This is a genomic window from Mycobacterium sp. SMC-15 (genome assembly GCF_045310925.1).
In the GTDB taxonomy this organism is placed as follows: domain Bacteria; phylum Actinomycetota; class Actinomycetes; order Mycobacteriales; family Mycobacteriaceae; genus Mycobacterium.
In genome coordinates this window covers 1-51,907 of record NZ_JBJIAJ010000019.1, presented here as the reverse complement: position 1 = coordinate 51,907, position 51,907 = coordinate 1, and the positions used below count along the sequence as shown (strand labels likewise).

Below are 51,907 nucleotides of genomic sequence, written 5' to 3'. Positions count from 1 at the left end.
GGTGTCGACGGCACGGTGGGCAGTGTTGATGGGACGCACGGAGGCAATGGTGGTGCCGGTGGCAACGGCGGCGCCGGGGGTTCCGGCTTCGACAGCGGTGCCGGCGGCCAAGGCGGCGAAGGTGGTGCCGGTGGCAACGGTGGTAACGGCGAAAACGGCGCCGCCGGTGCGCACTCCACCGCGGCCGGCGGGGTGGGTGGTATCGGCTCCGACGGAGGCGACGGAGGCCAGGGAGGTGGCGGTGGCACCGGTGGTAATGGCGGTGTCGCCGGAACCGCCTCGGGCGGCAGTACCGGCAATGCGGGCGCCGCAGGGCGGGGCGGAAACGGCGGCAACGCTGGTAATGCCGGCAATGGTGGCACGGGTGGTCGTGGCGGCGACGGCGGTGGTGGCGCCAGTGCTGGGTCCGGCGGTTCCGGCGGTGCTGGCGGTGAGCTTGGCAGCGCCGGGGCTGGTGGCACCGGTGGCTATAACGGTGATGGCACCTCCGCCGGTAACGGCGCTGATGGTGCTGCGGCGACCGTGGGCGGAAACGGCGGCTCTGGAGGCAATGGTGGGACGGCCACGCAGGCAGGTCAATCCGGCGGCGCCGGCGGTCGTGGCGGCGACGCCGGCATCATCGGTGATGGCGGTCGCGGTGGTGATGGCGGTACCGGGTTGGCCGGTGCGGCCGGCGGTACCGATGCGTCAGGTAATGGCACCGCGGGACAGGCTGGCGGTACCGGCGGTGCTGGCGGCGCAGGCGGTGCCGGCGGCAGCACGGCAGGTGATGGTGGGGCCGGTGGCAATGGCGGGCTGGGCGGTGCCGGTGGAGCCGGGGGCAGCGGCGTTCGTGGTGCCGACGCGTTGGCGGCCGGTGCGGATGGCGGCAATGGCGGCAACGGTGGGGATGGCGGCGCTGGCGGTGCTGGCGGCGTCGGCGGGGCCGGAGGCACTGCAGTCGCGGGTGACGCGGGAGTCAACGGCAATGGCGGGGTGGGTGGTGCCGGGGGGAACGCCGGCGACGCCGGAAGCGGCGGTGCCGGTGGCAATGGGGACGCCATCGCCATCGATGGCGGCCAAGGCGGAAATGCCGGCGCCACAGGCATCGTCGGCGCCGGCGGTGCGGGCGGTGCCGCAGGTAGTGGCGGGGTGACCGGAACCGGCAGCAGTGGCGCCACCGGCAGTACCGGGGAGGCGGGTGCCGGCGGTGACGGTGGCACGGGTGGCGACGGCTATGACCCGTCGCAGGACCCTGAGGCTGCGCCAGGCACGGCCGGCGGCAACGGCGGCAGTGGCGGCAATGGCGGCAGCCATGGCAACGGCGGCAATGGCGGCAACGGTGGCAATGCCACCGCCGGCGTAGACGGAGGCAACGGTGCCGCAGGCGTCGCAGGCACCGCCGATGGCGCCGGTGGTGACGGGCTGCGTGGGAGCTCCGGAGGGGCGGGCGGCAACGGGGGTGCGGGTGGCCAAGGCGGCTCGGTAGCCGGTAACGGTGGCGCCGGTGGACGCGGCGGTGCCGGAGCAGATGGCGGTGCGGGCGGTAGCGGTGGGAAGGGCGCGGACGCAGGCTTCTCGGTCAGTGACGGCGGGCGCGGGGGCCGTGGCGGCGGTGGTGGCGCCGGTGGGGCTGGCGGAAACGGTGGCGCCGGCGGGACAGCCGCACACGGCGAGGACGGTGCCCAGGGCGTCGGTGGCGCTGGTGGCACCGGTGGCGCCGCCGGCGACGGCGGCAACGGAGGGAGGGGCGCCACAGGTGGCTGGTTGGCGCCCTCGGCACACGGCGGTGACGGCGGGGACGGCGGTGACGGCGGCAACCCAGGAGCCGGAGGAACCGGAGGCAACGGCTCGGTTGCCGGCGCCAACGGGAATAGCGGTGCGCTCGGCAACGGCGGCGATGGCGGTGCCGGCGGCAACGGCACCAACGCGACCGTGGGCGGTTGGCTCGCCCCCGACACGGCAGCCGGCAACGGCGGCGCTGGCGGTGCCGGCGGTAACGGTGGCACCGGAGTCGACGGTGTCATGGCCGGCAACGGTGGCAACGGTGGCAACGGTGGCAACGGCGGTTCAGGCCTCAATGCCGCGGGACACCCCGACTTCGTGACGCCCGGGACGGCCGGTAACGGCGGCGCTGGCGGCAACGGCGGGGCGGCCGGCGGCCATGGTGGCGCGGGTGGCAACGGTGGCAACGGAGGTTCAGCCGCCGACCCGGCTGGTCTGGCCGGTGCGGTCGGCGGAAACGGCGGCGTCGGCGGTTCCGCCCTGGGCGACGGGGACGGCGGGGCAGGCGGCAACGGCGGCACTGGTGGCGCCTCCAGTGGTGCCACCGGTCTGGCCGGTGCGACCGGAGGGAACGGTGGTGTCGGTGGCAGCGCCGCCGGGACCGGCGACGGTGGAGCCGGCGGCACCGGCGGGAGGGGCGGGACCGGTGCGGCCGGCGCTGACGGCGGCCGTGGCGAGATGGGCGGAACCGGTGGGACCGGGGGAACCGGCGGTATCGGCGGTGATGGCGGAACTGCGGCCAATGGCGCTGCGGGCGCCCCGGGTGATGGCGGGGCCGGTGGAACGGGGGGCAGCGGCGGGACTGGCGGCCAGGGCGCGGACGGCGCTACGGCCACCGCCGCAGGTGGTACCGGGGGTGCCGGGAAGGTCGGCGCGACCGGCGGGACCGGCGGGACCGGCGGTGCCGGCGGGGCGGGCGGCACCAACGCGGACGGCGCGGTGGGCGCTCAGGGCGTCGGTGGGAACGGCGGTCGCGGCGGCACCGCTGGTATGGGCGGCACCGGTGGAACGGGTGGAGCGGGCAATGCGAGCAACCCCAACGGTGGGACTGGCGGCAAGGGCGGTGATCCTGGAAATCCCGGGGCCGGTGGAGCAGGCGGAACCGGTTCCACCAGCGGGGCGGACGGCGCGGCCGGCGGTCTGCCCGCCAGCGGCGGCGACGGTGGAACCGGCGGGAAGGGGTTTGACGCCACCACTCCCGGCGGTACCGGGGGTAAAGGTGGTGCCGGTGGCCACGGCGGCCTCGTCGGCAATGGCGGCAATGGCGGCGGCGGCGGAATCGGCGGTGGGGGCACCAACGGCATCTCCGTCTATTACCCGACGAGCGGCAATCCCGGCAACGGTACGCCCGGTGGTGCCGGCGGTGCCGGCGGTGCCGGCGGTGATAGCGGGGCATCCGGTAGCAGAGGCGGAGTTGGCGGGACGGGTGGTCGAGGCGGTACGGGCGGATTCGGCGGGCACACGGACTTCGGCCGCAATGGTGGTGCCGGCGCTCGCGGGGGCGTCGGCGGTGCGGGCGGTGCCGGCGGCGACGGCGCGCAGTACGGAGGTGCCGGAGGCGCCGGCGGAATGGGAGGTAGCGGCGGATACGGCGGGAACTCCACCGGGTCCAATGCGGGTCCGGGTGGCGACGGCAATACCGGTGGTGCCGGCGGTAAGGGCGGCAACGGGCCCCTCGGCGGTGGCACCGGTGGCACCGGCGGTCAGGGTGGCTACGGCGGTTCGTCCGGTGGTGGCGCCGCCGCCGGCGGCGGCGGTGACAGCGGCGCCGGTGGTCGCGGCGGTACCGGAGGTTCCGCCGGCGACAACGCCGGCCAGTCCGGCGACGCCGGTAAGCCCGGCCAGCCCGGCCGACCCGGCCCCAACAGCGGTCTGACTACCGGCGGTTCAGGTGGCTCGGGCGGCTTTGGCGGGCATCCCTGATCTGTGTCGGTTCGTTCCATGCGCTGGTATTTCGGTGGTGACGTTCTGGGGCGGGGTGCCGGCGCACGGCGGCATGCGGAATGCTTCACCCATGGAGCGCTACACCCGTGATGGCCTGGTCTTCGATGTCCGCGACGCCGGGCCGCCCGATGGGCCCGTAGTGGTGTTGCTGCACGGCTTCCCGCAACGAAACGGCAGCTGGAACGGCGTCATCGAGCGGCTCACCGCCGCGGGCTACCGGTGCCTGGCTCCCAACCAGCGGGGCTATTCACCCGGTGCGCGGCCGGCCCGGCGCCGCGACTACCGCATGTCTGAACTCGTCGCCGATGTCGGTGCACTGATCGACGCCAGTGGCGCGCGGCGAGTGCATTTGGTGGGACACGACTGGGGTGCCGCGGTTGCGTGGGCGGCTGCTGCCGAGATGCCCGAACGGCTCGCGACCGTGTCACCGGTGTCCGTGCCGCACCTGGCCGCTTTTCTGAAGTCGCTGGTCACCAGCAGCCAAGGCCTGGCGTCCTGGTACATGGGTTTCTTCCAGTTGCCGTGGCTGCCGGAATGGCTGATGACTCGCGGTGGCGGAACCGGGGCCGCCAAAGCCCTGCAGCGCGGCGGGCTGCCCGCGGCCGCGGCCGAACGGGATGGGCGGGCCATGGTCGAACCAGGTGCGCTGACCGGCGGGCTCAACTGGTACCGGGGTATGCCACTGTCGGATGTCCAGGCCGTCACTCGGCGTGTCGCGGTGCCCACGATGTACGTGTGGAGCGACCGTGACTTCGCCCTGAAGGCCAAGGCGGCTCGCAACACCGCCCGCTACATCGACGCGGATTACCGATTCGAGACACTGCCGGGAGTCTCGCACTGGATCCCCGATGCGGAGCCGGACCGGCTCGCCGATCTGCTGCTCGACTGGTTCGCCGCACACCCAGTCGACTGACTCTTTGGCCGCTTCCTCCAGCCAAAGGTGCTGTTTGGTGCCTCGGTGAATTGGTGTGGACTCCACATACAGGGTGCCCGCCGAGATAGGCCGCAGGAAGTCGGTGTCGTTGTTGACACCGACAGCGCTGCCGCCGTCGTTTTGGATCAGGCACTCGATGAGTTAGTTTCCGGCGCAGGCCAGCGGCAAGCCCGAGTTGTTGGGCGACTTCTCCACCGTTCGATAGTGCCGAGAGGTGAGGCAAGAACCAGCTAACAGGACGAAAACACCGTTCGCACACCGTATTTCCTGCGAGGTGGCGATAGCAGGGTGTTGGTCGTGAGGATTGCATTCGGTGACGTCGAGTGCGGCCATCGCCCTGTCTCCCGGCGAGACCAACGTGCGCGCGGCAGTCGCCTGACCATGATCCGTGTTCCCAGTCGTGTGGCGAGGACTCAGAACGCAAACAGATTCGCAAGGTCTGCGCCGAGGTCCTCGAACATATGCAGCAGCACGTAATATTCAAAGGCAGCGCCCATTGTGAGCAGCCCCACGTCAGCCGCGATCGGGTTACCGATGGCGCCAAGCAGGTCACCGGATTCGAGTCCTTCCATGAAAAGACTGAAATTGTATGCGGGCAGGGAAGTCAAGACGGCATTGAAGGTGTCTGCTGTGGGGAGCAAGGGCGAATAGATGGTGCTGGCCATGCTGCTGAAAGTGTTCATGACATGGGTGAATGCTGCTGCTGGGTCGGCCAAAGCCGAGTTGATCGTTTCAAGGATGTCGAAGTTCGGCAGTGTCGGCTCCGGAAAAGATATCCCGGAACTTATCTCGCGCACGAAATTGTTGATGCCCTCCTCGGTACCGGCCGCCAAAGCTCGCAGCACTTCGGTCGGGTCGATGTTCGTGGGGAACAATTCGAATGGGGTGGCCACATTCGCCGGTCCGTGATCCCAGCCCTCGGTGATGCTGCCGTAGCCCAGGTTGATGAGCACCCTCAGGCTCGGCTGGATCAATTCGGCGATCGCGTCACCCACGCCCGGAATTGAGCGGATCGGTTCCAGCAACGGCAGATTCTCGGTCGGAATCATCCAGTAGGTGGTGTTGCCGGTGTAATCGGGAGACACCGGTAGCTCAATGGCGTTACCGCCGTCTGCGACGGGTGTGATGTCCTCGATTGAAAGATCGAGGTAGGTGCCGTGCAAGTAGTAGATGCCGGCGAAGGCGTTCATGGACGCCAGGAGATTGAGCGGGTATCGCGGGAAGTCGGCATATCCGTCGTACTCCATCGTGTAAATATCGGTCGGGTAGATGGTGTCGGAAGGAGTTGCGCCGTAGAATGTCAGACCCACGCTCGGTAAGGTCAATCCAGCAAAGCGCTCCAGCAGGCCGCCGTTGGGATTCATCGGGTCGGCAAGTAGTACGAATGCCAATTGGTCGGCGGTTGGTGCATCAGGACCTAGTGCTGCCAGATTCCGCATTTCCAGCGAGGCTATGGCGGCGCTTTGCGAGTAGCCTAAGACGACCATATTGTTACCGCTGTCCGTTTGCTGCGTGATGGTGTCGTTCAAGATGGTGACGCCTCGGGCTACCGACGTGGCGAAGGGCAGGTCCCTGATCGCGGTCGTCGGATACAACCCTTCCGGGGTAAAAAGCGCGTTCGGGCGGTAGGCGCCGTAACCGTTCGGGGTGAGGTATTTAGCGAAAGCAGCATCCAGGTATTCCTGGTCTGGTATCGGGGTGCCGCTGCCGCCGATGATCCACGCCTCGTTGGACAGCAGTATCGCCGAATTTGTCAGAGCATTCGTCCCGGATGCGAACACGGAAGATATGGCCGGGTGGGGTCCCAACAGCGTCGTAGCGGCAAACGTCAGCAGTGGAATCCCAAACGTACTGAACCGGCGCCCGGAAATCACTACAGCCTCCAAAATGGATTTACTTACAAAAACTGGCAGCTTCCATACCATTGCTATGATAAGGAGAGCAAGATGTGGCAGCTGATAGCCCAGGCAAATCTCATTGTTTAAGCTATCGGTGAGTTGGTCAGCAGATTGGGTGCGTTTTGGGTACCGGTTTCTGCTGATATGTCTACGGTTATCACTATCTTGCTGGAAATGTAAGGTACCCGGTTCTTCCGATGTTGTCTTGTGAGACCGGTGCCGACTGACGAAAACGGCATTTGCGCATGGTATTCGGCGACGATGGCGGATACCCGGCAACAACGCCAGCGCCAGGATGGGGCGCAAGGTAATCCGCAGAGCGGTTCCGCGGTCAGTTGTCGCGTGGACCGGCGCGAGAAGGTTGTCTAAGAAGTCCACTGACCAGCAACTGGGTGCGGATTGGCTTGGCAACAGCTTTGCGGAGTGCTTCGACACATGGGTCTACGCCCCGATGCACACCGTGCAGCAGGGGCCGGATCGCCGGCGCGTCGGCGCGGGCTGCCAGCAGCAACGGTGTCCCGGGTGGCGTTGGCGCTCATGGCGGCGTCGGCGGGGTTGGTCGTCAGCCTTGAGGTGCGCCCGTCGTCGCCGAGGAGGTTGCGGCGTACGCCCGATCACTGGGGTTCTGCGACGCTGGGGGCATGACCGCCCGCCCTCGCGTCGACCCGGCACAGACCCGCGCAGCTGTACTGGCGCTCGCGGCGTGGCTGCGTGACGAGAGCCTGCCGGCCCCCGACCGCGCCGAGTTGGCCGCCGCGGTCCGGCTGACCGCCCGCACGCTGGCCGAGCTGGCCCCCGGCGCCAGCGTCGAGGTGCGGATCCCGCCGTTCGTGGCGGTGCAGTGCATCGCCGGGCCGCGGCACACTCGCGGCACCCCGCCCAACGTCGTCGAGACCGATCCGCGCAGTTGGCTGTTGTTGGTCGCCGGGTTGCTGGAGACAGCCGATGCGACCGCCGCCGCAAAGCTGCGGCTGTCCGGTTCGCGAGCCGCCGAGATCGCCGATTGGCTGCCGTTGGTGAAACTTGACGCACGTTGACCGTAGACTGAACCTCGTCACTGTGGCCCGTCCCCCTGGAGCAGCTGAAACGTGCCGGACCAGCAGGTAGTAGACCTTGAGAACGCACCCCGTGAAGAGTGCGGCGTCTTCGGAGTTTGGGCTCCCGGCGAAGAAGTAGCGAAGCTCACTTATTACGGCCTGTATGCGCTGCAGCACCGTGGCCAGGAGGCCGCCGGGATCGCGGTCGGCGACGGTTCGCAGGTGCTGGTCTTCAAGGATCTGGGCTTGGTCAGCCAGGTGTTCGAGGAGCAGACGCTGTTGGCCATGCCCGGGCACGTGGCGGTCGGCCACTGTCGCTACTCCACCACCGGTGACACCACCTGGGAGAACGCCCAGCCGGTGTTCCGCAACACCGCGGCCGGCACCGGTGTGGCGCTGGGGCACAACGGCAACCTGGTCAACACCGCCGAACTGGCCGGCCGTGCCCGCGAACTGGGCCTGATCGACACCCGCCGTCCGGGCGTGGCCACCACCGACTCGGACATCCTGGGTGCGCTGCTGGCGCACGGCGCCGCGGACAGCTCCCTGGAGCAGGCGGCGCTGGAGCTGCTGCCGACGGCGCGCGGTGCCTTCTGCCTGACTTTCATGGACGAGAACACCCTGTATGCCGCCCGCGACCCGTGGGGCGTGCGGCCGCTGTCGCTGGGCCGGCTCGACCGCGGCTGGGTGGTGGCCTCGGAGACCGCGGCGCTGGACATCGTCGGCGCCTCGTTCGTCCGCGACATCGAGCCCGGTGAGCTGCTGGCGATCGACGCCGACGGGGTGCGCTCCACCCGGTTCGCGAACCCCACTCCGAAGGGCTGCGTCTTCGAGTACGTCTATCTGGCCCGGCCCGACAGCACGATCGGCGGCCGGTCGGTGCACGCCACTCGAGTGGAGATCGGCCGTCGGCTGGCGCGCGCGCACGCGGTGGAGGCTGACCTGGTCATCGGTGTGCCGGAGTCCGGCATCCCGGCCGCGGTGGGCTACGCCCAAGAGTCCGGTATCGACTACGGACAAGGCCTGACCAAGAACGCCTACGTCGGGCGGACCTTCATTCAGCCGTCGCAGACCATCCGCCAGCTCGGTATCCGGCTCAAGCTCAACCCGCTGCGCGAGATCATCCGCGGTAAGCGGCTGATCGTCGTGGACGACTCGATCGTGCGGGGCAACACCCAGCGCGCCCTGGTGCGGATGCTGCGTGAGGCCGGTGCCGTCGAGGTGCACGTGCGGATCGCCTCCCCGCCGGTGAAGTGGCCGTGCTTCTACGGCATCGACTTCGCCTCGCCGGCCGAGCTGATCGCCAACGCCGTCGAGGACGAGACCGAGATGGTCGAAGCGGTGCGGCGCGCCATCGGCGCCGACAGCCTCGGCTATGTCGGTCAGGAAGACATGATCGCGGCCACCGAGCAGCCCAAATCGCGGCTGTGCTGCGCCTGCTTCGACGGCAGCTACCCGATCGAGCTGCCCGATGACAGTGCCCTGGGCAAGAACGTCATCGAGCAGATGCTGAGCAACACCGCGCGCAAAGCCGAGAGCGACAACGACGCCGCGCTGAGTCAGTCCTAGCCCGAAGTCGGTCCTTCAGAAACCGCTGAAGCCGACTTCCGGACCTAGTATCAACTACTTGACACTAAACGGGTCCCTCGATAGCGTCGGCGCCAACGAGGCTCGTGACCCGGCGTGAGGACAGGAGTGGTTGTGGCGCGTTTTCCGAAGCCGCCCGAGGGCAGTTGGACCCAGCACTATCCCGAACTCGGTACCGAACCGGTGTCCTACCGCGATTCCATCAGCCCGGATGTCTACGAAAAGGAGCGCGCGGCGATCTTCCGGCGCGCCTGGCTCAATGTCGGTCGGGTAGAGCAGATTCCGCGAAAGGGCAGTTACTTCACCCGGGAACTCAAGGTGGTCAACACCTCGATCATCCTGGTGCGAACCGGATCTGGCGAGATCAAGGCCTATCACAACGTCTGCCGGCACCGGGGCAACAAGCTGGTGTGGGACACCATGCCGTTGGAGGAGACGAGCGGGAACTGCCGCCAGTTCACCTGCAAGTACCACGCCTGGCGCTACGACTTGGATGGCAATCTGGCCTTCGTCCAACAGGAGGAAGAGTTCTTCGACCTCGACAAGAGCCGCTACGGGCTGGTCGGCGTGCACTGCGACGTCTGGGAGGGGTTCATCTTCGTCAACTTCGCCGCCACCCCGGAGCAATCGCTGCGCGAATTCCTCGGGCCGATGGTTACGGCGTTGGAGGGCTACCCCTTCGGGCAGATGACCTCGCGATGGCAGTACCGCTCGTCGGTCAACTCCAACTGGAAGCTCTTCTTGGACGCATTCCAGGAGTTCTATCACGCGCCGGTCCTGCACGGGAACCAGACGCCGACGGCCTTCCGGGTAGCGGCCGAACAGGCCGGCTTCGAGGCGCCGCACTACCAGATCGAAGGCCCGCACCGACTGGTGAGCACCTCGGGGGTGCGAGCCTGGGAGATGCCGGCCGAGATGCGCAAGCCGATCGAGGAGATCTGCCAGAGCGGGTTGTTCGGGCCATGGGACTCACCGGATCTCGGCCCGATGCCCGACGGCCTCAACCCCGCGAAATGCGATCCGTGGGGCCTGGATTCGTTTCAGATCTTCCCCAACTTCACGATCCTGTTCTGGGGGCAGGGCTGGTATCTGACCTACCACTACTGGCCGACCGGGCACGACTCGCACATTTTCGAAGGAACGCTGTACTTTCCCCAGCCGCGGACTCCCCGTGAGCGGGTCGCTCAAGAACTCGCGGCGGTGTCGTTCAAGGAGTACGGGCTGCAGGACGCCAGTACCTTGGAGGCCACCCACACGATGATCGGCACCGGCGTGGTGGACCGGTTCCTGCTCAACGACCAAGAGGTGCTGATCCGGCACTTCCACTGCGAAACCGCCGCGTGGATCGCCGAGCACGAGCGCACCGCGGCCGAGAGATCGTGACCATCATGCTGCCCAAGGAATTCGCCGACCTCGAACCGTTCAGCCAGTGGTGCCTGCCGTCCGAGCCGGAGCGCTACGCCAAGCGCCTGAGCAGTTCCATGTTGGACATGCAGGCCTTCTACGACGCCGTCACGGCGCGCGCCGAAGACGCGCTGGCCTATTGCGACAAGTTCAGCCTCGACGACATGCCCGAGGATGTGCTGAACCTGATGTACCTGCTGTATTCCATGATCACAGTGGCCTTCCCGGCCGAATCCTGGAAGCAGCCGCGCGTTCCCGACTCCGGCGCCGCCGTCATCGAATGCGTTTCGGAGCCCTATCCGTGACCGGGGTGTTGGTGCTGCGCGCCGATCGGTGGCTCGATATCGACGCCGGTGTGGTGCGGTCACCCGCCGTCGTGGTGGTCGAGAACGGCCGCATCTCCGCCATCAACCCCGAAGCGCCCCTACCTGTTTCGGCTGAAGATATCGACCTCGGTGATGTCACATTGCTGCCCGGACTGATGGACATGGAGCTCAACCTGCTCATCGGCGGGCCGGGTAGTCCGGAAGGGCTCCCCACGCCGCTGCACGGCGTGCAGGACGATCCCGCCTACCGCACGTTGCGGGCCGCGGTGAACGCGCGAACCACGCTGGAAGCCGGCTTCACCACCGTCCGCAACCTGGGGCTGATGGTCAAGACCGGCGGTTATCTGCTGGACGTCGCGCTGCAGCGTGCCATCGATCAGGGCTGGCATGTCGGTCCGCGGATCTATCCCGCCGGCCACGCCGTCACACCCTACGGCGGCCACCTGGATCCGACGGTCTTCCAACGGCTTGCGCCCGGTGTGATGCCGCTGTCGGTCGCCGAGGGCATCGCCAACGGCGTACCGGATGTGACCGCCTGCGTGCGCTACCAGATCCGCCACGGCGCCAAGCTGATCAAGGTGTCGGCCTCCGGCGGGGTGATGTCGCACAGCACCGCGCCGGGCGCCCAGCAGTACTCCGACGCCGAGTTGGCCGCAATCGCCGACGAAGCGCATCGTGCCGGGGTGCGGGTGGCCGCACATGCCATCGGCGACCCCGCGATTCGGGCGTGCATCCGGGCCGGAATCGACTGCATCGAGCACGGTTTCCTGGCCACCGACGAAACCCTGGCGATGATGGCGGACCATGGCACCTTCCTGGTCTCCACCACTTACTTGACGGACGCCTTGGCCGTCGACCGGATCGCCCCGGAGCTGCGCAAAAAAGCGGCCGAGGTGTTCCCGCGGGCCAAAGCGATGTTGCCCCGGGCGATCGAGGCCGGTGTACGCATCGCGTGTGGCACCGACGCGCCGGCAATTCCGCATGGCCAGAACGCCAAGGAACTGTGCGCACTGGTGCAGCGCGGTATGACGCCGGTGCAGGCACTGCAGGCGGCCACCGTCGTCAGCGCCGATCTCATCGACGCCGCCCACGAATTGGGCAGGCTGGCCCCGGGTTACTGCGCCGATATCATCGCCGTACCGGGTGATCCGACCCGGGACATCAGCACCACCGGTGACGTGCGATTCGTCATGAAGGACGGCCGGGTCTGCAAGCGCAGCTGACAGGGAAGCGGGATATGGATCTCACCAACAACATCCTGTGGCTGCTCAAGCAGGCCTTCTACTACTCACTGACGACCGTGAACGAGGCGATCAGCGAGCACGGGGTGAGCACCGCTCAGATCGGTCTGTTGCGCCAACTCGCCGGCGAGCCGGGGTTGTCCGGCGCCGAACTGGCACGTCGTCTCCTGATCACCCCGCAGGGTGTGCAACTGGCCCTTAGTGCGCTCGAGCGCCGTGGGTTGGTCGAGCGCAAGCAGGATCCCCACCACGGCCGAATCCTGCGGGCCTACCTGACCGACGAGGGGAGGGCGGTGACCTCGGCGGTCGTCACGGACGCGATCGCCGCCCATGATCAGGTGTTCGGTGTGCTGAGCCGCGACGAGCAGGAGACGCTGCGAGCGTTGCTGGCCCGAGTCGTCGAGCAGGGCACCGGCCACACCCTCTTCGCCGACCACGTCGAGCCCTAGGGGCGCCGTCATGCAGTTCCGACTCGTGCGGGCATGCTGTCCCAGCCACGGACGGCTGAGGACGACGAGAAGATCGCCGCGTCGAGATCGATCTCCCAGTCCGGGAAGCGGTTGAGGATCTCGTCGAGCGCGATCCGGCCTTCCAGGCGGGCCAGGGCGTTGCCAAGGCAGTAGTGTGCGCCGACCCCGAAGGCCAGGTGTTGGCGCGGTACCCGGGTGACATCGAAGGACTCCGCGGTCGCTCCGAATCGGCGTTCGTCGCGATTGGCCGCCCCGATCAGGGTCAGCATCGCCGCCCCCGCGGGGACCACGCGGCCGTGCAACTCGACGTCGCGGGTGACATAGCGCGCCGCCTGCAGTGCCGGCGGTTCACAGCGCAGGATCTCCTCGATGGCGCTGCCCAGCAGCGACCGATCGTCGGCGAGTAGTCGGCGTTGATCGGGGTATTGGGACAGCAACTTGGCCGTCCAGCCGATCAACCGGGTGGTGGTCTCGGCGCCGGCCACGGCGACGACGTTCATGAACATCAGCAGTTCGTCGCGGCGTAGGCGCCGCGTGCGACCGGTCTCGTCAGTGAACTCGACGTGCAGCAGTTCGGTGGTCAAGTCGTCGGCCGGGTGGGCGATGCGCCAGTCGATGAAGTCGGCGAAGACCTGCCCGTCGGTGAGCGCCCCGTCGGGATTGTCGGTCAACTGCCCGCCGCGCTGGGTGCGCACATGCTTGTCGCCGTCTTGCTGAACACGGCGCTGGTAGTCCTCGGGAATGCCGAACAGCATGCCCACCACCCGCAGCGGCATCACCGCGCCGAGGGCGGTGACGAAGTCGACGCGGTCCGCGCCGATCAACGGGTCCAGGCACTGGGCGGTGAATTCTCGGATGGCCGCTTCCAGCGCAGCGATCTTGCGGGGAGTGAATGCGCGGGACAACAGGCTGCGGTGGATGTCATGGATCGGCGGGTCCTCGAAGATCAGCATGCCCGAAGGGATTTCGATGCCGGACTTGAGGATCTCCAACACCACACCGCGTGCCGAGCTGAAGGTCTTGTGGTCGATCAGTGCCGCATTGACGTCCTCGAACCGGCTCACCGCGTAGAAGTCGTGAACTTCGTTGTAGTACAGCGGCGCTTCGGCCCGCAGCCGCGCGAACATCGGATAGGGATCGGCGTTGAGGGCGACATCCCAGGGGTCGTAGTACACGTCCTGAGTGGTGGTGGCGGCCACAGCGTTCTTCACTCCCCGCGCTCGAAAGGAACTATGGGTGGCACGCCGACTCCTTCGGGCATCACCAAGTTACCGTCGACGTCGATATAGCCGGATCGGTTGGTCGGCAGTGGCAGAACAGGATTCGGGCAGGGCCGGTCGGTACCGTCACCGCAGATCCCGCCGGTGAAGTACGACCGCTTCTGGTGGTCGGCCGGCCACGGGTCGGAGTGCAGGGCGATCCATTGCGCAGGAACCATGTAGAGCACGAAGAAGCACGAGCTGACCCCGGCGAAGACCGCCAGGAACCGGGTGAACTGCTGACGGGCCACGCCCCCTCGTACGCGGTCGAGACCACGTTCGACGACGGTGCGCCCGCGCTCGTCGGTGAAGAAGCGCAGTGAGCACAACGCCGCCTGGACGGCGCCCCACATCAGGCCTTCATAGATGGGCCATTGGTAGTAGGTGTCGGCATGAATCGACACCGACCGGATGGCGCCGGGGTAGGTGTAGAAACCGATCGGCAGCAGGACCAGGCCTTCCATGACGAAATCGAACACGAACGAGATCGCGTAGGTGATGGCAATAAGGCGCAGATTGCTGATGGAGGGCCAGCGCGCCTTGATCTTTCCCATGATCCAGCATCCGGCGATGGTGATCAGCAGAACGCCGTAGGCGTACCCGGGAACGTTGGTCAACAGGGGTTCGGCCACCTGGCGGCCGGGCTCCTCGGGCGATACCCAGCCGGGGATATGTGATGTCCACGAACCCCGGTTGAACAGCCAGGTGTTGTAGGTGCACCAGGTGTTGAAGTAATTCAGCAATGGGTCCAGGAAGAACATCAGGCCCATCGAGACAAACAGCAAGCCGTCCAACGTGATTCGGCGCTCGCGGCGCCACGGGCGGATGAAGAACCACCACACGGCCACTGGCAGGCCAACCCACAGCACGATGGCGTTGGCCATCAGGGGCACCTTCATGTACATCGGCGGATCGTTCGGCCCGCCGGGGACGCGCTCGAAAAAGGGGCCGGTGATCCACCGGGTCCAGACATATAGCTGCAGTGTCAGCAGTGCTCCGCCGACGGCTGCCCACACCCTGATCGCACCGCCCCCGCGGCCAGGCGGTTCCGGCTCGGCAAGGACGGATTCGATCTGCTCACTCGACAAGCCGTTACTCACAGCACGGTCTCCTTCCGGGATGTCCCAGCACGGCAAAATATACTCACTGGTATCTGTGATGCCAATAGGTATCGAAGAATCTGTGGGACAATTCGCGCCATGGTGGAGCAGTGGACGCGCGAACGCCGGCTGGAGCGCACGCGGTCGCTGTTGCTGGACGCGGCCGAGGAAGTGTTCGCTGAAAAGGGCTTCACCACGGCGACTCTCGATGACATCGCCCAGGCTGCCGGCTACACCAAGGGCGCCATCTACAAGCACTTCGCGGCCAAGGATGAGCTCTTCCTGGCGGTCAGTGATCGGTACTGGCGCCGGTACTTCGAGAACTTCGCCGAGGTGATGGCGAACGCCACGAAGGTCGGGGTGCGAGAGCTCGACGACATCGCCGAGCGCTGGCAACGACTGAGCCGAGACCGGGGTGCCGAGCATGCCGCGCTTGGGTACGAGTTCACGCTGTACCTGCTGCGCAACCCCGAAGCGCGCGAGCGCGTCGCAGCCAAGCGGGCCGAGGTCGTTGAGCAGTTGGCGAAGTTCATCGTCGAGGGCGTCCAACGGCTCGGGGGATCGCTGCTGATCCCAGCCCTCACCTTGGCGCAGGTGTTGGTTGCCACCAGCGACTCCGCCGTGTTGGCGAGCGAGCTCGACGGCATCGATCTGTATCGGCCTGTGGTGGCGATGTACGTCGCGATGATCAAGTTGCCCTGACGTTGCCCTGCGGTCTGAATATCCGACACTTGAGATCAATGACAAGTACTTGATAATATCGCCACGAGGCTGTTCAGGGTTGCGGTTCGCCGATCGACGCCGAAGGGGATGCAATGACCACAGGGGTGCCGCAGCGGGTTGCCGTGGTCACCGGTGGAGGCTCGGGCATGGGCGAGGCCACCTGTCACGAACTGGGTCGGCGCGGTTATCGTGTCGCCGTTCTCGACGTCAATAGCCAAGCCGCGCAGCTGGTTTCCGATGACCTGCGAGGCGGCGGAATGACTGCGCTGGGCGTCGAGGCCGACGTCACCGATCGGGCCGCCGTCGACGAGGCCTTCGCCAAAGTGCGCAGCGAACTCGGCCCGGTCGCCGCACTGGTCACCAGTGCCGGACTCTTCGGCTACTGTGCCTTCGCCGACATCACCGAAGAGGCCTGGGCGCGGATCATCGACGTCAATCTGACCGGCACCTTCCACTGCTGCCAGGCCGCACTGCCGGACATGGTCGCTGCCGGGTGGGGTCGCATCGTGATGATCTCCTCGTCCAGCGCCCAGCGCGGCTCGCCGTTCGCCGCGCACTACGCGGCGTCCAAAGGGGCGGTCATCACCCTGACCAAATCGCTGGCGCGCGAATATGCCGCCCAAGGCATCACGGTCAACAACATCCCGCCGTCGGGTATCGAGACTCCGATGCAGCATCAGGGTCAAGCGGCCGGATACCTGCCGCCGAACGAACAGATCGCCGCCAGCATCCCGATGGGCCGGCTGGGCAGCGGCGCGGACATCGCCGCGGCCGTCGGGTTCCTGTGCTCGGAGGAGTCCGGCTTCATCACCGGCCAGGTACTCGGTGTCAACGGAGGGGCGGTGTTGTGACAGAACAATCTTCGGCGCGATCGGGCCGGACTCCCGAGGGCTCGTGGACGGAGCACTACCCGGAATTGGGCACCGGCCCGATCTCGTTCGCCGACTCCACGTCGGATGAGTTCTTCGAGCTCGAACGCGAAGCGGTGTTCAAGCGCGCCTGGCTCAATGTCGGCCGCGTCGAGGAACTGCCCGAACACGGCAGCTATGCCACCAAGGAGATCGAAGCCGCCCGGGCCTCCGTCCTGCTGATCAACACCACCCTCGGAATCGCGGCCTTCCACAACGTCTGCCCGCGGTGCGCGACCAAGCTGGTCTGGAACGATTTCCCGGATCGCGAGACCGCCGGACAGGGCGAGGTGATCACCTGCAAGCGCTGCCGGCGGACGCACAAATTCGAGGGTGCCGACACCGCCGCCCTGGTGCCGGTGCACTGCGACATCTGGAACGGCTTCATCTTCGTCAACCTCGACGCCGAGCCGCGTCAGGGCCTGCGGGAATTCCTCGGGCCGATGATCACCGGCCTCGACGGCTACCCGTTCGAGAAGCTGACCGAACGCTATGACTGGGTGGCCCACAACAACAGCAACTGGAAGATCTTCGCCGACGCGTTCCAGGAGTACTACCACGTCCCGGCGCTGCATTCCCAGCAAGTGCCGGCCCAAGTCCGGGTGCCCGGTGCCGGATTCACCTGCGGCCATTTCCAACTCGACGGCCCGCACCGACTTGTCTCCACCGCCGGCCGGCGCCGATGGCTGCTGCCCCCGGAGTACATGTACCCGATCGAGCGGGCCACCCGCAGCGGGCTGGTCGGCCCCTGGGAGACACCCGACATCGGTGAACTGCCGGACGGACTGAACCCGGGTGGCATCGAACCGTGGGGGATCAGCAACTTCCAGATCTTCCCCAACACCGAGATCCTGATCTACGGCGGCTGGTACCTGCTCTACCGGTACTGGCCCACCTCCCACAGCACCCACCGGTTCGAGGCCCACACCTACTTCCATCCGGCCCGCACGGTGCGTGAACGCATCGAGCACGAGGTGGCGTCGGTGGTACTCAAAGAGTTTGCGTTGCAAGACGCAGGCATGCTCGGCGGTACCCAGGCCGCGCTGGAGTACGGCATCGTCGACGACTTCCCGCTGGGCGATCAGGAGATCCTGGTGCGGCATCTGCACAAGGTGGTCGCCGACTGGGTGGACGGCTACCGGCGCGAGCGTGCCGGCGTGGGAGCGGCGCAATGACCGGCCCACGGCTGCCCAGCGCGTTCGCCGAACTGGAGAGTTTCGCCGAAACCTGGTGCTTGCCAACAGAAACCGAACGCTTCAATCAAAGACTGGCCAGCACCATCGGTGAGCTTCGGCAGTTCTACGACGCGTTCTTTCCGCGCCTGGAAGACGCGATCGAGCACTGCGACAAGTTCGCGCTGGACGAACTTCCCGAGGACGCCCTCAATTTGCTGCACCTGATCTATTCGCTGGTGATGGTGGCGATGGCGGTGGAGATCATGGGCCAGCCCACCCCCGTCGACGCCGCCGACGCCGTCATGGTCCGCACCGGCTGGCCGCTTCCGTAGCGGTCACAGGCGCGAAAAACCCTTGTCAGAAAGGATCAGGCCGATGAGTCTGCTCACCATCAACAAGCTGACGTCCTCGGTCGGTGCCGAGGTGCTCGGCGTCGACCCGAGGCAGCTAGCTGCCTCGGAAGATCAGGATAGCCTCGGTGCCGCGGTGCTCGAGGCGTTGGAAGACAACGGCGTCCTGGTCTTCCGCGGCCTGCATATCGACCCCCGCGCCCAGGTCGGGTTCTGCGGGCGCCTCGGCAGTGTCGACTACTCCGCGGACGGCCACCACGAGGTCGCGGGCATCTACCCGGTCACGCTGAACCGCGCCAAGAACTCCTCGGCGAACTACCTGCGCGCCACCTTCGACTGGCACATCGACGGCTGCACGCCGACCGGCGACGAGTACCCGCAGAAGGCCACTGTGCTCTCGGCGGTGCGGGTCGCCGAGCGAGGCGGCGAGACCGAATTCGCCAGCTCGTATGCCGCCTACGACCTGCTCACCGATGACGAGAAGCAGCGCTTTCGCACGCTGCGTGTGGTCCACTCGCTGGAGGCTTCCCAGCGGCGGGTCACCCCGGATCCGTCACCGGAAGAGCTGGCCCGGTGGCGGGCCCGGCCCACCCACGAACATCCGCTGGTGTGGACGCATCGCAACGGCCGCCGGTCACTGGTGCTGGGCGCATCCGCCGACTACGTCGTCGGGATGGACCTCGACGAGGGGCGCGCACTGCTGGCTGAATTGCTCACGCGCGCCACCGTTGCCGGCCGGGTCTATCGTCACCACTGGTCGGTGGGCGACACCGTCATCTGGGACAACCGTGGCGTACTGCATCGGGCCGCTCCCTATGACCCCGATTCCCCCCGGGAGATGCTGCGCACCACGGTGCTCGGTGACGAGCCCATCCGGTGAGTGCGGTTATCGGAGGAGATGACATGACCGACTTGTCAACGGAGAGCGAGCTGTTCGTCGCCACTGCGCGCGCATTCCTGGACAAGACCGCGGCGCTGAGCGGCTACCGCGACCTGCACGCCCGGGGTCAGTCCTATGACGCGGTCTGGTGGCGGCAGGCGGCCGAGCTGGGCTGGGCCGGGCTGCTGGTGCCCGAGGAGCTCGGCGGCGGCAGCGTCTCGGGCTGCGGCCTGCGTGACCTGGCCGCGATCGCCACCGAGATCGGGCGCACCGTCGCGGCCGGGCCGCTGAACCCGGTCAGCGTGGTGCTGGCCGGTCTCGTCGACGCCGACAACCGGGACACTCACGCGCAGAGCATCGCGGCGTTGATCTCGGGGGAGATGGTGGCAACCTGGGCCTGCGACGAACCCGGCCGGGGCTTTCGTCCCCAGCACCCGGGCCTGACCGCGACCAGCATCCCCGGCGGCTACCGGCTCAACGGAGTCAAAGATCGGGTGGAGGCCGGCGACCGGGCGGACCTGGTGCTGATCGGCGCGCGCACCGACGACGGTGCGCTGCGCCAGTTCCTGGTCCGCACCGACAGCGCCGGAGTGCGGGTGGCGCCGCAGCCCGGGATCGATCTGGTGAAGCAGTATGCGCGCATCGAATTCAGCGATACCGACGTCGACGCGTCCGCGGTGGTCGGCACCGCGGCACAGACCGGTGCGCTCATCGACCGGCAGACCCAGGTCGCGATAGCGCTGGTGTGCGCCGAAACCGCCGGGATCCTGGACGCCGTCATGACCATGACGGTGACGTGGGCCCGCGACCGGTACAGCTTCGGCAGGCCGCTGGCCTCCTACCAGGCGATCAAACACCGGCTCGCCGACATGACCATGTGGCTGCACGCCTGCCGCGCGATCACCGCCGGCGCCGTGGACAAGGTGGCCGCGCGTGACTCCGGCGCCGCCATGTGGGCCGGCGCCGCCAAGTCCTATCTGGGCGAACATGCCGGTCGGCTGATTCAGGAGTGCGTGCAACTGCACGGCGGAATCGGGGTCACCTGGGAACACGACCTGCACCTGTATCTACGTCGGGCCACCCTGTACCGGAATCTGCTCGGCACCCCCGCCGAGCACCACCAGGCCATCTACGCGGCCGCCAGCAGCACGGAGCCCGCCGCATGACCGAGCCAACCGTCGAAGCGTTTGCCGCGTCGGCCCGCGACTGGCTGGCCGCCAACATGCCGCGCCTGGACCCGCAGCACCCCCCGCGCAACGGGCGCGACGACGACGGGGCCTGGCAACGCGCCCGCGAACTGCAGGGACGGCTGTACGACGGCGGCTTCGCCGGGATCTGCTTCCCCCGCGAATACGGCGGGCTCGGCCTGGACCTGCGCTACCAGAAGGCCTTCGACGCCGAATCCGCCGGCTATGAGATGCCGCTGATCCTCAACGTCCCGACGTTCACCATCTGCTGCGCCACCCTGCTCGACACCGGCACCGAGGAACAGAAGCGCCGCCACATCCGCGCCGCGCTGCGCGGCGACGAGGTGTTGGTGCAACTGCTCTCGGAGCCCAGCGGCGGATCCGATCTAGCCGGCCTGATCACCCGCGCCGAGCGCGACGGCCAGGACTGGGTGGTCAGCGGGGCCAAGACGTGGAGCACCAGCGCGTTCGCCGCCGACTTCGGGCTACTGCTGGCCCGCACCGATTCGACGGTGCCCAAGCACGACGGGCTGACGATGTTCCTGGTGCCGATCGACGCGCCCGGCATCACGCTGCGCCGCATCGAGCAGGTCGACGGCTCCAACGAGTTCTGTGAAGAGTTCTTCGACGGGCTGCGGCTCGGGGCCGACGCGGTGGTCGGTGAGGTCAACAAGGGCTGGGATGTCGCGTCCCGGCTGCTCTACCACGAGCGCCGGGCGGTGGGGCAGGGCTCGGAGTTCGCCAGTGGACGCGGCCCCGAACGCACCGAGATGGCCGCCGGCGACTTCCTGACTTTGGCGCACGACGCCGGCACCGCCGACGACCCGCTCACCCAGGACCAGATCGGCCGGGTCCTTGCTCGGCGGATGGTGCGCGACAAGCTCATCGACTACGCCGGTCGCGGCATGCGCAGCGGTGAGCTGCCTCCCGCCGCGGCCTCGATCATCCGGCTGTTCCATTCCGACGTGACCTATTTGGAGGTCGACACCGCGATGGCGGTCGCCGGCCCGTTGGGAGTGGTGGATGACAAGGCGCACCTGCTCAGAGCAGGTCGGCGGTACCTGTCACGGCAGACCGTGGGGCTCGGTGGTGGCAGCGACGAGATGGCCCGCAACGTCATCGCAGAACGGGTCCTGGGCCTGCCCCGCGAGTACGCCGCCGACCGAGGTGTGCCGTTCAACCAGGTGCGCCACAACCGGCTCTGAGCCCGTAACGTCGAGCGCGATACCGTCCGCGGTCGGCGACCGGTAGCCTTTAGCGCGATGACCTCAGCAGAATCAAGCTCCCAGGGCGTTACCTACGCATCGGCAGGAGTGGACATCGACGCCGGTGACCGGGCCGTCGAACTGTTCAAACCTTTGGCCGCCAAGGCCACCAGGCCGGAGGTGCGGGGTGGCCTCGGCGGCTTCGCCGGCCTGTTCGCCCTGCGCAACGACTACCGTGAGCCGCTGTTGGCGTCCTCCACCGACGGCGTGGGCACCAAGCTGGCGATCGCCCAGGCGCTGGACAAGCACGACACCGTCGGCATCGACCTGGTCGCCATGGTCGTCGACGACCTGGTGGTGTGCGGCGCCGAGCCGCTGTTCCTGCAGGACTACATCGCCGTCGGCCGCACCGTCCCGGAACGCGTCGCCGCGATCGTCGCCGGTATCGCCGAGGGCTGTGTGCAGGCCGGCTGCGCGCTGCTGGGCGGGGAGACCGCCGAGCACCCCGGTCTGATGGAGCCCGATCACTACGACATCTCCGCGACCGGTATCGGCGTGGTGGAGGCCGACGACGTGCTCGGCCCCGAGCGGGTCCGTCCCGGCGACGTACTGATCGCCATGGGTTCTTCAGGCCTGCATTCCAACGGCTATTCACTGGCCCGTGCGGTGCTGCTGGACATCGACCGGATGAACCTGGCCGGCCATGTCGAGGAGTTCGGCCGCACCCTGGGCGAGGAACTGCTGGAACCGACCCGCATCTACGCCAAGGACTGCCTGGCGCTGGCTGCCGAGACTCAGGTGCGGACCTTCTGCCACGTGACCGGCGGCGGATTGGCCGGCAACCTGGCCCGCGTCATCCCCGACGGGCTGATCGCCGAGGTGGACCGTGGCACTTGGACGCCGGCTCCGGTGTTCGCGATGATCGCCCAGCGTGGACGGGTGAGTCGCGCGGAGATGGAGAAGACGTTCAACCTGGGCGTCGGCATGGTTGCCGTCGTCGCGCCGGAGGACACCGACCGCGCGCTGGCGATCCTGACTGCCCGCCACGTCGACTGCTGGCCGCTCGGCACAGTGGCCAAGCCGGGGAAGAACGCGGAACCGGGAGACGGGGCAAGGCTGGTCGGGGAGCACCCGAGGTTCTAGGCCCTATCGGGTCTGCCGAGCCCCATCAGGTCCGGTCAGGACCGGCGGTACGCCTGGGCGCTCAACGGCGCCAGTCGTCGTCGCCGTTCCAGGAGTCGTCACCCTCGGAGTCGTTGACCTCAGACCCGGCCAGCTCACGCTGAAGCCGATTGAAATCGGTCGACGGTGAGCTGTACTTCAGATCCCGAGCAACCTTGGTCTGTTTCGCCTTAGCCCGGCCGCGGCCCATGGGGGACCCCCTCGCGCAATAACGGAGCGGCCCCACGTGCAGGCGGCTCCGATCTGAATGTGTTTATTGTCCTGCCGACAGCTTACCGTGCCGATCGCGGAGGTGCCGACCTGCCCTGCGCCGGTGTGACCACTATCAAAGCCGGCCCCGCAGCCGGTCGACGGCGAGCCGGCCTGCGCCCCGCTCATCCGGCGGCGGCATCGATTCCGGGTCGATCACCGCACTGACCTCGGAGTCGGCGCCGGTCAGCAGCGGGGTGTCGGCCGGGAGTCCGCGTTTGAGCAGCGCCAGCGCGATCGGACCCAGCTCGAAGTGGTCCACCACCGTGCCCAGCCGGCCCACCGAGCGCCCGCCCGAGGTGACCGGGTCTCCGGTCGAGGGCCGGTCCACCGAGCCATCCAGGTGCAGCAGCACCAGCATCCGGGGAGGCTTACCCAGGTTGTGTACCCGGGCTACGGTCTCCTGCCCGCTGTAGCACCCCTTGTCCAGGTGCACCGCGCCGACGCCGGGCCCGCCGATCCAGTTCAGCTCGTGCGGAATGCTGCGCTCGTCGGTGTCCACACCCAGTCGCGGGCGTCGCGCCGCCACCCGGTCGGCTTCGTAGGCCCATATCCCGGCGGGGCGCACCCCGGCCTGGGTCAGCCGGCGCTGCCACTCGCTCTTGTCGGCGCGCGGCACCAGCAACTCCAGCGCGTCGTGGCCGGGGGTTCGTCGCAGGAAACCCTCGGAATCTCCGAGCGGCACCGCGGTAGCCCCGGGCGCAGCGGCCAGTCCCAGTGCGTCGAGGACAGCCGGGGCATCCCGGCCGGGACCCAGCAGCGACAGCACCGCAAGATCCGCCGGCTCGATGCTCACGTCGGCCCAGAACACCATCCTGCGCAGGTGTTCGGTCAGGGGCTCGCCCCGCCACGGCTCGGTGTCGAGGAAGGTCCGCTCGGCGAGCTCGGTCTGGATCCAGTGATTCTGGATGTGGCCCTTGGCATCCAAGGTCAGATTCTCGGTGCTGGCGCCGTCGGGAAGATCAGCGACGTGCTGGGTGCACAGGGTGTGCAGCCACGTCTTGCGTTCCGCGCCGCCCAGCGTCAGCACCGCCCGGTGGGACCGATCCACCAACACCGCTGCGGTTTCCGCGCTGCGCTGTTCGCCGAACGGGTCGCCGTAATGCCAGATGGCGCCCACGTCGGGGCCGGAATCGGGTGCGGGGACGGCGGACACGTGTCAACTCTACGGAGCCGCTACGCTCACGGTCCATGGCAGCGGAGGCCGATGTGCAAGACAGCGTCGTGACGATCGTCACCGTGGGAGGCGGACCCGCTGCGGCCGGCACGCCGCTGCTGCACGCCGACGACCTGGCGGCGCTGCGCGGCGACGGGGTTTTCGAGACCCTGCTGGTGCGCAACGGTGCCCCCTGCCTGCTCGACGCCCACCTGCGACGGCTGGCGCGCTCCGCCGAGCTGATGGACCTGCCGACCCCGGACCTGGGTGACTGGCGCCGTGCCGTCGAGCAGGCGGTGCGGCAGTGGGCCGGGGCGGGCGAAGGCGCGCTGCGGATGATCTACAGCCGGGGCCGAGAAACCGGTTCGGCACCAACCGCATACGTGATGCTGACCCCGCTGCCGGAACGCATCGCGGCGGCCCGCCGTGAGGGCTTGACGGTGGTGACCCTGGACCGCGGTCTGTCGGCGCAGGGGCTGGAGCTGCCGTGGCTGCTGGCCGGCGCCAAGACGCTGTCCTACGCGGTGAACATGGCGGCGCTGCGGTATGCCGCGAAACAGGGCGCCGACGACGTCATCTTCATCAGCTCCGACGGCTACGTTTTGGAAGGTCCCCGCTCCACGGTGGTGCTGGTGGAACCCGGACGGCTCATCACTCCGCCGCTGTCGCACCCGATCCTGCGCGGCACCACCGCCGAGGCGCTGTTCGACGTGGCCCGCGGCGCGGGCTACGACTGCGAATACGCCCCGTTGCGGCCGGCGGATCTCGCTGCGGCGCAAGATGTCTGGATGGTGTCCAGCATCACCCTGGCCGCGCGGGTGCATACCCTCGATGGCCGGGTGCTGCACCCGCGGGTGTCCGAGGAGGAATTCGCCGGACTGGTCGACACCGCAATCGGCCGCTGAAGGCCCACTGAAGGCCGACTGAAGGTCCACCGACAGCATTGACTCTGCGGCTATGGCGCAAAAGTGCGAGAAGCCTGCGCCCTCAGTGCAGAGTCAACGCAAGGGGTCAGCCGATGAAGCGTGACAACCGGGCCGACAGGTGCGGCACCAGCTCGCCGTCGGCGTTCACCCGCTCCTCGACGTAGGCCAGGTCACCGTCCTCGACGATCCCGTAAAGCCGTTTGGCCCCGCCGATCAGCGCCCCCGATTTGCTGCGCGCCAGCGCGTCGGTGACCAGCTCCCAGGAGGCCGGCCCGTGTGGACGCCCGTAGAACAGCTCCACGTAGCCGGTGGAGTGCGCCAGCAGCAGTTCGATGGCCTGCGTTTCGTCCGGGTCGTCCGGATCGTCCACGAACCGCCAGAAGCCGGTTTCGCGCAGGGCCGGTTGGTGCGACTCGTCGTCGTCGGACAGCTGCCAGGACCGCGCTTCCCAGTTCAGGTAGTCGCCGCCGTCGTGGGACACCACGATCTGCTGACCGAACCGGTAGTCGCCGTGCGCGCCGTGACCCACGCCTTCACCACGCCACACCCCGACCAACGGCAACAGTGCCAGCAGGGCGTCGTGCAGGTTCGCACCCTCGCGCAGGTTGGCGGTATCGGTGAACGGCAGGTCGTCAAAGACCGGAATGTTGCGTGCCGCGGTCGCCTTGGCACGTTCCGCGGCGGCGGCTACCGCGCGGTCGCCGGAACCCCGGTCGACCTGACGCTCGCCGCCATCCGGTGTGCCCCCGTCGGAGGCACTCACATTTCGTCGGTAATCAGCCGATACAGCGTGTACAGCGCGAACCAGGTGATCAGGCCAGTCGCCGCCACCAGCATCAACTCGAAGAACAACACCACGGGAGGAAGTCTAGCGGCGTTCGCAAGGCCGGCGGAGCCGGGTGCAGCGGGACTTGGTCATCCGAGCCATCGGGTAGTCGTCAGGCGACTTTGATGTCGACCTCGTGGATGCCCGCCCCGGAGGGCGTCACCACGGCGTCACCGTTACCGGCCGCGGACAGCGCACGCACCCTCCAGGCACCTGGAGCGGCGAAGAACCGGAAGTCACCGGTGGCCGAGGCGACCACCTCAGCGGTGAACTCGTCCGAGGAGTCCAGCAGTCGGACGAACGCACCCCCGACGGACGCACCGGAGCTGTCCACCACGCGACCGGTGATGACGGTCTCCTTCTCCAGGTCGACGTTGGCAGGCAGGGCGAGCCCTTGCTTGGGTCCAGAGCACATATCAGCTTCCCAATTCGATCGGGGCGCCCACCAGGGAGCCGTATTCCATCCAACTACCGTCGTAGTTCTTCACGTTGTTATGTCCGAGCAGCTCACGCAGCACGAACCAGGTGTGCGACGAGCGCTCACCGATACGGCAATAGGCGATGGTCTCCTTGTGACCATCCAGGCCGGCGTCGGCGTACAGCTTGGCCAGCTCCTCGTCGGACTTGAAGGTGCCGTCCTCGTTGGCGGCACGGCTCCACGGCACGTTGATCGCACTCGGGACGTGGCCGCGCTGCTGGCTCTGCTCCTGAGGAAGGTGCGCCGGAGCCAGGATCTTGCCGGAGAACTCCTCGGGGGAGCGCACATCGACGAGGTTCTTGGTGTTGATCGCCGCCACCACCTCGTCGCGGCGGGCCCGCAGCGATTCGTCCAGCGGCTTGGCGGAGTAGGAGGTGGCGGGCCGGCTGACGGCTTCACTCGACAACGGACGCCCGCCGAGCTCCCACTTCTTGCGGCCGCCGTCGAGCAGCTTGACGGACTCGTGTCCGTAGAGCTTGAAGTACCAGTAGGCGAAGGCGGCGAACCAGTTGTTGTTGCCGCCGTAGAGGATCACGGTGTCGTCATTGGCGACGCCGCGCTCGGAGAGCAGCTTGGAAAACGCGGCCTCGTCGATGACATCGCGGCGTACCGGGTCCTGCAGGTCCTTGCGCCAGTCCAGCCGGATTGCGCCCGGGATGTGGTTGATGTCATAGACGCTGGTGTCTTCGTCGACTTCGATGAACACGGTGTTGGGCGCGTCGAGATTGCTCTCCGCCCAGTCGGTGGAGACCAGGACGTCCGAGCGTGCCATGGTGGGAATCCTTCCAGTTGCTTCGGGGAGAATGCTGTGAGTTATGCCGTGGACGGCCGCAGGCGCACGACGAGCGGGTAGAGCTGGCAGCCCAGACAGATTCCGAAGGCGGCGTTGAGGAAGGCGGCGGCCAGCGCAAACGCCGTCGCGATCAGGCCGACCGCCGGGGCGAAGGCGAGGCCGGCGACCCCGATCAGGGCGAATACCAGGCCGACGAGCTGCGCGAAGCGCAGTGGCGCGACCGGCTCACGCTCGGTGACCGGCCCGAGTCGTGGCGCCACCAGTCGGGCGAACAGCAATCCGTAGGGGTGGCGGCGGGGGCCCAACGCCGTGCCGACCGCGAACACGACGGCCTGGGCGGCCAGCAACGCGGCCGCGCCCAGGGGGCTGAACTGCGAGATCAGCAGGACGGCCACCAGTACGGCGGTGGTGATCCAGGCGGTGAACCGGGGACCCCGGACATCTACCTGTGTGGTGTCGGTGTTGGGCATGAATGCTCCTGGCTGTCGTGGCGAGTGGCTGGTGGAGACATGCCACGGCTTCCCGGGCGCTCCGATAGCGACGCGAAAACGCGCGTCTCAGCGACAACGACAACAACAGCAGCCCGCGGTGCGGCACAGGTCAACTGCGCGGCGCTTGGTGAGCACAAGCTCAAGGCGGGCGAACACGACGTACAGCCTACCCAACGCAGGGGTGGTCAAGCCAACAGAGGCTCCAGCGCAGAACGCAGGTCCGCCGACGTCGGGACACCGGCGGCACGGTAGCGCTGGCGCCCTTCGGTGTCGAAAATCACCGTGGTCGGCAGTGACAGCACCGAGAACCTGCGCGCGGCTTCGGGGTTGGCGTCGATGTCGATCTCGTGATGGGGGACGCCTCCGAGGTCATCGCAGACCTTTTCGACCACACGGCGTACGCCGGCGCACGGTCCGCACCACGGCGCGGAGAAGTGCACCACCGCCGGTCGCCCGACTTCCACCCCTAGAAGGGCGGCATCGGAGGCGGCGTTGGCGTTATCGCCGGTGCCCGGGTCGGGCAGTTCCCGCAACACTCCGGCTCGTCGGTTCAGCCACCATCCGATCGCGCCGGCGAACACCAGGGCGGCAACGATCGCAAGGATGCTCATCGCGGGCGGAACTCCGGCAGTGTGACGGTCAGGTCGTCGGCGATGCCCTCGATGATCACATCGGAGCCGCGGGCGCCTTGGCTGGTCGGTACCAACCCGAACGGCAGCCGCTGCTGGGGCAGGCTGCCGCGGAACGCGGTGAGCACCGCGGCGCGCTGCTCTTCGGGCACACTCTGGTCGGCGGTGTCCGGGCCGGTGAGGACGCCCGTCGGGGTGATGACCAACGTGGTGTGGTCCGGTCCGGCGATCGACAGATCCACGGCAACGCTCACCCGCTTGCCGAAACCCGCTGGCGTGCCGGTGAATACCAGCCCGTGGTTGCTGGAGATTCCGGACTCGGTGGTGCCGCCCGTGTTGTCGTTGGTCTCCGCCGGCGGGGCTTCCACCATCAGGTCGCGGATGCCCAAGTAGCGGCCCAAATGCACAGAACCGATGATAATCCGGCTCTCCAGCCGGGCTACCGGGATCGGGGCGTCCGGCCGGAACCGCCAGGTGGCCTCGGTCAGGTCGACCGAGTGCATGGTGGCTTCCAGCATCGACTTGCCGATCATCGGCTGCTCGACGGCCGAGGCCTTGATCTCGACCTCGTCGTAGTGGTCGCGTCGCGCCTGCGGCAGGAACGGGAAGCCCAGAATCGCCACGAACGGGTCCGCGTGGAGGTCTGTGGCTTTGCGTACCGACCGGGACAATTGGTACTCGGCGTAGACGCTGGCTCCGAAATCGACGCCGACAGCCACCACAACCAGGGCCGCGATCGCGGCCGACATACCGATAAGCACCCTGCGCACTCGGTCATTCTGGCAGGTCGCACGCTATCGTTAGATCACCTGGGACGCTGGAGGGCCTCTATTGGAGCTACTGCTGTTGACCGCTGACCTGCACCCTGACGCGGTGCTGCCGTCGCTGTCCCTGCTGGCACACACCGTGCGGACGGCGGCGCCAGAGGTTTCTGCGCTGCTTGAGGCCGGTTCGGCCGAGGTGGTTCTGGTCGACGCACGCACCGATTTGGCCGCGGCCCGCGGACTGTGCCGGCTGCTGAGCGCCACCGCGGGATCGGTCCCGGTGGTCGCCATCGTGACCGAGGGTGGACTGGTGGCGGTCAACGCCGAGTGGGGCATCGACGAGATCCTGCTTCCTGGTACCGGGCCCGCCGAGACAGATGCCCGATTGCGGCTGCTGACCGGGCGTCACGGTGCACCGGCCGCCGAGCAGGCCTCGGGTCAGACCAAGCTCGGCGAGCTGGTGATCGACGAGGGCACCTACACCGCAAGGCTACGGGGCCGTCCGCTGGACCTGACCTACAAGGAGTTCGAGCTGCTGAAGTACCTCACCCAACACGTCGGTCGGGTCTTCACCCGGGCGCAGTTGTTGCAAGAGGTCTGGGGCTACGACTTCTTCGGCGGTACGCGCACGGTCGACGTGCACGTCCGGCGGTTGCGCGCCAAGCTCGGGCCGGAATACGAGTCGCTGATCGGCACCGTCCGCAACGTCGGCTACAAGGCGGTCCGGCCGGTGCGTGGTCACTCCGCGGCCACTTCCGACGACGACGCGGACGACGACGTGGTCGAGGACCTCGACGGCGCCGACGGCGGCGCGCCCGAGCCGCTGACCAGGCAGTGACCGCCCCGCAGTGGCATGCCGCACTGACCGATGACGAGCAGCGCCAGATCCGTGAGCTGATCACTGCCGCCGGTGACCACGACGGCGTCGCGCCGGTGGGGGAGCAGGTACTGCGGGAACTCTCGGCAACCCGCACCCAGCATCTGGTCGTCGCTGACGGCGCAACCGTGCTGGGCTACCTGAACCTGGCCGCCGGCACGGAGGACGCCGCGCCGATGGCGGAGCTGGTGGTGGCGCCGCGCGCCCGGCGGCGTGGCATCGGGGCGGCGATGGCCCGCGCCGCGCTGGCCAGAACCGACGGCGGTGCCCGGTTCTGGGCGCACGGCACCCTGCCGGCCGCCCAGTCCACGGCCGAGGCGCTGGGCCTCGCCACGGTGCGCGAGCTGCTGCAGATGCGCCGATCGCTGCGGGGGGTGCCCGAGCCGACGGTTCCGTCTGGGGTGACGATTCGCACCTATGCGGGCCCGGACGACGACGCCGAACTGCTGCGGGTCAACAACGCCGCGTTCTCCTGGCATCCGGAGCAGGGCGGCTGGACGGCGGAGGACCTGGCGCAGCGCCGCGCAGAGGCGTGGTTCGATCCGGCCGGTCTGTTTCTGGCGTTCGACGGACCCGTGCTGCTGGCGTTTCACTGGACCAAGATCCACACCGGCAAACCGGGCGCCGAACGCGCCGGGGAGGTCTACGTGGTGGGAGTCGATCCGGCCGCCCAGGGCCGCGGTCTGGGCCGGGTACTGACCGAGATCGGCCTGGTCTACCTGGCGGACCGGCTTGCTGATGTCGTGGAGCCGATTGTGCTGCTGTACGTCGAGGCGGACAACACCGCGGCATTGCGCACCTACCAGCAATTGGGCTTCGACGTGCACAGTGTCGACACCGCTTACGCCGCTGCGGACCAGCTTTGAGTCGGCACCGGAATCTATTCACCGCCCGTTCATCTGGCATGTGGTTGCCATCCATAAGTGCCGCATACGTTCCCGGAGAGATTTGAACCGGAAGCGAGAAAGCGAGAACTGATGAAACGCACAAAGGCGGGTCTTGCGCTGGTAGCGGCCGCGATGACCGGTCTGGCGCTCAGTGGCTGCGGCAGCGATGACAACAACGCAAGCCCGGCAGGCACTGGAACCACCTCGGGTAAAGCCGACTCCGCTGAGTGCGCCGGTAAGAGCACGCTGACCGCTGAGGGATCGACCGCTCAGCAGAACGCGATCGCCGTGTTCAACCAGGTGTGGGGCAAAGAGTGCGCGGGCAAGAACCTGTCCTACAACCCGACCGGGTCGGGCGCGGGCCGCGAGCAGTTCATCGCCGGGCACGTCGACTTCGCCGGTTCGGACTCGCCGCTGAGCGAAGCGCAGGTCGCCGAGGCGGCCGACCGGTGCGGCCAGAACCCGGCATGGCATCTGCCGCTGGTGTTCGGCCCGGTCAGCATCGCCTACCACCTCGACGGGGCGGAGAACCTGGTCCTCAACGGTGACGTGCTGGCCCGGATCTTCAGCGGAGCCATCACCAGCTGGAACGATCCCGCACTGGTGGCCCTCAACCCGGGCCAGGAGCTGCCGGCGATCGCCATCACCCCGATCTACCGGTCGGACTCGTCGGGCACCACCGACAACTTCCAGAAGTACCTCAGCGCCGCGGCGCCGCAGGCCTGGACCAAGGGTGAAGGCAGCGAATTCCAGGGTGGCGTCGGTGAGGGCGCGCAGAAGTCGGCCGGGGTCGTGCAGGCGGTGCAGAGCACCCCGGGTGCCATCGGCTACGTCGAGAAGGGCTTCGCCGACCAGGCCAACCTGCGGTCGGCGATGATCGACTCGGGCTCCGGGGTGGTCGCCGCAACCGACGAATCGGCCGGTGTGGCGATCCAGTCGGCTGGATTCGTCTCCGAGGACAGCAACGACATGCGGCTGGACCTCAGGTCGCTTTACGGCACCAAGCAGGCCGCTGCCTACCCGCTAGTCTTGGTGACCTATGAGATCGTCTGCTCCAAGGGCTATGACCCCGACACGTCGGCGGCCGTGAAGTCCTTCTTGAAGACGGCCTCCACCAGCGGCCAGGACGAACTGTCGTCCGCCGGTTACGTTCGGCTGCCGGACCAGTTGAAACGGCGCTTGAGTGCCGCCATCGACGCGATCCAGTAGCCGCCATGCCGCAAGCGATGAGGGGGTGTCAGGCATCGCCGACTCGTCTGTGTCCGCGCCTGCGTCGACGCCGTCGGTGACCCCGACGGCGGTGCGTTCCACCGGGAGCCGCCTGCAAGATCGGCTGTTCCGTCTGGTCGCAGAAGGCTCCGGGGTGCTGATCATCGTCTTGATCAGCGCCGTCGGGGGCTTCCTCCTGTTGCGGGCGATACCGGCGTTGCAGCGCAACCGTGAGAACTTCTTCACCTACGGCGGCAGTTGGATCACCACCAACACCTCCGCCATGCACTTCGGCATCGCGGAGATGCTGCAGGTGACGGTGTTCGTCTCGGTGTTCGCCCTGCTGCTGGCCATGCCGGTCGCTCTGGGCGTCGCGGTCTATCTCGCCGAATACGCGCCCCGGCGGCTCGTAGGGCTCCTGGGCTACCTGGTTGAACTGCTTGCTGCCGTGCCCTCGATCATCTACGGGGCGTGGGGCCTGTATGTGCTGGCCCCGCAGTTGCGTGGCACGGCGCTATGGCTCAACGAGCATCTCGGTGGATTCTTCCTGTTCGCCGACGGCAACGCGTCGGTGGCGGGCGGCGGCACCATCTTCACCGGGGGAATCGTGCTGGCGGTGATGATCCTGCCGATCATCACCGCGGTCACCCGCGAGGTGCTGGCACAGACCCCGCGCGGCCAGGTCGAGGCCGCCCTGGCGCTGGGCGCGACGCGCTGGGAGGTGGTCAAGATGGTGATGCTGCCGTTCGGCCGCTCCGGCTACATCAGCGCCGCCATGCTGGGCTTGGGGCGCGCGCTCGGTGAGACGGTGGCATTGCTGATCATCCTGCGCTCCACCCAGAAGGCGTTCAACTGGTCGCTGTTCGACGGCGGTTCCACCTTCGCCACCAAGATCGCGGCCACCGCATCGGAATTCAACGATCAATACAAGGCGGGTGCCTACATCGCCGCCGGGTTGGTGCTGTTCGTGCTGACGCTTATCGTCAACGCGCTGGCGCGCGTCGCGATCACTCAGAAGGTGCATTCATGACCGCGTTGCTGGACCGGCCCGTCAAGCTGCGCACGTTTGCCGGGGTAGGCCTGCGCCGCCGGGTGGCCAATTCCATTGCGACGGTGTTGGTCACCTCCGCGATGGCGTTGGCGTTGGTGCCGCTGGTATGGGTGATGTACTCGGTCTTCGACTTCGGTTTCGGTGCGGTCAGTACCAGTTCCTGGTGGACCCACTCGCAGGCCGGCATGACGGCGTTCGTGGCCGGCGGCGGTGCCTACCACGCGATCATCGGGACGTTGCTGCAAGGACTGCTGTGCGCGGCCATCTCGATCCCGATCGGGATCTTCGTCGCGATCTATCTGGTCGAATACGGGGCCGGTACCCGACTGGGCAAGCTCGCGACCTTCATGGTCGACATCCTGACCGGCGTGCCGTCGATCGTCGCAGCGCTGTTCGTCTACGCGCTGTGGGTGGCCACCTTGGGATTTCACCGCTCGGGTTTCGCGGTGTCACTGTCGTTGGTGCTGCTGATGGTGCCGGTGATCGTGCGAGCGACTGAGGAGATGCTGCGGATCATTCCGATGGACCTGCGCGAAGCCAGCTATGCGTTGGGCGCACCGAAGTGGAAGACCATCACCAGCATCGTGATTCCGACCGCCCTGTCCGGCATCGTCACCGGGATTCTGTTGGCGCTGGCCCGGGTGATGGGCGAGACCGCACCGCTGCTGATCCTGGTCGGCTATTCCCAGGCCATCAACTTCGACATGTTCCACGGCTTCATGGGGTCGCTGCCGGGAATGATGTATGACCAGACGTCGGCCGGGGCGGGTGCCAGCGCGGTTCCCACGGATCGTCTCTGGGGCGCCGCGCTGACGCTCATCCTGCTGATCGCGATACTCAATGTCGCGGCCAGGTTCGGGGCGCGCATCTTCGCCCCCAAGAAGTTCTAGACCAGTCTCGACAACCAGCGCGTAGCGGTGGGCGAACAAGGAGAGCTGCACGGTGGCTAAAAGGTTGGATCTCACCGACCTCAACATCTATTACGGGTCGTTTCACGCTGTGGCGGACGTGTCGCTGTCGGTCCCGCCGCGAAGTGTCACCGCGTTCATCGGTCCCTCCGGATGCGGCAAGTCGACCGTGCTGCGCACGCTCAACCGGATGCACGAGACCACCCCCGGGGCCCGAATCGAGGGTTCGGTGCTGCTCGACGGCGAGAACATCTACCGCCCCGGAATCGACCCGGTGGGGGTTCGTCAAGCCGTCGGAATGGTGTTTCAGCGCCCGAATCCTTTCCCCACCATGTCCATTCGCGACAACGTGGTAGCAGGTCTCAAGCTGCAGGGAATCCGCAACCGCCGCACGCTCGACGAAACCGCGGAGTTCTCCCTGCGCGGGGCGAACTTGTGGAATGAGGTCAAGGACCGGCTGGACAAGCCCGGTGGTGGGCTCTCGGGTGGTCAGCAGCAGCGACTGTGCATCGCGCGAGCCATTGCGGTGCAGCCGGACGTGCTGCTGATGGACGAGCCCTGCTCGGCGTTGGACCCGATCTCGACGATGGCCATCGAAGAGCTGATCTCCCAGCTCAAGCAGGACTACACCATCGTCATCGTCACCCACAACATGCAGCAGGCGGCGCGGGTGAGCGATCAGACGGCCTTCTTCAACCTGGCCGATGTCGGCAAACCCGGCCGGCTGATCGAGATCGACGGGACCGAGAAGATCTTCTCCAATCCGAGCTTCAAGGAAACCGAGGACTACATCTCGGGCCGCTTCGGTTAGGCGAGCCACACTCCGCGGCTAACCGGCTGGGGCGCAGCGTATTTCAGGCAGCGGATGAAGGATCTGCGCGGCGCGAGTTGCTGGCGCGCAACCCGGATCTGAAGGTGATCATCACCCTCGGCCGCCATCGAACCCCGGCGCTTCGCGGCCTACCTCGGCAGACCCGGTGCTTTTCTCCACATTGCAGGACTTCAGATCGTGGCTAGGCTGGCGCGCAGATCGTTGCTCCAAGAAGGTCTGGGCCGTCGGACATTGCGGCCGGGACAGGTTGAGTCGAGTAAGGAGAAGGCTGCCAGTGGCCAAACGGTTGGACCTGAGCGACGTCAACATCTATTACGGGTCGTTTCACGCGGTCGCCGAGGTGACATTGTCGGTGCCGCCACGCAGCGTCACCGCGTTCATCGGCCCATCGGGCTGCGGCAAGTCGACGGTGCTGCGCACGCTCAACCGGATGCACGAAGTCATCCAGGGCGCGCGGGTTGAGGGCTCGGTGCTGCTGGACGGCGAGGACATCTACCAACCCGGTATCGACCCGGTGGGGGTTCGTAAGGCCATCGGGATGGTGTTTCAGCGTCCAAACCCGTTTCCCACCATGTCGATCCGCGACAACGTGGTCGCCGGGTTGACGCTGCAGGGGGTGCGCAACCGCAAGTTGCTTGACGAGACCGTCGAACAGTCCCTGCGCGGGGCGAACTTGTGGAATGAGGTCAAGGATCGGCTGGACAAGCCCGGTGGTGGGCTCTCGGGTGGTCAGCAGCAGCGACTGTGCATCGCGCGAGCCATTGCGGTGCAGCCGGACGTGCTGCTGATGGACGAGCCCTGCTCGGCGTTGGACCCGATCTCGACGATGGCCATCGAAGAGCTGATCTCCCAGCTCAAGCAGGACTACACCATCGTCATCGTCACCCACAACATGCAGCAGGCGGCGCGGGTGAGCGATCAGACGGCCTTCTTCAACCTGGAGGCCGTCGGTAAACCCGGCCGATTGGTCGAGATCGACGGGACCGAGAAAATTTTCTCTAATCCGAGACTTAAGGAAACCGAGGACTACATCTCGGGCCGTTTTGGCTGACCTATTACCGGGTCCGGCTACCGTGTGGTTTCCACGCTGACTGCCGAAGGAGCGCCGTTGAGGATCAACCGATTCGGTATCGTCTCGAGTCTGCTGGCAGCCGTACTGCTGATGGTAACGGCCTGCGGTGGTGGCGAATCGTCGTCGGCCTCAGGGTCGGGCTCCTCAGCGGTGCAGTGCGGTGGCAAGCAGAAACTGACCGCGAGCGGTTCGACGGCCCAGGCGCACGCGATAGAACAGTTCGTCTATGCCTACATCCGGGCCTGCCCGGACTACACCCTGGACTATCGGGCCAACGGATCCGGCAACGGCATCGCCGAATTTGCCAGTGGGCAAACCGAATTGGCCGGGTCAGACTCGCCGCTCGACCCGTCGAACGGTGAGCCGCAGCGGGTGGCAGCGCGGTGCGGTTCGGCGCCCTGGCATCTGCCGACGGTCTTCGGACCGATTGCCGTGACCTACAACATCGGCGGCGTCAACGAACTCGATCTGGACGGGCCCACGGTGGCCAAGATCTTCAACGGCACCATCACCAAGTGGGACGACCCCGCGCTGAAAGCTCTCAACAAGGACGCGGCGCTGCCCGCCGAGCCCATCCACGTGGTGTTCCGCAGCGATGCCTCCGGAACCACCGACAATTTCCAGAAGTACCTCGACGTCGCCTCGGACGGCTCCTGGGGGCGCGGCGTGGGCAAGGCCTTCAACGGTGGTACCGGTGTCGGAGCGGCCGGCAACGACGGTACCTCGGCGCTGTTGCGAAGCACCGAGGGGTCGATCACCTACAACGAGTGGTCCTATGCGGTGGGGCGCGAGCTCAACATGGCCCAGATCGTCACATCGGCGGGCCCGCAACCGGTGACCATCTCTGTCGACTCGGTGGATAAGACCATCGCTGGAGCCAAGTTCAGCGGTGCCGGCAACGATCTGGTGGTGGACACCTCGTCGTTCTACAAACCGACCGTGGCGGGCGCCTACCCGATCGTGCTGGTGACCTACGAGATCGTCTGCTCCCAGTACCCCGACCCAGCGACGGCGCAAGCGGTCAAGGCGTTCATGCAGGCGGCGATCGGCGACGGACAGCAAGATCTGGACCAGTACGGCTATATTCCCCTGCCCCCGGAATTCACGTCGAAATTGAAGACCGCGGTCGACGCTATTTCCTGATCGTCGAGATCTGCGGCGATCCATTTTCGCTGGTAATCTTTGGTTAATCTTCTGTTCACGCAACAGTTGATCGAATGATGCCAATCGTGACCGGTGGATGGAGCGTCGTGAACAATAGCGGACTGGCTTCGCAGGTGGGTTCCCAATTCGGTCCTTACCGGTTGCTTCGGCTGCTGGGGCGAGGTGGGATGGGTGAGGTCTATGAGGCCGAGGACACCCGCAAGCATCGATCGGTTGCACTGAAGCTGATCGCCCCCGTGCTGTCGGGCAATCCGGCATTCCGAACCCGGATGCAGCGCGAGGCCGACGCGGCCGGCCGACTCACCGAGCCGCATGTGGTGCCCATCCACGACTACGGCGAGATCGACGGACAGATGTTCGTCGAGATGCGGCTGATCGACGGCAACGACCTTGGCATGGAGTTGCAGCGCCTGGGCCCGCTGACCCCGGCGCGAGCGGTGGCGGTGATCGAACAGGTGGCTGCGGCCTTGGACGCCGCACACGCCGGCGGAATCACTCATCGCGACATCAAGCCGGCGAACATCCTGCTCACCCGGGATAATTTCGCCTACCTGGTCGATTTCGGGATTGCCCGCGCCGCGGCAGATCCCGGCCTGACCCAGACCGGGATGGCGCTGGGCACCTACAACTACATGGCGCCAGAGCGGTTCAGTGGGGGCGAGGTCGACTACCGTGCCGACATCTATTCGCTGGCCTGTGTGTTGAGCGAGTGCCTCAGCGGTCAGCCTCCGTACCGGAGCGAGACCATTGAACGACTGATCGCCTCGCATCTGATGGAGCCCGCCCCGCGGCCCAGTCAGCTGCGGCCGGGCCAGGTGCCGATCGGCTTGGACCAGGTGATCGCCAGGGGGATGGCGAAGAATCCGCGGGAACGCTACAGCAGCGCCGGCGACCTGGCGCGTGCCGCACACGATGCGCTGACCACCGCGGAGCAGCATCAGGCCGCGATGATCGTGCAGCAGGGCGATGTGGCTACCCGAATGGCCAGCGCCGTCTCCAACAGCAGCGGCGGCGTGGTCTCTCCCGCCACCGGGTACCGGCAACAGCCGGTCAACCATGAACAACGCGGCTACGAACCGAACTCCTACGACCAGCCGCTGGAGCACACCCAGATGCGGCCCGCCCTCACCGGCTGGCGGGACCGGCCGGCGCAGCAGCCCTCGACTGCAGCGCCGGAATTTTCCGCCGAGGCGAAGAACCGCGGCGATCGCCGATGGCTGGTGCCGGCTGCGGCAGCCGCGGCGCTGCTGGTCGCGGTCGGCGTGGGCGGTTACGCGGTCACCCATCGCTCGGATACGTCCCACGGGTCGACGGCGACGGCGTCGGCAAACGGGCAGAGCGTGTTGCCCTTGGACGGCCTGAGCTTCCGGCTCTCGCCGGGCGGGTTGGCGTTGGACAGCAGCGGCAACGTCTACGTCACCAACCAGAGCATGTACGGCCGGGTGGTGAAGCTGGCACCGGGCTCGAACAAACCGGAAATGCTGCCGTTCACTGGGCTCTACGAACCGCAAGGCGTAGCCGTCGATCGGGCCGGCGCGGTGTACGTCACCGACTTCAACAATCGGGTGCTGAAACTGGACCCGGATTCCCACGTCCAGTCCGAGCTGCCGTTCACCGGGCTGAACTATCCGGAAGGGCTGGTGGTGGACAACGACGGCAGCGTCTACGTCGCCGACCGGGGTAACAACCGGGTGGTCAAGTTGCCGGCCGGGACCGACGCCCAGGTGGTGCTGCCGTTCGCCGGGCTGCACAACCCCGACGACGTGGCTGTCGACTCCTCCGGCAACGTCTACGTCACCGACACCGACAACGATCGGGTGGTGCGACTCGCCGCCGGATCCAACACCCAGAGCGTGCTTCCGTTCACTGGTCTCGATGCCCCGTGGGGCGTCACCGTCGATGGCGCCGGCAATGTCTTCGTCACCAACCACGACAGCCACACCGTGGTGAAGCTGACCGCCGGGGCCAACACCCAGACGAAGCTGCCGTTCACCGGCCTGAACACCCCACTACAGGTCGTGGTCGGTTCGGACGGCGCCCTTTACGTCGCCGACCGGGGCAACAACCGAGTGGTGAAACTGGTCGGCGGCACGGAACCGCGGGGCTGATGCGCGAGCCTCGCTGAACCGCGGGGTTGATGCGGCGGTTCCAGCTTCGGCTCTCCTGCGTCGAGCCTCGCTGAACCGCGGGGCTGATGCGGCGGTTCCAGCTTCGGCTCTCCTGCGTCGAGCCTCGCTGAACCGCGGGGCTGATGCGGCGGTTCCAGCTTCGGCTCTCCTGCGTCGAGCCTCGCTGAACCGCCGGTCAGCGGTCGTGGACCGAGGTGATCCGAGTCGCCACGGCTGCCACGATTGCGCTGACCGCGACCAGGATGATCAGCGTCAGCGCCGCACCCCAGACTCGGGCAGCCCCGGCCGCCTGCGGGTTCCCCAGCTCGGAATAGATCAGCAGCGGCAGCGACGCCATGTTGTCGTGAAAGACGTCGTAGTTGATCGAACGGCTGTAGCCCACCAGCACCAGCACGGGGGCGGTCTCACCCATGATCCGGGCGATCGACAAGAAGATTCCCGACAGGATTCCCGAGAGCGCGGTGGGAATCACGATGCGCAGGATCGTCTTCCATCGCGGCACCCCCAGTGCGTAGCTGGCTTCCCGAAGTTCGTCGGGGACCAGCCGCAGCATCTCCTCGGTGGAGCGCACCACGATCGGCAACATCAGCAGCGCCAGCGCCAGCGACACCGCGAATGCGCTCTGCTCGAATCGGAGGGTGGCGATCCACAGGCTGAAGACGAACAGCGACGCCACGATCGAGGGGACCCCGGCAAGCACGTCGACCATGAAGGTGGTCAATCGCGCCCAGCGGCCGCCGCCGTATTCGATCAGGTAGATCGCCGTCATCAGGCCCAGCGGTACCGCCAGCACGGCGGCCATCCCGGTCTGCACCAGGGTGCCGTACAGCGCGTGGTAGACGCCGCCGGCGAATTCTTCGGGCAGTACGCCGCGTAGCGAGTGCGTCCACCAGTCAAGGTTGGTGATCGCGTGCCAACCGCGGGCCAGCACGACCCAGAGCAGCCAGACCAACGGAATCGCTGCGACGGCGAACGAGCTCACGAACGCTGCCGTGGCGATCTTGTCCGTCAGCCGCCGCCGCAGGCTGAGGTAGTGGCGATGTGGCTCCGGCGACGGTTTGACCGGTGCGTCGAGCAGTTGGGCGGTCATCCGTTGACCTTGCCGCCGGCCACCGCGCGAGCGGCGGCGTTGACGAAGAACGTGAGTGCGAACAATGCGAACCCCGCGGCGATGTAGGCGCCGGTCGGCAGCGGGGCGCTGAACTCCGCGGCCGCCGAGGCGATTTTGGAGGCGAATGTGTACCCGCCATCGAACAGCGACCAATTCCCAGGCTTTGCCGCGGCCCGCAGGATGATCAGCATCGCGACCGTCTCGCCCAGCGCTCGCCCCAGGCCCAGCATCGCCGCGGCGATCACGCCGCTACGGCCGTAGGGCAGCACCGCCATGCGGACCACCTCCCAACGCGTGGCTCCCAGGGCCTGGGCGGCTTCGATGTGAGCGAAGGGGGTCTGCCGGAACACCTCCCGCGAGACCGAGGTGATGATCGGCAAGATCATCACGGCCAGCACGATTCCTGCGGTGAAGATCGTGCCGCCGCCGGCCAGCGACACGTTGCCCTTATGGAACAGGAACAGCCAACCCAAGTGACTTCTGAGGAATCTCATCAACGGCACCAGCATCGGCGCCAGCACGAAGATCCCCCAGAGGCCGAAGATGATGGACGGCACCGCGGCCAGCAGGTCGATCACCACGGCAAACGGTCGGGTCAGCCGCCGGGGCGCGTACTGGGTGAGGAAGACCGCGATACCGACCGAAATCGGCACCGCCAGCGTCAACGCGAATACCGAGCTCAACACCGTGACCATCAGCAGGTCGCGGATGCCGAACGACAGGTGGTCGGGATCGTTGGTGCTGAACTCCGGGCTGGTGAAGAAGTTCCCGTCGTTGGCGAGCAACGACGGGAAAGCGCGCACCAGCAGGAAGATCGCGATCAGCGCGATCGCCACCACCACTGTCGATCCGGCCGAGACCGCGGCCGCCCGGAACAGCCGCTCGCCTCGCGGCGAGCGGCTGTTTGCCAGCGGCGTCGATGGATCCCCGGGGGTCACGAGATGGCGTCGACCGCGGACGCCAGGCGGGCCTTGAAAGCCTCGGGGATCGGCACGTAACCGTTGTCGGCCAGACCGCTCTGGCCTGCGCCGATGGTGGACTTCAGGAACAGCCGGACCGCCGTGCCGACCTCAGCGTCCGGGTACTTCGAGCACACCACTTCGTAGGTGGCGAGCACGATCGGATACGAGCCGGTCTGAGTCGGCTGGTAGAACGACGCCGTGTCGAGCACCAGGTCGTTGCCTTGGCCCTTGATGGTGGCCCCGGCGATGGTCTTGCCGACCGACTCGGTGCTGATCGCGACCGGATCGGGGCCGGCGGAGGTGACGATCTGGGCGGTCGCCAGGTTCTTGGCCTGGGCGAATGACCACTCGTTGTAGGTGATCGCCCCTTCGGTGGACGCGATGGCTCCGGCCGTACCGTCGTTGCCCTTGGCGCCTTCGCCGACACCACCGTTGAACGTCTTTCCGGCGCCCTTGCCCCAGGCCCCACCGGAGGCGGCATCCAGGTACTGCTGGAAGTTGTCGGTGGTCCCGGACTCGTCACTGCGGAACACCACGTGGATCGTCTGGGCGGGCAGCGTGGCCGTCGGGTTGAGGGCCTTGATCGCCGCGTCGTCCCAGCTGGTGATGGTTCCGTTGAAGATCTTCGCGGCCGTCGGGCCATCGAGGATCAGCGCGTCGACGCCGGGGAGGTTGTAGGTGATCGCGATCGGGCCGAACACCACCGGCAGGTTCCATGCCGGGGACTCGCAGCGTTGCTGCGCCTGCGCGTAGTCGTCGGCGCTCAGCGGGACGTCAGAGCCGGCGAAGTCGGTCTGGCCGCCGACGAACTCGCGGATACCGGCGCCCGATCCGTTGGCGGTGTAGTTGACGTTGTGGTCCGCGCATTCGTCGATGAAGACCTTGACGAACCGGGCCATCGCGTTCTGCTGGGCGGTCGATCCGCTGGCCTTCAGCGTGTCCGTGCCGCCGCAGTTTCCGCCGGCGGCCGCCGAGCTCGAGGTTGCCTTCTCGCCGGTGTCGGCGTTCTTGTCGCTGCCGCACCCGGATAACACCAACGCGCCGGTCGCCATAATGCCCAGCGTCGTACCAATTCCGTTCAGTTTCACATTGCCCTTTCGCAGACAAATTAGGGTGATGACAGTTAGTGCGACATCACCGAGCCAACCCGACCGCTAATTCGCAACAATCACATGCGAGCCGGATCACTTCTCAATTTAATGCGGTGAACAGAGGTGACGGTACGGTGAACGGCCATGATCTCACGGTGGAATTCTGGTGGAATTCTGATGACGCCGATATGGACTGGCTAAATGCCAGATGACAGTCAAGTCGACCGGGCCCGTATGCTTCGCGAAGTGGTCGAACCGTCCGTCGCGCAGTTGCGCACCCTCCTCGACGAGCTGACCTTCCGGGACGCGGCCTACTTCGGACGGCGCCTGAAGGACCCGCGCGGCGGAAAGCCGGAGCAGTTGCGCAAGCTGGCCGAGCGGATGGGCGAGGCACAAGCACTGGTTGCCGCGCGGCGCGCCGCGGTGCCCGATGTCCGCTATCCCGACCTGCCGGTCAGCGGCCGCCGCGAGGAGATCGCCGCGGCGATCAGGGACCACCAGGTCGTGGTGGTGGCCGGCGAGACCGGGTCGGGCAAGACCACCCAGCTGCCCAAGATCTGCCTGGAGCTCGGCCGCGGCATCCGCGGCACCATCGGGCACACCCAGCCGCGGCGGCTGGCTGCCCGCACCGTTGCTCAGCGGATCGCCGACGAACTGGCCAGCCCGCTCGGCGATGTGGTCGGCTATGCGGTCCGGTTCACCGACCGGGTGTCCGATCGCACCCTGATAAAACTGATGACCGACGGCATCCTGCTGGCCGAGCTCGAGCGGGACCGCCGGCTGCTGCGCTACGACACGCTGATCATCGACGAGGCCCACGAACGCAGCCTCAACATCGACTTCCTGCTCGGCTACCTGCGGGAGTTGTTGCCGCGCAGGCCGGACCTGAAGGTGATCATCACCTCGGCCACCATCGAACCCCAGCGCTTCGCAGCGCACTTCGGCGGAGCCGAATATGGGCGCGGTGGTGGCGAAGGTGGTGCGCCGATCGTCGAGGTGTCCGGCCGCAGCTACCCGGTCGAGATCCGGTATCGCCCGCTGGAGCTGCCGGTCAGCTCCGAGGCCGGGGATGACCCGGATGACCCAGATCGGGAGATCATCCGGACCGAGACCCGCGACGAGATCGAGGCGATCGTCGATGCGGTGCACGAACTGTCCGCCGAACCGCCCGGCGACATTTTGGTGTTCCTGTCCGGCGAGCGCGAGATCCGCGACACCGCAGAGGCTCTCGGCGGGTTGCCCAACACCGAGATTCTGCCGCTGTATGCGCGGCTGTCCACTGCCGAACAGCAGAAAGTGTTCGCCCAGGCGCGCGCCGGCCGGCGGATTGTGCTGGCCACCAACGTGGCTGAGACATCGCTGACGGTGCCGGGCATCCGCTACGTGATCGACCCGGGCAACGCGCGTATCTCCCGCTACAGTCGCCGGCTGAAGGTGCAGCGGCTGCCGATCGAACCCATCTCGCAGGCCTCGGCCGCGCAGCGCAGCGGCCGGTGCGGCCGCACCGCGCCCGGGGTATGCGTCCGGCTCTACAGCGAAGTCGACTTCGACACGCGACCGCGCTACACCGACCCCGAGGTGCTGCGCACGAATCTGGCTGCGGTGCTGCTGCGGATGGCGTCGCTGCGGCTGGGTGCGGTGGAAGACTTCGGCTTCCTCGACCCGCCCGATTCGCGCAGCATCCGTGACGGGGTTGCGCTGCTGGTCGAGCTCGGCGCGTTCACCGCGCAGGGCGCGATCACCGATGTCGGGCGCCGGCTGGCCCGGCTGCCGGTCGATCCGCGGTTGGGCCGGATGATCCTGGCCGCCGAGACCGAGGGTTGTGTGCGCGAGATGCTGGTGCTCGCCGCCGCCCTGACCATTCCCGACCCCAGGGAGCGCCCGGTCGATCGGGAGGAGGCGGCCCGGGCCAAGCACGCCCGGTTCGTCGACGACGATTCCGACTTCACTGCCTACCTCAACTTGTGGTCGTATCTGTCAGAGCAGCGGAAATCGCTGAGCGGCAGTGCATTTCGCCGGATGTGCCGCAATGAGTTCCTGCACTACCTACGAATCCGGGAATGGCAGGATCTGGTGGGTCAGCTGCGCAGCATTGCCGGCGATATCGGCATCCGTGAATCCGGCGAACCGGCCCAGCCGGCGGCCATCCACGCCGCGCTGCTGGCCGGGCTGTTGTCGCACGTCGGGATGCGACGCGACGACGGCCGCGAGTTCGCCGGCGCGCGCAACTCGAAATTCGTGCTGGCCCCCGGTTCGGTGCTGGCCAAACGACCGCCACGCTGGACGATGGTGGCCGAGCTGGTCGAGACCAGCCGGCTGTTCGGGCGCACCGCCGCACGCATCCAACCCGAAACCGTCGAGCGGGTCGCGGGGGATCTGGCGCAGCGCAGCTACAGCGAACCGCACTGGGACGCCAAGCGCGGCGAAGTGATGGCGTTCGAAAAGGTGACGCTGTACGGACTTCCCTTGGTGGCGCGCCGCAGGGTCGGCTACGCCCGGGTGGAACCGTCGGTGGCCCGCGACCTGTTCATCCGGCATGCGCTGGTAGAGGGCGATTGGGCGAGCCGGCACCGGTTCCTTGCCGACAACGCCGCACTGCGCACCCAACTGCGGGAGCTGGAGGACAGAGTCCGACGTCGCGATCTGATCGTCGACGAGGACACCGTCTATGACCTCTACGACACAAGGATTCCCGCCGAGGTGGTCTCGGCGCGGCACTTCGACGGATGGTGGAAGAAGCAGCAGAAGGCCACGCCCGACCTGCTGACCTTCACCCGCGACGAGTTGCTGCGGACCCACGAGACACTCGGCGCCGATCGGCCGGACAGCTGGGCGACCGCCGACCTCGCATTGCCGTTGAGCTATCGCTTCGAGCCGGGCGCCGCCGACGACGGCGTCACCGTCCACGTGCCGATCGATGTGCTGGCACGCCTCGGCGGCGACGAGTTCGCCTGGCAGGTTCCGGCAATGCGCGAAGAGCTGATCACCGCGCTGATCCGGTCCCTGCCCAAAGATCTGCGACGCAACTTCGTCCCGGCCCCCGACACCGCCCGCGCGGTGCTGTCGGCCATCGGGCCGGCAGGTGAGCCGCTGCTGGAGACACTGGCCGGTGAGCTGCGTCGCCGCACGGGTGTGCTGGTCCCGCTCGATGCCTTCGACCTGTCCAAGCTGCCGGCGCATCTGCGGGTCACCTTTGCCGTCGAGGCCGCAGACGGCACCGAGGTGGCCCGCGGCAAAGACCTTGGTGCCTTGCAGGATCGACTGGCGGCGTCGGCCCGTGAGGCGGTCGCAGACGCAGTCGGTGCGGAGCTGGAACGCAGTGGACTGCGCACCTGGCCGGATGACTTGGACACGCTGCCGCGGGCCGTGCAGCGGATGGTGGCCGGGCGCGCCGTTCGTGGCTTCCCGGCCTTCGTCGATGCCGGCGTCACCGCGCAGCTGCGGGTGTTCTCCACCGAGGCGCAGCAGCGCTCGGCGCTTGGCCCCGGTATCCGGCGGTTGTTGCGCTGCGATATCCCTTCACCGGTCAAAGCGGTGGAACGGCAGATGGATTCGCAGACCCGGCTGATGCTCAAGGCGAACCCGAACGGGACCTTGGCGGCGCTCATCGACGACTGTGCCGACGCCGCGACCGACGCGTTGACGCCGGCGCCGGTGTGGACCCGAGACGCGTACGGCGCGCTGCGGGCCCGGGTGGCCGCCGCGCTGGTCCCGACCACCGCTGACGTGGTGACGCGGGTTGCACAGGTGCTGGCCGCGGCCCGGGACACCCAAGTGGCGCTGCCGGCGCGGGCGCCGGCCGGACAGGCCGAGGCGATCGCCGACATGACCGGCCAGCTGGACGCGCTGTTGGCGCCCGGGTTCGTCGCCGCCACCGGGCGTGCGCACCTGGGGGACCTCACCCGCTATCTCACCGCGATCCGTCGCCGCTTGGAGCAGCTGCCCCGCGCGGCGCAGGCCGACCGCGAACGGATGGCCCGGGTGCACGCGGTGCAGGAGGCTTACCAGGACCTTTTGGCAGCCCTGCCTACGGCACGCCGCCACGACAACGACGTGCGCGACATCGCCCGCCAGATTCAAGAGTTACGGGTGAGCCTGTGGGCTCAGCAGCTCGGCACGCCGCGCCCGGTCAGCGAACAGCGCATATACCGGGCGATCGACGCATTACTCGCTTGAGGGCAGGGTGTGCTCGTCGGGGAACTTGCCGGTGGCCTGGAAGATCACCCGACGAGCGACCTCGACGGCATGGTCGGCGAACCGCTCGTAGAACCGGCCCAGCAGCGTCACGTCCACCGCGGCGGCTACCCCGTGCCGCCACTCCTTGTCCATCAACACCGAGAACAGATGCCGGTGCAGGTCGTCCATCGCGTCGTCTTCTTCGCGGATCCGGGCGGCCTTCTCCGGGTCGCGTGACAACAGCACTTCTTGCGCGCTGTTGCCCAACTCGACTGCAAGCCTGCCCATCTCGGCGAAGTAACCGTTGACCTCTTCGGGCAGTGCGTGCTGCGGGTGGCGGCGACGGGTGATCTTGGCGACGTGCAGGGCCAACGCGCCCATTCGGTCGATGTCGGCGACCATCTGAATGGAGCTGACGATCGCTCGCAGATCACCGGCGACCGGGGCCTGCAACGCCAACAGCACGAAGGAGCTCTCCTCGGCGCGGGTGCTCATCGCGGCGATCTTCTCGTGATCGGTGATCACCTGCTCGGCCAGCATCAGGTCGGCTTGTAGCAGGGCCTGAGTGGCGCGTTCCATTGCTGCCCCGGCCAAGCCGCACATCGTGCCGAGCTGTTCAGCCAGATCCGAGAGTTGCTCGTGGTACGCGGTTCGCATGCCCTCAAGACTAACCGTGGACCGCGATCCGCGCGGGTTGGGCGGGAGTGGGCGCTACTCGCAGGTGGTGTCGGCGGCGTTGGTGACGGTCAAATCGTCGGGCAGTTCGGTCGGCTCGACGCTGGCGCCGCGGTTGAGTTGCACGCTGACCTGCGAGCCGCTGGCCGCGGGTTTGGTCACGGCACGGAAGTCCGACCCCAGGACAACTCGGACGATGCTGCCCAGACCGCTGACCCGTTCGATCGGTGCGCCCGACAGTGCCGAGGACACCGTGGCGGCGGCCTGCTCGTTTCCGGGGGAGTACAGCACTTTGGTGGACTTGACGGTGCCGGGGTAGTCGTCGGCGTTGTCGACGTTGAAGCCCCACTGCTGCAGGCCTTCGGAGGTGGCGCCGGCCAGGCCGGACTGCTCGGTGGCGTTGGACACCCGCACCGTGACATCGGCGGGTGAGGTCGTGACCGCGTGCACCTGCTCGCTGAGCGGCTTGGCCGTCGGGCTGGCCGGTGATCCGGGCAGGGCGCTGGACTGGGTGGTGGGGCCGGCTGCCGCCGTGGTCGGCACCGCAGTGGCGTTGTGGTCGTTCTCGCCGGGCAGGGGGTCGTCGTTGATGATGGCGTCGAACAGCGCCCGCACGTCGTCCATCCGGGGGACCTCGTCGCCGTTCTCATCGGTCTCACTGGTCGGCACCGTGACGAAGGTGATGTGCCCGGCGGCGACCTTCTGCAACGACTGGCCGAGGTTCACCAGGTCCTTGGTGGTGACGTTGTCCACCGAGCTGTCGCCGATGAACATGTTGACCACATTGTTGAGCTTGGTCGGCGAGAAGAACGTGTTGGTGGAGATCAGCGAACGCAGCAGCGACGACAAGAACAGCTGCTGGCGTTTGATGCGGCCGTAGTCGCCGTTGTCCTCGGTGGTGACGTGACGGGCCCGCACGTAGTTCAGCGCGGTCCCGCCGTTGACCCGCTGGCGTCCGGAGTCCTCCAGGACGCTGCCCAGCACAAGGTCGTACAGCGGGCTGGGGGTGCACACCTCGACGCCGCCCAGCGCGTCGACCATCTTGCCGAACCCGACGAAGTCGACGGCCATGAACCGGTTGATCGCCAGTCCGGACAGTTTCTGGATCTCCTTGACCAGACACTTCGGGCCGCCGAAGGCGTAGGTCGAGTTCAGCTTCGTCTCGGTGTAGACGATGTCGTCGCTGTAGGTGCCGGTTTCCTCGTCGTAGATCGGTCCGTAGGCGCCGGTCACGGAGTTCCAGACCTCGCACTGGATCGGGGTGATCGCCAGGTCCCGCGGGAACGACACCACCACCACGCGTTTACGGTTCGCCGGGATGTTGACCAGCATGATGGTGTCGGAGCGGGCGCCCTCGGCGTCCTCGGTGCTCCCGGCGCCGATGTCGCTGTTGGCGCCGGCGCGGGTGTCCGCGCCGACGATCAGGAAATTCTCGTCGCCGTACTGGCCGGCCGCATCGAGAATGTCGTGCGAGTCGGGGTCCAGCGCGCTGACGTGGTTGAGGCTGCGGTTCTTCGACGAGCTCCACTGCCAGGCCGATCCGGTCAGCACCAGGGCCAGGATCGCCATCATGGCGGCGACCGCACGGCCCGCGAGCTTCGCCCGGTGGTGGGGCCCGTGCGGGATCGGATCGGCATCCGCCGGGCCGGTGTGGTGAGGCGGGTCGATCCGCGCCGGCGGCATCTCGGGGGCGGAGTCCGGCGGTTCAGCGAGGCTCGACGGAGGAGAGGCGAGGCTGGGACCGCCGAATTTACGCGGCGGTTCGGCGAGGCTCGACGGAGCAGAGAGGAAGCTGGGACCGCCGAATGATTGCTCGGTGGGCGGTGACCACTCGTCTTCGTCGGGGGCGTCGGCCGGCAGGAGTGACGTGCCGTGAATACGGTCGAGGTCGGGTACTTCCGACGGGTAGGCCACGTCGACGATGTCGGGCATCGGGGCCGATGCATCGGCCAAGTCGAGCGCCGGCGCATAGGGGGCTTCCGCCTCGGATACCGAGACGGGCTCGGGTGCTTCTGGGGGTGGTGGGGTTTCCGGGGCCATCCGGCGTTGGCTGCGCCCGCCGGACGGCGGGGCATCGGCGTTGACCCTGGCGATCAGTTCGGCAACGCTCACCGAGCCGTTGCCACCGTTGCGACGTCGGGACCCGGCTCGCCGACGGGGGGCGGGGTCCTCCGCCGACGGGTTCTGCCAGCGTTCCCAGGGTGCGGGGCCGGGCGGCGGCATCGTCATCAGCTGATGGTCGCCGTCGTCGTCATTGCCCTCCGGCGCCCAGCGGCCAGGAGTGGCGTTATCGCCGTCACTCATGTCCTCAGGGGCCTCCGAGTCCTTGGTACCGGCGCGCGTCGATCGCACGTCGGCGCGGTGTGGATGATCGGCATTGGTCTCCACACCTGCGTCCGCCCCCGCAGGGGCAATCCCTGCCTCGGGCAATAAGGTACTTATTCTACTGAGAACTTGCCAGACACGCGATGTCGACAAAGTCTCATTTCAGCCACCTGAGTGCATAATGTCCGCCCCGGTAGGCACCGCACAGTCATCGGGGTCCTCCAACCACCCTTCGGGCAGCGTGACCTTGGCCGGCGATCCCTGACGTCCGCGCGGGCCGGTGGCGGCTGCGGGGAAGGGGATAGATCCGTCCAGCTGCTTCAGCAATTCGTCGAGCTCGACCAGCGTGGTCACCATGGCCAGCCCGCGCCGCAGGTCGGAACCGGCAGGGAACCCGTGCATGTACCAGGCGACATGCTTGCGGATCTCGCGCATGCCCTTGTCCTCTCCGAAATGCTGTGCCAGCAGTTCGCCGTGGCGGCGGATGATGTCGGCGACTTCGCCCAGGGTGGGAGGGGTGGGGGCAGGCCGACCCGCGAAAGCCGCCGAGAGCTCGCCGAACAACCAGGGGCGCCCCAGGCAGCCGCGGCCGATCACCACGCCGTCGCAACCGGTGGCCGCCATCATGGCCAGGGCGTCGCCGGCCTCGAAGATATCGCCGTTGCCCAGCACCGGAATCGAACGGACCTGCGCTTTGAGCGCCGCGATCTGCTCCCAGTCGGCGGTGCCGGAGTAGCGCTGCGACGCGGTCCGAGCGTGCAAGGCCACCGCGGCAGCACCCTCGGCCTCGGCGATGCGCCCGGCGTCCAGGTGGGTGTGGTGGGCGTCATCGATGCCGATCCGGAACTTCACGGTCACGGGAATGTCGGTGCCGGCCGTGCCACGCACCGCTGCGGCGACGATGTTGCCGAACAGCCGGCGCTTGTAGGGCAGCGCCGACCCGCCACCGAGGCGGGTCACCTTGGGCACCGGGCAGCCGAAATTCATGTCGATGTGGTCGGCCAGTCCCTCGTCGGCGATCATTTTCGCCGCGGCGTAAGTGGTGTCGGGGTCGACGGTGTAGAGCTGCAGCGAGCGCGGTGACTCCTGCGGCCCGAATGTCGTCATGTGCAAGGTGGCGGGGTGCCGCTCGACGAGCGCGCGTGCGGTCACCATCTCGCAGACATAGAGCCCGCTGACCGTTCCGGCCCGGGACTGTTCCAGTTCGCGGCAGAGCGTGCGGAATGCGACGTTGGTCACGCCGGCCATCGGGGCCAGCACCACGGGGCTGGCAAGCTCGATCGACCCGATCTTCAGCGGCGACTGCGAGCGCGGCGAAGCCGGGCGCGGCAGGTCGCCGTCACCATCCAGCGTCGGCTGCTCGTCAGTTACGACGCTGATGGCTCCAACACCTTCTTGGCGGCGCGCTTCTCGGCCACCTTGGCCTCCCGCTCGAGCCGGCGCTGCTTGGCCAGCTCGAACTTCTCGCACGTCTCGTCCAGCTCGGCGACGATCTTGGCGATCCCCTCCTGGTAGCGGGCGGCCTCGCCGCTGAAACTCCGCTCGAGGATGCCCCACTTCTTCAGCACCGGCATCACCACGTCGTCGCGGTGGATCATCGGGTCGTAGACACCGCCGACCGCGATGATCACGGCCTTGCGGCGGAACTCCGGCACGACGAACCCGGGCATCTGGAAGTTGGCCAGCACCCGGTGCAGCGAGCGCATCGCCTGTTCGGGCGCAATGTCGAAACCGACGGCGCTCACGTCACGGTAGAAGATCATGTGCAGGTTCTCGTCGTGCGAGATCCGCGCCAGCAGCTGGTCGGCGATGGGGTCGTTGCAGGCCTGGCCGGTGTTGCGGTGCGAGATCCGGGTGGCCAGCTCCTGGAAGCTGACATAGATGACCGAGTCGAACAGGCTCTCGGCGAACAGGTCGCCGGAGACCTGGTGGTTCTGGCCCGGGCTGAAGCCGCGGTTGACGGTCTCCATCCGCAGCGTTTCCAGTTCGATGGGGTCGCAGTTGCGGGTGACCACCAGGTAGTCGCGCAGGGCGATGCCGTGGCGGTTCTCCTCGGCGGTCCAGCGGTTGACCCAGGTGCCCCAGGGGGCGTCCATGGTGAAGTTCATCGCGATCTCGCGGTGATACGAGGGCAGGTTGTCCTCGGTCAGCAGGTTCTGCACCATTGCCGTCCGAGCGACCTCGGACAGTTTCGACTGCTCAGGATGCCAATCCTGCCCGCCGAGCGCGTAGTAGTTCTTGCCGTCGGACCAGGGGATGTAGTCGTGGGGGTTCCAGTCCTTGGCCATGGAGAAGTGTCGGTTGATGAGTTTCTCTACGACGGGCTCGAGCTCGTGCAGCAACTCCACGTCGGACCATTCCCGCGTCATGCCAGCTCCCCAGATATCTGTGTCGACTAGTTGCAGGCAATATATCTGTGTCTGTCGGTAGCATCAAGTTTTGGCCGTGCGTGTTTGGCTGTGAACTTGTGGCCCCGACCTAGCTGTACTGCCCAGGCAGGTTGGTCAACCTGGTGATGGGCGGAATCTTGCCGATCGCGGAGTGTTGCCGAT

Annotated in this window: 46 protein-coding genes and 1 pseudogene; 27 read left to right on the top strand and 20 right to left on the bottom strand. The window is 67.3% G+C overall.

The window, feature by feature from the left end:
• Together ACJH71_RS21730 and ACJH71_RS21725 are read left to right on the top strand one after the other, a co-directional pair.
• Positions 1-3,687 (top strand): PE family protein (locus ACJH71_RS21730; RefSeq protein ID WP_406760046.1); only part of this gene is annotated, 3,687 nt, incomplete at its 5' end.
• A 91-nt stretch (positions 3,688-3,778) separates the two neighbouring features.
• On the top strand, positions 3,779-4,621 hold the full coding sequence (locus ACJH71_RS21725) for an alpha/beta fold hydrolase (protein ID WP_406760052.1): 843 nt from the start codon (positions 3,779-3,781) through the stop codon (positions 4,619-4,621).
• Between the two features lie 18 nt (positions 4,622-4,639).
• On the opposite strand, the pseudogene ACJH71_RS21720 reads toward ACJH71_RS21725, so the two are convergent.
• Positions 4,640-4,771: pseudogene (locus ACJH71_RS21720) on the bottom strand (hotdog domain-containing protein); the annotation flags it as partial.
• Between the two features lie 284 nt (positions 4,772-5,055).
• Positions 5,056-6,567, bottom strand: coding sequence for a PE-PPE domain-containing protein (locus ACJH71_RS21715; RefSeq protein ID WP_406760045.1), 1,512 nt, complete (start codon positions 6,565-6,567; stop codon positions 5,056-5,058).
• A gap of 614 nt (positions 6,568-7,181) precedes the next feature.
• Between ACJH71_RS21715 and ACJH71_RS21710 the strand changes: the two genes are divergently transcribed.
• The 6 genes from ACJH71_RS21710 to ACJH71_RS21685 all read left to right on the top strand — a co-directional run bounded on the left by ACJH71_RS21710 (position 7,182) and on the right by ACJH71_RS21685 (position 12,584).
• On the top strand, positions 7,182-7,577 hold the full coding sequence (locus ACJH71_RS21710) for a sterol carrier family protein (protein ID WP_406760044.1): 396 nt from the start codon (positions 7,182-7,184) through the stop codon (positions 7,575-7,577).
• A gap of 51 nt (positions 7,578-7,628) precedes the next feature.
• Entirely contained in the window at positions 7,629-9,146 is a 1,518-nt protein-coding gene (gene purF / locus ACJH71_RS21705) for an amidophosphoribosyltransferase (protein WP_406760043.1), read from the top strand.
• 132 nt (positions 9,147-9,278) lie between these two features.
• Entirely contained in the window at positions 9,279-10,547 is a 1,269-nt protein-coding gene (locus ACJH71_RS21700; RefSeq protein ID WP_406760042.1) for an SRPBCC family protein, read from the top strand.
• A 5-nt stretch (positions 10,548-10,552) separates the two neighbouring features.
• A complete protein-coding gene (locus ACJH71_RS21695) occupies positions 10,553-10,873 on the top strand; it encodes a hypothetical protein (protein WP_406760051.1) in 321 nt (106 codons plus the stop codon).
• On the top strand, positions 10,849-12,117 hold the full coding sequence (locus tag ACJH71_RS21690; protein WP_406760041.1) for an amidohydrolase family protein: 1,269 nt from the start codon (positions 10,849-10,851) through the stop codon (positions 12,115-12,117). The genes ACJH71_RS21695 and ACJH71_RS21690 overlap by 25 nt, the downstream gene beginning before the upstream one ends.
• 14 nt (positions 12,118-12,131) lie before the next feature.
• A complete protein-coding gene (locus ACJH71_RS21685) occupies positions 12,132-12,584 on the top strand; it encodes a MarR family winged helix-turn-helix transcriptional regulator (protein WP_406760040.1) in 453 nt (150 codons plus the stop codon).
• 8 nt (positions 12,585-12,592) lie between these two features.
• Here the strand turns inward: ACJH71_RS21685 and ACJH71_RS21680 are convergent, their stop codons facing one another.
• Positions 12,593-13,816: a cytochrome P450 gene (locus ACJH71_RS21680; RefSeq protein WP_406760039.1), complete on the bottom strand. Its 1,224-nt coding sequence runs from the start codon at positions 13,814-13,816 to the stop codon at positions 12,593-12,595.
• Complete coding sequence (locus tag ACJH71_RS21675) at positions 13,813-14,937, bottom strand: spirocyclase AveC family protein (protein WP_406760050.1); 1,125 nt, start codon at positions 14,935-14,937, stop codon at positions 13,813-13,815. Before ACJH71_RS21675 ends, ACJH71_RS21680 begins: the two co-directional genes overlap by 4 nt.
• A 126-nt stretch (positions 14,938-15,063) precedes the next feature.
• Here ACJH71_RS21675 and ACJH71_RS21670 point away from each other — a divergent pair, with 126 nt between their 5' ends.
• The 8 genes from ACJH71_RS21670 (at position 15,064) to purM (ending at position 22,535) form a co-directional block, all read left to right on the top strand.
• Entirely contained in the window at positions 15,064-15,666 is a 603-nt protein-coding gene (locus ACJH71_RS21670; RefSeq protein WP_406760038.1) for a TetR/AcrR family transcriptional regulator, read from the top strand.
• Between the two features lie 113 nt (positions 15,667-15,779).
• Positions 15,780-16,538, top strand: coding sequence for an SDR family NAD(P)-dependent oxidoreductase (locus ACJH71_RS21665; RefSeq protein ID WP_406760037.1), 759 nt, complete (start codon positions 15,780-15,782; stop codon positions 16,536-16,538).
• Positions 16,535-17,770, top strand: coding sequence for an SRPBCC family protein (locus ACJH71_RS21660; protein ID WP_406760036.1), 1,236 nt, complete (start codon positions 16,535-16,537; stop codon positions 17,768-17,770). The genes ACJH71_RS21665 and ACJH71_RS21660 overlap by 4 nt, the downstream gene beginning before the upstream one ends.
• A complete protein-coding gene (locus tag ACJH71_RS21655; protein WP_406760035.1) occupies positions 17,767-18,102 on the top strand; it encodes a hypothetical protein in 336 nt (111 codons plus the stop codon). The genes ACJH71_RS21660 and ACJH71_RS21655 overlap by 4 nt, the downstream gene beginning before the upstream one ends.
• A 43-nt stretch (positions 18,103-18,145) precedes the next feature.
• Positions 18,146-19,000: a TauD/TfdA dioxygenase family protein gene (locus ACJH71_RS21650; protein ID WP_406760034.1), complete on the top strand. Its 855-nt coding sequence runs from the start codon at positions 18,146-18,148 to the stop codon at positions 18,998-19,000.
• 23 nt (positions 19,001-19,023) lie between these two features.
• Complete coding sequence (locus ACJH71_RS21645; protein WP_406760033.1) at positions 19,024-20,166, top strand: acyl-CoA dehydrogenase family protein; 1,143 nt, start codon at positions 19,024-19,026, stop codon at positions 20,164-20,166.
• Positions 20,163-21,392: an acyl-CoA dehydrogenase family protein gene (locus tag ACJH71_RS21640; protein WP_406760032.1), complete on the top strand. Its 1,230-nt coding sequence runs from the start codon at positions 20,163-20,165 to the stop codon at positions 21,390-21,392. Before ACJH71_RS21645 ends, ACJH71_RS21640 begins: the two co-directional genes overlap by 4 nt.
• 57 nt (positions 21,393-21,449) lie before the next feature.
• Entirely contained in the window at positions 21,450-22,535 is a 1,086-nt protein-coding gene (gene purM / locus ACJH71_RS21635) for a phosphoribosylformylglycinamidine cyclo-ligase (protein WP_406760031.1), read from the top strand.
• Between the two features lie 61 nt (positions 22,536-22,596).
• On the opposite strand, the gene ACJH71_RS21630 is transcribed toward purM, so the two are convergent.
• Entirely contained in the window at positions 22,597-22,764 is a 168-nt protein-coding gene (locus ACJH71_RS21630) for a DUF3073 domain-containing protein (RefSeq protein ID WP_406760030.1), read from the bottom strand.
• A 135-nt stretch (positions 22,765-22,899) separates the two neighbouring features.
• Positions 22,900-23,979 carry a YgfZ/GcvT domain-containing protein gene (locus ACJH71_RS21625; protein WP_406760029.1) on the bottom strand — a complete coding sequence of 360 codons (1,080 nt, stop codon included), beginning with the start codon at positions 23,977-23,979 and terminating at the stop codon, positions 22,900-22,902.
• 35 nt (positions 23,980-24,014) lie between these two features.
• On the opposite strand from ACJH71_RS21625, the gene ACJH71_RS21620 reads away from it, so the two are divergent.
• Positions 24,015-24,884 (top strand): aminodeoxychorismate lyase, encoded by an 870-nt coding sequence (locus ACJH71_RS21620; RefSeq protein WP_406760028.1) that lies wholly within the window; start codon positions 24,015-24,017, stop codon positions 24,882-24,884.
• Between the two features lie 106 nt (positions 24,885-24,990).
• Here the strand turns inward: ACJH71_RS21620 and ACJH71_RS21615 are convergent, their stop codons facing one another.
• From ACJH71_RS21615 to lmeA, 7 genes are all read right to left on the bottom strand, one after another.
• Positions 24,991-25,668 (bottom strand): FABP family protein, encoded by a 678-nt coding sequence (locus ACJH71_RS21615; protein ID WP_406760027.1) that lies wholly within the window; start codon positions 25,666-25,668, stop codon positions 24,991-24,993.
• Positions 25,669-25,843: 175 nt separating this feature from the next.
• Positions 25,844-26,146 carry a DUF1416 domain-containing protein gene (locus ACJH71_RS21610; RefSeq protein WP_406760026.1) on the bottom strand — a complete coding sequence of 101 codons (303 nt, stop codon included), beginning with the start codon at positions 26,144-26,146 and terminating at the stop codon, positions 25,844-25,846.
• Between the two features lies 1 nt (position 26,147).
• On the bottom strand, positions 26,148-26,981 hold the full coding sequence (locus ACJH71_RS21605) for a sulfurtransferase (RefSeq protein WP_406760025.1): 834 nt from the start codon (positions 26,979-26,981) through the stop codon (positions 26,148-26,150).
• 41 nt (positions 26,982-27,022) lie between these two features.
• Positions 27,023-27,472 (bottom strand): DUF4395 domain-containing protein, encoded by a 450-nt coding sequence (locus ACJH71_RS21600; RefSeq protein ID WP_406760024.1) that lies wholly within the window; start codon positions 27,470-27,472, stop codon positions 27,023-27,025.
• Positions 27,473-27,559: 87 nt separating this feature from the next.
• A complete protein-coding gene (locus ACJH71_RS21595; protein WP_353617130.1) occupies positions 27,560-27,628 on the bottom strand; it encodes a putative leader peptide in 69 nt (22 codons plus the stop codon).
• 50 nt (positions 27,629-27,678) lie between these two features.
• The gene (locus ACJH71_RS21590) at positions 27,679-28,104 is read right to left on the bottom strand and encodes a thioredoxin family protein (RefSeq protein ID WP_406760023.1); all 426 of its coding nucleotides are present in this window, start codon (positions 28,102-28,104) and stop codon (positions 27,679-27,681) included.
• Positions 28,101-28,892, bottom strand: coding sequence for a mannan chain length control protein LmeA (lmeA, locus tag ACJH71_RS21585; RefSeq protein WP_406760022.1), 792 nt, complete (start codon positions 28,890-28,892; stop codon positions 28,101-28,103). Before lmeA ends, ACJH71_RS21590 begins: the two co-directional genes overlap by 4 nt.
• 61 nt (positions 28,893-28,953) lie before the next feature.
• On the opposite strand from lmeA, the gene ACJH71_RS21580 reads away from it, so the two are divergent.
• The 9 genes from ACJH71_RS21580 to ACJH71_RS21540 all read left to right on the top strand — a co-directional run bounded on the left by ACJH71_RS21580 (position 28,954) and on the right by ACJH71_RS21540 (position 38,994).
• The gene (locus ACJH71_RS21580; RefSeq protein ID WP_406760021.1) at positions 28,954-29,724 is read left to right on the top strand and encodes a winged-helix domain-containing protein; all 771 of its coding nucleotides are present in this window, start codon (positions 28,954-28,956) and stop codon (positions 29,722-29,724) included.
• The gene (mshD, locus tag ACJH71_RS21575; RefSeq protein WP_406760020.1) at positions 29,721-30,629 is read left to right on the top strand and encodes a mycothiol synthase; all 909 of its coding nucleotides are present in this window, start codon (positions 29,721-29,723) and stop codon (positions 30,627-30,629) included. Before ACJH71_RS21580 ends, mshD begins: the two co-directional genes overlap by 4 nt.
• Positions 30,630-30,740: 111 nt before the next feature.
• Positions 30,741-31,859 (top strand): phosphate ABC transporter substrate-binding protein PstS, encoded by a 1,119-nt coding sequence (gene pstS, locus ACJH71_RS21570; protein WP_406760019.1) that lies wholly within the window; start codon positions 30,741-30,743, stop codon positions 31,857-31,859.
• 49 nt (positions 31,860-31,908) lie between these two features.
• The gene (pstC, locus tag ACJH71_RS21565) at positions 31,909-32,889 is read left to right on the top strand and encodes a phosphate ABC transporter permease subunit PstC (protein ID WP_406760018.1); all 981 of its coding nucleotides are present in this window, start codon (positions 31,909-31,911) and stop codon (positions 32,887-32,889) included.
• The gene (gene pstA / locus ACJH71_RS21560) at positions 32,886-33,800 is read left to right on the top strand and encodes a phosphate ABC transporter permease PstA (protein ID WP_406760017.1); all 915 of its coding nucleotides are present in this window, start codon (positions 32,886-32,888) and stop codon (positions 33,798-33,800) included. Before pstC (ACJH71_RS21565) ends, pstA (ACJH71_RS21560) begins: the two co-directional genes overlap by 4 nt.
• 52 nt (positions 33,801-33,852) lie before the next feature.
• Positions 33,853-34,629: a phosphate ABC transporter ATP-binding protein PstB gene (gene pstB / locus ACJH71_RS21555; RefSeq protein WP_406760016.1), complete on the top strand. Its 777-nt coding sequence runs from the start codon at positions 33,853-33,855 to the stop codon at positions 34,627-34,629.
• A 295-nt stretch (positions 34,630-34,924) separates the two neighbouring features.
• Entirely contained in the window at positions 34,925-35,701 is a 777-nt protein-coding gene (gene pstB / locus ACJH71_RS21550) for a phosphate ABC transporter ATP-binding protein PstB (protein ID WP_406760015.1), read from the top strand.
• Positions 35,702-35,758: 57 nt separating this feature from the next.
• Positions 35,759-36,865, top strand: coding sequence for a phosphate ABC transporter substrate-binding protein PstS (gene pstS, locus ACJH71_RS21545; protein ID WP_406760014.1), 1,107 nt, complete (start codon positions 35,759-35,761; stop codon positions 36,863-36,865).
• A gap of 77 nt (positions 36,866-36,942) precedes the next feature.
• The gene (locus tag ACJH71_RS21540; RefSeq protein WP_406760049.1) at positions 36,943-38,994 is read left to right on the top strand and encodes a serine/threonine-protein kinase PknD; all 2,052 of its coding nucleotides are present in this window, start codon (positions 36,943-36,945) and stop codon (positions 38,992-38,994) included.
• Positions 38,995-39,190: 196 nt separating this feature from the next.
• On the opposite strand, the gene pstA (ACJH71_RS21535) is transcribed toward ACJH71_RS21540, so the two are convergent.
• The 3 genes from pstA (ACJH71_RS21535) to pstS (ACJH71_RS21525) are packed head-to-tail and all read right to left on the bottom strand — an operon-like array spanning position 39,191 to position 42,176.
• Complete coding sequence (pstA, locus tag ACJH71_RS21535) at positions 39,191-40,105, bottom strand: phosphate ABC transporter permease PstA (protein ID WP_406760013.1); 915 nt, start codon at positions 40,103-40,105, stop codon at positions 39,191-39,193.
• Positions 40,102-41,064, bottom strand: coding sequence for a phosphate ABC transporter permease subunit PstC (gene pstC / locus ACJH71_RS21530; protein WP_406760012.1), 963 nt, complete (start codon positions 41,062-41,064; stop codon positions 40,102-40,104). Before pstC (ACJH71_RS21530) ends, pstA (ACJH71_RS21535) begins: the two co-directional genes overlap by 4 nt.
• Entirely contained in the window at positions 41,061-42,176 is a 1,116-nt protein-coding gene (pstS, locus tag ACJH71_RS21525; protein WP_406760011.1) for a phosphate ABC transporter substrate-binding protein PstS, read from the bottom strand. The genes pstC (ACJH71_RS21530) and pstS (ACJH71_RS21525) overlap by 4 nt, the downstream gene beginning before the upstream one ends.
• Before the next feature lie 237 nt (positions 42,177-42,413).
• Here pstS (ACJH71_RS21525) and hrpA point away from each other — a divergent pair, with 237 nt between their 5' ends.
• Positions 42,414-46,355 carry an ATP-dependent RNA helicase HrpA gene (gene hrpA, locus ACJH71_RS21520; RefSeq protein ID WP_406760048.1) on the top strand — a complete coding sequence of 1,314 codons (3,942 nt, stop codon included), beginning with the start codon at positions 42,414-42,416 and terminating at the stop codon, positions 46,353-46,355.
• Here hrpA and phoU read toward each other — a convergent pair.
• The 4 genes from phoU to ACJH71_RS21500 all read right to left on the bottom strand — a co-directional run bounded on the left by phoU (position 46,344) and on the right by ACJH71_RS21500 (position 51,724).
• Positions 46,344-47,012, bottom strand: a complete 669-nt coding sequence (gene phoU, locus ACJH71_RS21515) for a phosphate signaling complex protein PhoU (RefSeq protein ID WP_047318210.1) — start codon at positions 47,010-47,012, stop codon at positions 46,344-46,346. The genes hrpA and phoU overlap by 12 nt on opposite strands.
• Positions 47,013-47,066: 54 nt before the next feature.
• Entirely contained in the window at positions 47,067-49,334 is a 2,268-nt protein-coding gene (locus ACJH71_RS21510; protein WP_406760010.1) for an LCP family protein, read from the bottom strand.
• 183 nt (positions 49,335-49,517) lie between these two features.
• Positions 49,518-50,651, bottom strand: coding sequence for a tRNA dihydrouridine synthase DusB (dusB, locus tag ACJH71_RS21505; protein WP_406760047.1), 1,134 nt, complete (start codon positions 50,649-50,651; stop codon positions 49,518-49,520).
• Between the two features lie 71 nt (positions 50,652-50,722).
• Complete coding sequence (locus tag ACJH71_RS21500) at positions 50,723-51,724, bottom strand: acyl-ACP desaturase (protein WP_406760009.1); 1,002 nt, start codon at positions 51,722-51,724, stop codon at positions 50,723-50,725.
• Between the last annotated feature and the right edge of the window lie 183 nt (positions 51,725-51,907).

What these genes read in the sequence shown, in the direction of transcription:
- phoU (WP_047318210.1), bottom strand. Translation starts at nt 47,012, where the DNA reads ATGCGAACCGCGTACCACGAGCAACTCTCGGATCTGGCTGAACAGCTC.
- ACJH71_RS21600 (WP_406760024.1), bottom strand. Translation starts at nt 27,472, where the DNA reads ATGCCCAACACCGACACCACACAGGTAGATGTCCGGGGTCCCCGGTTC.
- ACJH71_RS21695 (WP_406760051.1), top strand. Translation starts at nt 10,553, where the DNA reads ATGCTGCCCAAGGAATTCGCCGACCTCGAACCGTTCAGCCAGTGGTGC.
- ACJH71_RS21655 (WP_406760035.1), top strand. Translation starts at nt 17,767, where the DNA reads ATGACCGGCCCACGGCTGCCCAGCGCGTTCGCCGAACTGGAGAGTTTC.
- pstA (WP_406760013.1), bottom strand. Translation starts at nt 40,105, where the DNA reads ATGACCGCCCAACTGCTCGACGCACCGGTCAAACCGTCGCCGGAGCCA.
- ACJH71_RS21665 (WP_406760037.1), top strand. Translation starts at nt 15,780, where the DNA reads ATGACCACAGGGGTGCCGCAGCGGGTTGCCGTGGTCACCGGTGGAGGC.
- ACJH71_RS21630 (WP_406760030.1), bottom strand. Translation starts at nt 22,764, where the DNA reads ATGGGCCGCGGCCGGGCTAAGGCGAAACAGACCAAGGTTGCTCGGGAT.
- ACJH71_RS21500 (WP_406760009.1), bottom strand. Translation starts at nt 51,724, where the DNA reads ATGACGCGGGAATGGTCCGACGTGGAGTTGCTGCACGAGCTCGAGCCC.
- ACJH71_RS21540 (WP_406760049.1), top strand. Translation starts at nt 36,943, where the DNA reads ATGCCAATCGTGACCGGTGGATGGAGCGTCGTGAACAATAGCGGACTG.
- ACJH71_RS21610 (WP_406760026.1), bottom strand. Translation starts at nt 26,146, where the DNA reads ATGTGCTCTGGACCCAAGCAAGGGCTCGCCCTGCCTGCCAACGTCGAC.
- ACJH71_RS21690 (WP_406760041.1), top strand. Translation starts at nt 10,849, where the DNA reads ATGCGTTTCGGAGCCCTATCCGTGACCGGGGTGTTGGTGCTGCGCGCC.
- pstS (WP_406760019.1), top strand. Translation starts at nt 30,741, where the DNA reads ATGAAACGCACAAAGGCGGGTCTTGCGCTGGTAGCGGCCGCGATGACC.
- ACJH71_RS21605 (WP_406760025.1), bottom strand. Translation starts at nt 26,981, where the DNA reads ATGGCACGCTCGGACGTCCTGGTCTCCACCGACTGGGCGGAGAGCAAT.
- ACJH71_RS21620 (WP_406760028.1), top strand. Translation starts at nt 24,015, where the DNA reads ATGGCAGCGGAGGCCGATGTGCAAGACAGCGTCGTGACGATCGTCACC.
- ACJH71_RS21650 (WP_406760034.1), top strand. Translation starts at nt 18,146, where the DNA reads ATGAGTCTGCTCACCATCAACAAGCTGACGTCCTCGGTCGGTGCCGAG.
- ACJH71_RS21645 (WP_406760033.1), top strand. Translation starts at nt 19,024, where the DNA reads ATGACCGACTTGTCAACGGAGAGCGAGCTGTTCGTCGCCACTGCGCGC.
- ACJH71_RS21725 (WP_406760052.1), top strand. Translation starts at nt 3,779, where the DNA reads ATGGAGCGCTACACCCGTGATGGCCTGGTCTTCGATGTCCGCGACGCC.
- ACJH71_RS21670 (WP_406760038.1), top strand. Translation starts at nt 15,064, where the DNA reads ATGGTGGAGCAGTGGACGCGCGAACGCCGGCTGGAGCGCACGCGGTCG.
- ACJH71_RS21640 (WP_406760032.1), top strand. Translation starts at nt 20,163, where the DNA reads ATGACCGAGCCAACCGTCGAAGCGTTTGCCGCGTCGGCCCGCGACTGG.
- ACJH71_RS21685 (WP_406760040.1), top strand. Translation starts at nt 12,132, where the DNA reads ATGGATCTCACCAACAACATCCTGTGGCTGCTCAAGCAGGCCTTCTAC.
- ACJH71_RS21710 (WP_406760044.1), top strand. Translation starts at nt 7,182, where the DNA reads ATGACCGCCCGCCCTCGCGTCGACCCGGCACAGACCCGCGCAGCTGTA.
- ACJH71_RS21510 (WP_406760010.1), bottom strand. Translation starts at nt 49,334, where the DNA reads ATGAGTGACGGCGATAACGCCACTCCTGGCCGCTGGGCGCCGGAGGGC.
- purM (WP_406760031.1), top strand. Translation starts at nt 21,450, where the DNA reads ATGACCTCAGCAGAATCAAGCTCCCAGGGCGTTACCTACGCATCGGCA.
- ACJH71_RS21590 (WP_406760023.1), bottom strand. Translation starts at nt 28,104, where the DNA reads ATGAGCATCCTTGCGATCGTTGCCGCCCTGGTGTTCGCCGGCGCGATC.
- pstA (WP_406760017.1), top strand. Translation starts at nt 32,886, where the DNA reads ATGACCGCGTTGCTGGACCGGCCCGTCAAGCTGCGCACGTTTGCCGGG.
- hrpA (WP_406760048.1), top strand. Translation starts at nt 42,414, where the DNA reads ATGCTTCGCGAAGTGGTCGAACCGTCCGTCGCGCAGTTGCGCACCCTC.
- ACJH71_RS21715 (WP_406760045.1), bottom strand. Translation starts at nt 6,567, where the DNA reads ATGGTATGGAAGCTGCCAGTTTTTGTAAGTAAATCCATTTTGGAGGCT.